The sequence below is a fragment of the Janthinobacterium violaceinigrum genome (assembly GCF_009208555.1).
GTDB classification, from domain to species: Bacteria; Pseudomonadota; Gammaproteobacteria; order Burkholderiales; family Burkholderiaceae_D; genus Janthinobacterium; species Janthinobacterium violaceinigrum.
Window position 1 is genome coordinate 1 of record NZ_WFLI01000007.1, and the last position, 56,291, is coordinate 56,291.

Annotated in this window: 52 protein-coding genes, 1 tRNA gene and 1 pseudogene (1 of these 54 running past the window's edge); 24 read left to right on the forward strand and 30 right to left on the reverse strand. The window is 60.1% G+C overall.

Features of this window, described 5'->3' with window-relative positions; translation table 11 throughout:
- The 5 genes and pseudogenes from GCN75_RS07860 to GCN75_RS07880 form a co-directional block, all read right to left on the reverse strand.
- Positions 1-493, reverse strand: a pseudogene (locus GCN75_RS07860) (hypothetical protein); the annotation flags it as partial.
- On the reverse strand, positions 490-1,056 hold the full coding sequence (locus GCN75_RS07865) for a sigma-70 family RNA polymerase sigma factor (protein ID WP_226938802.1): 567 nt from the start codon (positions 1,054-1,056) through the stop codon (positions 490-492). The gene GCN75_RS07865 and the pseudogene GCN75_RS07860, both read right to left, overlap by 4 nt.
- A gap of 61 nt (positions 1,057-1,117) precedes the next feature.
- The gene (locus GCN75_RS07870) at positions 1,118-3,001 is read right to left on the reverse strand and encodes a beta-propeller domain-containing protein (protein ID WP_152282072.1); all 1,884 of its coding nucleotides are present in this window, start codon (positions 2,999-3,001) and stop codon (positions 1,118-1,120) included.
- Between the two features lie 94 nt (positions 3,002-3,095).
- Positions 3,096-3,719, reverse strand: coding sequence for a trimeric intracellular cation channel family protein (locus tag GCN75_RS07875; protein WP_152254911.1), 624 nt, complete (start codon positions 3,717-3,719; stop codon positions 3,096-3,098).
- 4 nt (positions 3,720-3,723) lie between these two features.
- On the reverse strand, positions 3,724-6,210 hold the full coding sequence (locus GCN75_RS07880; RefSeq protein WP_193317414.1) for a penicillin-binding protein 1A: 2,487 nt from the start codon (positions 6,208-6,210) through the stop codon (positions 3,724-3,726).
- Between the two features lie 144 nt (positions 6,211-6,354).
- Between GCN75_RS07880 and GCN75_RS07885 the strand changes: the two genes are divergently transcribed.
- Positions 6,355-7,242: an HTH-type transcriptional regulator ArgP gene (locus GCN75_RS07885; RefSeq protein WP_152282073.1), complete on the forward strand. Its 888-nt coding sequence runs from the start codon at positions 6,355-6,357 to the stop codon at positions 7,240-7,242.
- Here the strand turns inward: GCN75_RS07885 and GCN75_RS07890 are convergent, their stop codons facing one another.
- The 4 genes from GCN75_RS07890 to GCN75_RS07905 are packed head-to-tail and all read right to left on the reverse strand — an operon-like array spanning position 7,243 to position 10,889.
- Positions 7,243-8,115 carry an ABC transporter permease gene (locus tag GCN75_RS07890; RefSeq protein ID WP_152282074.1) on the reverse strand — a complete coding sequence of 291 codons (873 nt, stop codon included), beginning with the start codon at positions 8,113-8,115 and terminating at the stop codon, positions 7,243-7,245. It lies immediately after the preceding gene.
- Positions 8,112-8,957 (reverse strand): ABC transporter ATP-binding protein, encoded by an 846-nt coding sequence (locus tag GCN75_RS07895; RefSeq protein WP_152282075.1) that lies wholly within the window; start codon positions 8,955-8,957, stop codon positions 8,112-8,114. Before GCN75_RS07895 ends, GCN75_RS07890 begins: the two co-directional genes overlap by 4 nt.
- A 1-nt stretch (position 8,958) precedes the next feature.
- On the reverse strand, positions 8,959-9,972 hold the full coding sequence (locus GCN75_RS07900; protein WP_152282076.1) for an ABC transporter substrate-binding protein: 1,014 nt from the start codon (positions 9,970-9,972) through the stop codon (positions 8,959-8,961).
- Between the two features lie 32 nt (positions 9,973-10,004).
- Positions 10,005-10,889 carry a TauD/TfdA dioxygenase family protein gene (locus tag GCN75_RS07905; RefSeq protein ID WP_152282077.1) on the reverse strand — a complete coding sequence of 295 codons (885 nt, stop codon included), beginning with the start codon at positions 10,887-10,889 and terminating at the stop codon, positions 10,005-10,007.
- A gap of 222 nt (positions 10,890-11,111) precedes the next feature.
- On the opposite strand from GCN75_RS07905, the gene GCN75_RS07910 reads away from it, so the two are divergent.
- Positions 11,112-11,597 (forward strand): tetratricopeptide repeat protein, encoded by a 486-nt coding sequence (locus GCN75_RS07910; protein WP_152282078.1) that lies wholly within the window; start codon positions 11,112-11,114, stop codon positions 11,595-11,597.
- A gap of 18 nt (positions 11,598-11,615) precedes the next feature.
- Here the strand turns inward: GCN75_RS07910 and can are convergent, their stop codons facing one another.
- From can to GCN75_RS07945, 7 genes are all read right to left on the reverse strand, one after another.
- On the reverse strand, positions 11,616-12,287 hold the full coding sequence (can, locus tag GCN75_RS07915; RefSeq protein WP_152254903.1) for a carbonate dehydratase: 672 nt from the start codon (positions 12,285-12,287) through the stop codon (positions 11,616-11,618).
- Between the two features lie 137 nt (positions 12,288-12,424).
- Complete coding sequence (dnaJ, locus tag GCN75_RS07920; protein WP_086147258.1) at positions 12,425-13,558, reverse strand: molecular chaperone DnaJ; 1,134 nt, start codon at positions 13,556-13,558, stop codon at positions 12,425-12,427.
- 163 nt (positions 13,559-13,721) lie between these two features.
- Positions 13,722-15,665: a molecular chaperone DnaK gene (gene dnaK, locus GCN75_RS07925; RefSeq protein WP_152282079.1), complete on the reverse strand. Its 1,944-nt coding sequence runs from the start codon at positions 15,663-15,665 to the stop codon at positions 13,722-13,724.
- 91 nt (positions 15,666-15,756) lie between these two features.
- Positions 15,757-16,293 (reverse strand): nucleotide exchange factor GrpE, encoded by a 537-nt coding sequence (gene grpE / locus GCN75_RS07930; protein ID WP_034745977.1) that lies wholly within the window; start codon positions 16,291-16,293, stop codon positions 15,757-15,759.
- A 343-nt stretch (positions 16,294-16,636) separates the two neighbouring features.
- A complete protein-coding gene (hemH, locus tag GCN75_RS07935) occupies positions 16,637-17,746 on the reverse strand; it encodes a ferrochelatase (protein ID WP_152282080.1) in 1,110 nt (369 codons plus the stop codon).
- Between the two features lie 149 nt (positions 17,747-17,895).
- On the reverse strand, positions 17,896-19,563 hold the full coding sequence (recN, locus tag GCN75_RS07940; RefSeq protein ID WP_152282081.1) for a DNA repair protein RecN: 1,668 nt from the start codon (positions 19,561-19,563) through the stop codon (positions 17,896-17,898).
- A 47-nt stretch (positions 19,564-19,610) separates the two neighbouring features.
- A complete protein-coding gene (locus GCN75_RS07945) occupies positions 19,611-20,582 on the reverse strand; it encodes an NAD kinase (protein WP_226941193.1) in 972 nt (323 codons plus the stop codon).
- Between the two features lie 262 nt (positions 20,583-20,844).
- Between GCN75_RS07945 and GCN75_RS07950 the strand changes: the two genes are divergently transcribed.
- The 4 genes from GCN75_RS07950 to gloA all read left to right on the forward strand — a co-directional run bounded on the left by GCN75_RS07950 (position 20,845) and on the right by gloA (position 23,529).
- Positions 20,845-21,111: a hypothetical protein gene (locus GCN75_RS07950; RefSeq protein ID WP_152282082.1), complete on the forward strand. Its 267-nt coding sequence runs from the start codon at positions 20,845-20,847 to the stop codon at positions 21,109-21,111.
- A 51-nt stretch (positions 21,112-21,162) separates the two neighbouring features.
- Complete coding sequence (locus tag GCN75_RS07955; protein ID WP_152282083.1) at positions 21,163-22,473, forward strand: PQQ-dependent sugar dehydrogenase; 1,311 nt, start codon at positions 21,163-21,165, stop codon at positions 22,471-22,473.
- A gap of 101 nt (positions 22,474-22,574) precedes the next feature.
- On the forward strand, positions 22,575-22,997 hold the full coding sequence (locus GCN75_RS07960) for an OsmC family protein (RefSeq protein WP_099666323.1): 423 nt from the start codon (positions 22,575-22,577) through the stop codon (positions 22,995-22,997).
- A 124-nt stretch (positions 22,998-23,121) separates the two neighbouring features.
- A complete protein-coding gene (gene gloA, locus GCN75_RS07965; RefSeq protein ID WP_152282084.1) occupies positions 23,122-23,529 on the forward strand; it encodes a lactoylglutathione lyase in 408 nt (135 codons plus the stop codon).
- A gap of 4 nt (positions 23,530-23,533) precedes the next feature.
- Here gloA and GCN75_RS07970 read toward each other — a convergent pair whose 3' ends face one another.
- The gene (locus tag GCN75_RS07970) at positions 23,534-24,439 is read right to left on the reverse strand and encodes a LysR substrate-binding domain-containing protein (protein ID WP_152282085.1); all 906 of its coding nucleotides are present in this window, start codon (positions 24,437-24,439) and stop codon (positions 23,534-23,536) included.
- A gap of 92 nt (positions 24,440-24,531) precedes the next feature.
- On the opposite strand from GCN75_RS07970, the gene GCN75_RS07975 reads away from it, so the two are divergent.
- Positions 24,532-24,999 (forward strand): DMT family transporter, encoded by a 468-nt coding sequence (locus tag GCN75_RS07975; RefSeq protein ID WP_193317415.1) that lies wholly within the window; start codon positions 24,532-24,534, stop codon positions 24,997-24,999.
- 66 nt (positions 25,000-25,065) lie between these two features.
- Here the strand turns inward: GCN75_RS07975 and GCN75_RS07980 are convergent, their stop codons facing one another.
- From GCN75_RS07980 to GCN75_RS07995, 4 genes are all read right to left on the reverse strand, one after another.
- Entirely contained in the window at positions 25,066-26,406 is a 1,341-nt protein-coding gene (locus GCN75_RS07980) for a TolC family outer membrane protein (RefSeq protein ID WP_152282086.1), read from the reverse strand.
- Positions 26,407-26,547: 141 nt separating this feature from the next.
- Positions 26,548-26,871: a rhodanese-like domain-containing protein gene (locus GCN75_RS07985; RefSeq protein ID WP_152254893.1), complete on the reverse strand. Its 324-nt coding sequence runs from the start codon at positions 26,869-26,871 to the stop codon at positions 26,548-26,550.
- 13 nt (positions 26,872-26,884) lie between these two features.
- Complete coding sequence (locus GCN75_RS07990; RefSeq protein WP_152282087.1) at positions 26,885-27,535, reverse strand: protein-L-isoaspartate O-methyltransferase family protein; 651 nt, start codon at positions 27,533-27,535, stop codon at positions 26,885-26,887.
- Between the two features lie 170 nt (positions 27,536-27,705).
- Positions 27,706-28,356 (reverse strand): TetR/AcrR family transcriptional regulator, encoded by a 651-nt coding sequence (locus GCN75_RS07995; protein ID WP_152282088.1) that lies wholly within the window; start codon positions 28,354-28,356, stop codon positions 27,706-27,708.
- A 553-nt stretch (positions 28,357-28,909) separates the two neighbouring features.
- Here GCN75_RS07995 and GCN75_RS08000 point away from each other — a divergent pair.
- Positions 28,910-29,779, forward strand: coding sequence for a head GIN domain-containing protein (locus tag GCN75_RS08000; protein ID WP_152282089.1), 870 nt, complete (start codon positions 28,910-28,912; stop codon positions 29,777-29,779).
- A gap of 72 nt (positions 29,780-29,851) precedes the next feature.
- The gene (locus GCN75_RS08005) at positions 29,852-30,127 is read left to right on the forward strand and encodes a YkgJ family cysteine cluster protein (protein WP_152282090.1); all 276 of its coding nucleotides are present in this window, start codon (positions 29,852-29,854) and stop codon (positions 30,125-30,127) included.
- Positions 30,128-30,150: 23 nt separating this feature from the next.
- Here GCN75_RS08005 and GCN75_RS08010 read toward each other — a convergent pair whose 3' ends face one another.
- Positions 30,151-30,399: a hypothetical protein gene (locus GCN75_RS08010; RefSeq protein ID WP_152282091.1), complete on the reverse strand. Its 249-nt coding sequence runs from the start codon at positions 30,397-30,399 to the stop codon at positions 30,151-30,153.
- A 147-nt stretch (positions 30,400-30,546) separates the two neighbouring features.
- On the opposite strand from GCN75_RS08010, the gene GCN75_RS08015 reads away from it, so the two are divergent.
- The 5 genes from GCN75_RS08015 (at position 30,547) to GCN75_RS08035 (ending at position 35,813) form a co-directional block, all read left to right on the forward strand.
- Positions 30,547-31,320: a DeoR/GlpR family DNA-binding transcription regulator gene (locus tag GCN75_RS08015; RefSeq protein ID WP_152254888.1), complete on the forward strand. Its 774-nt coding sequence runs from the start codon at positions 30,547-30,549 to the stop codon at positions 31,318-31,320.
- Positions 31,321-31,353: 33 nt separating this feature from the next.
- A complete protein-coding gene (locus GCN75_RS08020; RefSeq protein ID WP_152282092.1) occupies positions 31,354-32,502 on the forward strand; it encodes an MFS transporter in 1,149 nt (382 codons plus the stop codon).
- Positions 32,503-32,658: 156 nt separating this feature from the next.
- Positions 32,659-33,504 carry an undecaprenyl-diphosphate phosphatase gene (locus GCN75_RS08025; RefSeq protein ID WP_152282093.1) on the forward strand — a complete coding sequence of 282 codons (846 nt, stop codon included), beginning with the start codon at positions 32,659-32,661 and terminating at the stop codon, positions 33,502-33,504.
- Between the two features lie 6 nt (positions 33,505-33,510).
- The gene (gene recQ, locus GCN75_RS08030) at positions 33,511-35,334 is read left to right on the forward strand and encodes a DNA helicase RecQ (RefSeq protein WP_152282094.1); all 1,824 of its coding nucleotides are present in this window, start codon (positions 33,511-33,513) and stop codon (positions 35,332-35,334) included.
- The gene (locus tag GCN75_RS08035; protein ID WP_152282095.1) at positions 35,334-35,813 is read left to right on the forward strand and encodes a hypothetical protein; all 480 of its coding nucleotides are present in this window, start codon (positions 35,334-35,336) and stop codon (positions 35,811-35,813) included. The genes recQ and GCN75_RS08035 overlap by 1 nt, the downstream gene beginning before the upstream one ends.
- Positions 35,814-35,848: 35 nt before the next feature.
- Here GCN75_RS08035 and GCN75_RS08040 read toward each other — a convergent pair whose 3' ends face one another.
- Positions 35,849-38,626: a M16 family metallopeptidase gene (locus GCN75_RS08040; protein ID WP_152282096.1), complete on the reverse strand. Its 2,778-nt coding sequence runs from the start codon at positions 38,624-38,626 to the stop codon at positions 35,849-35,851.
- Positions 38,627-38,800: 174 nt separating this feature from the next.
- Between GCN75_RS08040 and GCN75_RS08045 the strand changes: the two genes are divergently transcribed.
- Both GCN75_RS08045 and GCN75_RS08050 read left to right on the forward strand, forming a co-directional pair.
- A complete protein-coding gene (locus GCN75_RS08045; RefSeq protein ID WP_152282097.1) occupies positions 38,801-39,778 on the forward strand; it encodes a LysR family transcriptional regulator in 978 nt (325 codons plus the stop codon).
- Between the two features lie 216 nt (positions 39,779-39,994).
- On the forward strand, positions 39,995-41,281 hold the full coding sequence (locus GCN75_RS08050; protein ID WP_131373381.1) for a Glu/Leu/Phe/Val family dehydrogenase: 1,287 nt from the start codon (positions 39,995-39,997) through the stop codon (positions 41,279-41,281).
- Between the two features lie 175 nt (positions 41,282-41,456).
- Here the strand turns inward: GCN75_RS08050 and galE are convergent, their stop codons facing one another.
- The 3 genes from galE to GCN75_RS08065 form a co-directional block, all read right to left on the reverse strand.
- Positions 41,457-42,476: a UDP-glucose 4-epimerase GalE gene (galE, locus tag GCN75_RS08055; RefSeq protein WP_152282098.1), complete on the reverse strand. Its 1,020-nt coding sequence runs from the start codon at positions 42,474-42,476 to the stop codon at positions 41,457-41,459.
- Between the two features lie 149 nt (positions 42,477-42,625).
- Positions 42,626-43,306 carry a tRNA (guanosine(46)-N7)-methyltransferase TrmB gene (gene trmB, locus GCN75_RS08060; protein ID WP_152254880.1) on the reverse strand — a complete coding sequence of 227 codons (681 nt, stop codon included), beginning with the start codon at positions 43,304-43,306 and terminating at the stop codon, positions 42,626-42,628.
- Between the two features lie 92 nt (positions 43,307-43,398).
- Positions 43,399-43,472, reverse strand: a tRNA-Gly gene (locus GCN75_RS08065).
- Positions 43,473-43,771: 299 nt separating this feature from the next.
- Here GCN75_RS08065 and GCN75_RS08070 point away from each other — a divergent pair.
- The 8 genes from GCN75_RS08070 (at position 43,772) to rfbD (ending at position 51,460) form a co-directional block, all read left to right on the forward strand.
- Positions 43,772-44,014, forward strand: coding sequence for a hypothetical protein (locus GCN75_RS08070; protein WP_152282099.1), 243 nt, complete (start codon positions 43,772-43,774; stop codon positions 44,012-44,014).
- Positions 44,015-44,321: 307 nt separating this feature from the next.
- Entirely contained in the window at positions 44,322-44,678 is a 357-nt protein-coding gene (locus GCN75_RS08075; protein WP_152282100.1) for a diacylglycerol kinase, read from the forward strand.
- A 264-nt stretch (positions 44,679-44,942) separates the two neighbouring features.
- A complete protein-coding gene (locus GCN75_RS08080; RefSeq protein ID WP_152282101.1) occupies positions 44,943-46,361 on the forward strand; it encodes a mannose-1-phosphate guanylyltransferase/mannose-6-phosphate isomerase in 1,419 nt (472 codons plus the stop codon).
- Positions 46,362-46,432: 71 nt separating this feature from the next.
- On the forward strand, positions 46,433-47,896 hold the full coding sequence (gene wbaP / locus GCN75_RS08085) for an undecaprenyl-phosphate galactose phosphotransferase WbaP (protein WP_152282102.1): 1,464 nt from the start codon (positions 46,433-46,435) through the stop codon (positions 47,894-47,896).
- Positions 47,897-48,006: 110 nt separating this feature from the next.
- Positions 48,007-49,086: a dTDP-glucose 4,6-dehydratase gene (rfbB, locus tag GCN75_RS08090; RefSeq protein ID WP_152282103.1), complete on the forward strand. Its 1,080-nt coding sequence runs from the start codon at positions 48,007-48,009 to the stop codon at positions 49,084-49,086.
- Positions 49,086-49,979, forward strand: coding sequence for a glucose-1-phosphate thymidylyltransferase RfbA (gene rfbA / locus GCN75_RS08095; RefSeq protein WP_152282104.1), 894 nt, complete (start codon positions 49,086-49,088; stop codon positions 49,977-49,979). The genes rfbB and rfbA overlap by 1 nt, the downstream gene beginning before the upstream one ends.
- A gap of 22 nt (positions 49,980-50,001) precedes the next feature.
- Positions 50,002-50,547: a dTDP-4-dehydrorhamnose 3,5-epimerase gene (rfbC, locus tag GCN75_RS08100; RefSeq protein ID WP_152282105.1), complete on the forward strand. Its 546-nt coding sequence runs from the start codon at positions 50,002-50,004 to the stop codon at positions 50,545-50,547.
- 40 nt (positions 50,548-50,587) lie between these two features.
- A complete protein-coding gene (gene rfbD / locus GCN75_RS08105; RefSeq protein WP_152282106.1) occupies positions 50,588-51,460 on the forward strand; it encodes a dTDP-4-dehydrorhamnose reductase in 873 nt (290 codons plus the stop codon).
- A gap of 137 nt (positions 51,461-51,597) precedes the next feature.
- Here the strand turns inward: rfbD and GCN75_RS08110 are convergent, their stop codons facing one another.
- The 4 genes from GCN75_RS08110 to GCN75_RS08125 form a co-directional block, all read right to left on the reverse strand.
- Positions 51,598-52,821: a glycosyltransferase gene (locus GCN75_RS08110; RefSeq protein WP_193317416.1), complete on the reverse strand. Its 1,224-nt coding sequence runs from the start codon at positions 52,819-52,821 to the stop codon at positions 51,598-51,600.
- Positions 52,822-53,007: 186 nt separating this feature from the next.
- Complete coding sequence (locus GCN75_RS08115; RefSeq protein WP_152282108.1) at positions 53,008-54,078, reverse strand: glycosyltransferase family 4 protein; 1,071 nt, start codon at positions 54,076-54,078, stop codon at positions 53,008-53,010.
- Positions 54,079-54,189: 111 nt separating this feature from the next.
- Positions 54,190-55,494 (reverse strand): hypothetical protein, encoded by a 1,305-nt coding sequence (locus GCN75_RS08120; RefSeq protein ID WP_152282109.1) that lies wholly within the window; start codon positions 55,492-55,494, stop codon positions 54,190-54,192.
- Between the two features lie 44 nt (positions 55,495-55,538).
- Positions 55,539-56,291: the 3' portion of a glycosyltransferase family 2 protein gene (locus tag GCN75_RS08125; protein ID WP_152282110.1), read on the reverse strand. Its footprint extends 303 nt past the window's final position; 753 of the gene's 1,056 nt are visible here — the last part of the coding sequence; its start codon lies beyond the right edge, outside the window; its stop codon occupies positions 55,539-55,541.

Below are 56,291 nucleotides of genomic sequence, written 5' to 3' on the forward strand. Positions count from 1 at the left end.
GCGCGCTTTGCTTGGCGGCCGGATCTTCGATGGCCATCTTGGCCAGCGCGCGCGGTGCCGGCGCTGCCGACAATGGTGCTGGCTGCGGTGCTGGCTGCGGCGCCGCGTCAGCAGCCAGCGGCGGAACAGACGCCGTGGCGGCGGGCGCGGGCATCGCATCCTGCGTGACCGGCTCGCCTACCACGGGGAATTGCGCCGGCTTCGAGCCGAACCAGTCCACGCCGATCATATTCACCGTCAGCAGCACGGCGGCGGCCAGGCCCAGCGGAACGCGCCAGCGCTGCAGGGAATCGGGCGCCTTTTTCGCCGGCAAGGTGCGCAGCACGCCATCGGCGCTGTCGTTGGCCGCTGCCGGCTGGTGCAAGGCCTTTTCCGCATCGGCCAGGATGGCCGCATCGAGCGCGCTGGAAGGCGCCGGCTGCGGCAAGCTGGCCAGCAGCGCGTTCAATTCCTCGTCGTGCCGTTCGTCGTTATCTTGATTGTGCGTATTCATGCCTGTCCTCCCGCGCCATTGGCACTGTCCAGTCCTGCCCGCAGCTTCTGCATGGCGTAGCGCAGCCGGCTCTTGACGGTTTCCGCTTCCGCCCCCGTCACCACGGCGATATCCTGGATGCTCATGCCGCTGAACTGCTGCAGCACCAGCGCTTCCTTTTGCTCGGCCGGCAGCGCCGCGATGGCCGCATGCAGCAGCGCGTGCTGCCGTTTCTGCTCCAGCGACTGCAGCGGCGATGCGCCCTCGTCCGCCAGTTCGCCCGTTTCCTCCTGTTCCTGCCCTTCCCGCTGGCGCAGCAGGTCGATCAGGCGGTTGCGCGCGATCTGGTACAGATAGGTGCGAAACGCGGCCTGCGGCTGGTAGCCCGTGCGCACCGCATGCAGGCTGGCCCAGGCATCCTGCACGATCTCGTCCACCCACGCGCGGCGCGGTGCGCGCCAGGCCACGAAGCGGTACAGGCCCTGGCTATGGCGCCGGTACAATTCGCGGAACGCCGGCAGGTCGCCGGCGCCGTAGCGCAGCATCAGGTCTTCATCCGTGGCAGTGAGTAGGGTGTCGGGCATGCGATCCAGTGTAGCCGAACTGCGCGGCAGCGACAAATGCCGCGCGTCGCTCACCATCGCGTCAGCGTGCAACTGGCGCATAGCTGATGCGGCGCACTTCGCGGACCTGCCCTTCCTTGAGCGCGCCTTCCACCAGTTCATAGCCGAGCAAGGCGAAGACCCGGCCCTGCAGGAACAGGGGACGCGCATTGCCATACCAGTCCACGCAGGACGCGCGGCAGCCATCGTCCGGGGGCTGACCGGGCCGCGCCGCCAGCGCGCCCAGTTCCATCAATTGCAAGCCGCTGTTACGCAGGTACAGCACGGACGCCGATGACTTGTTCAAGCCTGGCCGCTCGTCCGCGCCCAGGATGGGCAGGCCGATCACGCCCTCGTTTGCCGCTTGCGGCTTGTAGAAAAAGCCGTGGCTGCGCGATTCGCCCTGCACCGCATCGGCACGGATATAGCGCGTGGCAACCGCCGCCTGCGCCCCCAGGCGGATGCTGCTGAAATACAGATCCTTGCCCTGCGCGCCGATCACCACGGCGTCATCGCCCAGCGCTTCGATGCGTTCCACGCCGTGCGGCAGGGACAAGGCTTGCACGCTGCCCCCATCGGCCCAGCGCACGGCATACAAGGGCTGGCGCGGCCAGGCCTGGTCTGCCTTGCGGCGTCCGGGATTGCCCGGATTGCCGTACAACAGATACGCACCCACATAGCGGTTCTGCAGTCCATAGCCCCCACCGCCGGGTAGCGGCTGGTAGCTGCCGGCCGGCGCGCTGTCGCGGCCATCGGAAAACGAGGCCAGGGGCACGCGCAGCAAGGCCATGTCGCCCCGGCCCCGCGTGCCATCCCACATGGCGTCGCCCTGCCCTTCGGAGCGCAGCAGGACGTTCAGGTGGCCGTCAGCGCTTTCCAGGAACGAGAACTGGTCGACGGGTGCGCCGGCCACTTTGAGGGCGCTGGGCGCGCTGCCGTCGAGGGGGATGCGGAACAGGCCCGAATCGCTGCCCCGGCGCGTCGTCCACACGTACACGGATTCTCCCGAGACGTAGAACACGCGCCCTTGCGGCCCCATGACGGCGGTGGCTTCGCAGCGCATGTCGCGCTGCGCCAGGTCGCACACGGTGACCGTGTGCAGGGCCAGACTGGTACCCGGTTCCGGTTCGTCGTCGGTGCGGTAGATGCGCGTGGCCGGAGCGATGCGCTTGAAGTCCGATGGCACGGCGTCGGGACGCCAGCGGCGCAGCGCGGGAAAGCCGCCGAACGGGTCGCCACGGCGCAGGTTCAGCGACAAGGGCGAGTAAAACACCAGCTTGCTGCCGATCAAACGGCTCGCGTAATTGCGCGAGGAATAGTAATCGTTGGAGCGCAGGTGGTAGGTGGAACGGTAGGCCAGCTTGCCGTCTGCCGCGATGTCGAACAGGCCGATCTCCGTGCCGCCGCGGCTGTAGCTGTAGCCGATCACCACCACCGTGTCGCCATCGATCAGCATCTCGTCATACCAGTTGCCCGACGGATCGCTGCCAGGCGCGAACGCGTCGAGCGAGGCGACGGGCTGCAAGGCATTGCCGCCCACCTGCACGGTAAACAGCTTGCCGCGTCGGAGCATCACCAGGTGCTTGCCATGCAGCTTGACGATGCCGCCTTCGTCCACGCCCGCCGTCTGCACATTGGTGACCGATTCGGCCGCCTCCGCCGATGCCGCCGGTGCCGCTTTCGCCACCATGGGCGCGGCCGGGGGCGCCGGCGGGGGCGCGGCCATGTACTGCGCCGTGGCACGCTGCAGTTTCTGCTGCTTCAGCAGCAGCGCCTCCTGGCGCGCCTGCACTTGCTGCAGGTAGCTGCTCAACGCCTGCTCGCTGGCAAACGGCGCCAGGGTCTTGCGCGGCGCCGTGCCGGCGGCATGGCAGCCTGCCGACAGCAGCAGGGACAGTATCACGGTGATCTTGAGGGCGCTGGACATCGCTTCTTCTCCGGTTGGCTGGGGTGTCCAACATGAAACGCAGCGGCGGAGAAAAAGGGGTTAAAGGCGCGTAAAAATAGTCGCGCAGCTGCCGCTACTCGAAACCCCGGATGCGGTCGCCGTTAAAATTCGGCAAACGCCACTCGAAATGCAGGGCCAGGAAACGGAACAGGAAACCGGCGCCGATGGATGCCAGCTGGGCCACCGAGCTGTCGACCTGGAAGTACAGCAGGCCCACGTACAGGCTGCCCGTAAACAGGGCCACGGTGGCATACACTTCGCGCTGCAGCACGAGGGGAATCTGGTTGCACAGGATGTCGCGCAGCAGGCCGCCGAAGACGCCCGTGATCATCCCCGCCAGCACGACGATGGCCGGATGCATCTTGGCCGACATGGCGATGTCGCAGCCGATCACGCAGAACGCCACCAGGCCCAGGCCATCGACCAGCAGGAAGACGGCGCGCAAATGGTGCAGGTAGCGCGCGACAAAGGCCGTGACGATGGCCGCGCCGATGGTAAACAGCAGGTACTCGGGATGCGCGATCCAGCCCAGCGGATAGTGCCCCAGCAGCACGTCGCGCACGGTGCCGCCGCCCAGCGCCGTGACGGTGCCGATCATGCAGATGCCGAACAAGTCCATGCCGCGCCGCATGCCCATGATGGCGCCGGACATCGCTTCGGCGACAATCGCCACCAGGTAAATCGTATATAACAGCATGGTCTTACTCTTCCGAAAATGATTTGAGAATTTGTTCGCGTTCGCGCGCTTCGCTCAGGGCCCGCGCCTCGTGGCCGGCGCCGCTGGTGCCGCGCTGTTCGCCGTTGGCCAGGCGCGTGTCGGCGCCCAGGCTGCCGGGCGCGCCGCTGCCGCAGCTGACGCTGCTGTGGATGAAGGCATGGCTGTCCTGCAGGCAGTTGCCGGCCAGGTATTCGGCATACACGTAATCGCCATCGAGCAGGGCCAGGCCCTGCGGTTCGGCCAATACCTGTTCGCGGCGGCCTTGCACGGCCACCTGCATGTAGTCGCGCCAGACGGGCAGCGCCAGCGTCCCGCCCGTGGCGTTGCCCAGGCTCTTAGGCTGGTCGTAGCCGAGCCAGACGACGGAGACGAGGCCCGAGGAATAGCCGGCGAACCAGGCGTCGTACGCGTTATTCGATGTGCCCGTCTTGCCGGCCGCGTCGCCCCTGCCCAGCGCCAGCGCTCCGCGTCCCGTGCCGCTCTTGACGACGTCGCGCAGCATGCTGTCCATGACGTAGGCATTGCGCGTGGAGATCACTTGCGTGCCGGGTGCCGGCTCGCCCTTGGCACGGGGCGCCGCATCGCTGTACAGCACCGCGCCGCTGCGGCCGCGCACTTCCTTGATCAGTTTCGGCGGCATCTGCACGCCGCCGTTGGCAAACACGGCATACGATTGCGCCAGTTGCAGCGGGGTGACGGCGCCCGCGCCCAAGGCCAGCGGCAAGGAGACGGGATTGCGCGCGCTCTCGAAACCGAAGCGCGTGGCGTAGTACTGCACGTAGCCGGGACCGGCCGCCTGCATCAGGCTGACGGCCACCAGGTTTTTCGAGCGCACCAGGCCGCGCCGCACGCTGATGAAGCCTTCATAGTTGTTGCCGTAATTGCGCGGCCGCCACGGCTGCGCGCCCGTTTCCTGCGGCAGCAGCAGGCGCTGCGTATCGTCGACGGCCGTGCCGGGAAAATATCCCTTTTCCAGCGCCGCCGAATACACGAAGGGCTTGAAGCTGGAACCGGGCTGGCGGTAAGCCTGCGTGGCGTGGTTGTAGTGGTTGCGGTAGAAATCGAAGCCGCCCGCCATGGCGACGATCTCGCCGCTGTGCGCATCGACGGAAATGAGCGCGCCTTCCATCTCGGGCAGCTGGCTCACCAGCCAGCGGTTCTTGGCCCCGTCGTGCAGCACGCGGATCACGCTGCCTTCGACGATGGCGCGCTTGCCATCCCACTGCAGCTTGCCGCCCAGGCGCGCATCCGAGGCCGCGAGCACGATCTCGTCGCCATTGCGCAGCTGCGCCTTGATCTGGCGCGCGCCGGTGCTCTCCACCTTGCGCACCAGCGCGGCGCGCAGCTCGCCGCTGTCCGGATAGGCGGCCAGCTGGCGCGCCACGCTGTCTTGCGAAGCGGCCAGGCGCGCTTCCGGGCCGCGGTAGCCGCGCCGCGCCTGCGCGTTCAGCAAGCCGTCGCGCAGCGACTTGTCGGCTGCCCGCTGCGGCGCCATGCGGATGGTGGTCGTCACGTCCAGGCCCATGCTGTAGGCCCCTTCGGGATAGCTTTGCAGGATCAGCTGGCGCGCTTCCTCGACCGCATACGCGGCCGCGTGCACGGAGCTGTTGCGGTCCTTGTTCAGGGCCAGCTTTTCCGCCACGGCAGCCTCGTATTCGGCCGGCGTGATGTAGCCCAGTTCACGCATGCGCTGCAGGATGTAATGCTGGCGCACGGTGGCGCGCTGGGGATTCGCAACGGGATTGTAGGCCGATGGCGCCTTGGGCAAGCCGGCCAGCATGGCCGCTTCGGCGATGCTGACCTCGGCCAGGGGCTTGTCGAAATAGATGTTCGAGGCGGCGGAAAAGCCGTAGGAACGCTCGCCCAGGTAAATCTGGTTCATATACAGTTCCAGCAGCTTGTCCTTGCTGTAGTGCTGTTCCAGCTTGTAGGCGAGCAGCATCTCCGTCAGCTTACGCTGCACGGTCTTTTCGCGCGACAGGAAGAAGTCGCGCGCCACCTGCATGGTGATGGTGCTGGCGCCCTGCGCATGGTGGCCCGTGACGACGTTGGCCAGGGTCGCGCGCGTGAGGCCATAGAAGTCGACGGCGCCGTGTTCGTAGAAGCGCGCATCCTCGATGGCCAATAAAGCCTGGCGCATGCGCAGGGGGATATCCTTCAAGGGCAGGAATTCGCGGCGCTCTTCGCCGTATTCGGCCAGCAGCTCGCCTTCGCTGGAAAAAATCCGCAGCGGCAGCGCGGGCTTGTACTGGGCCAGATGCTCGACGGCCGGCAGGTCCTGCCATGCCTGGCGCAGCCAGTAACCGCCCGCCAGGGCTGCGGACAAGCCCAGGCCCAGGGTCAGTCCCAGGCCGAATTTCAGATTGCGCACCAGCTTCGATGGCGGCTTGCGGGCGGCGCCGCTGCCGTCTTTCGCGCTGTCTTTCGCGCCGCTTTTTTCACTGTCCTGTGCCGTATCTTGCGTGTCCATATGGTCATTCCCTTGCTGCCAGGAGGCCCCGCGCAGGCGCGCGGCACTCCATCAAAGAAGCATTGTGCACTGCAACACACCTATCCTTATAAAAAGTAAGTATTATTTAGTATTGATAAATTTTTCTTATGTTAGGCGCGCACCATGAACCTGAATCCCAAGCACACGGAAGCGTTCCGCGCCGTCGTCGAAACGGGCAGTTTCGAACAGGCGGCGCTGCAGCTGCACCTGACCTCGCCCGCCATTTCGCAGCGCGTGCGGGCGCTGGAAAGCCAGCTGGGCAACGCGCTGATCGTGCGCAGCCGTCCCGCGCGCGCCACGCGCATGGGCCAGCGCCTGATGCAGTACCTAAAGCGGGCCAAGCTGCTGGAAGCGGACCTGGAAGCGGAACTGGCGGTGCAACAGGATGCCCCGCTGACCCTGGTGCTGGCGCTGAACGCCGATTCGATGGGCACCTGGTTCTTCCCTGCCCTGTCCGAAGTGCTGATACGCGAGCGCGTGCTGCTGGACCTGACCGTGGAAGACCAGGACCACACCTATACCTTGCTGGAAACGGGCATGGCCATCGGCTGCATCAGCACGGAAGCAAAACCCATGCGCGGCTGCACGGCCGAGCCGCTGGGCGTGATGCGCTACTGGCTGGTGGCTACGCCCGCGTTCCGCCAGCAGTGGTTCGCGCATGGCCTGACGCGCAAGGCGGCGCGCACGGCGCCCGTCGTCGCCTACACGCGCAAGGACACCTTGCAGTCGTCGTACCTGCAGGAAGCGCTGGGCTTGCCCGAAGGCGCCTACCCCTGCCATTACGTGCCGGGCGCCACCTCGCACTTCAACGCCATCCGCTACGGCCTGGGCTACGGCATGGTGCCGGAATTGCTGCTCAAGGCGAATGCGGACGGCGAACTGGTGGAAATGCTCACGCCCAAGACCCCGGCCGACGTGGCCCTGTACTGGCACACGTGGAAGGTGCAGTCGCCGCGCCTGGAACAGCTGTCGCGGCAAATCGTCGTGGCGGCGCGCAGCATGCTGAAATAGCTACCGCTGCATGCCCCAGCGTTTCAGGGTGACGCGTTCCAGGCTGCGAAAGCCGATGTTTTCCACCAGCAGACCGATGACGATGACGGCTGCCAGGCCCGCAAACACCTTGTCCGTGTACAGCTCGTTGCGGTTCTGGAAGATGTACCAGCCCAGGCCGCCCTGGCCCGACGTGGTACCAAATACCAGTTCGGCCGCGATCAGGGTGCGCCAGGCAAACGCCCAGCCGATCTTCAAGCCCGAGACGATGGACGGCAAGGCGCCCGGCACGAGGATGTGCAGCACCAGGCGCAAGCCGCTCAGCCCGTAGTTGCGGCCCGCCATGCGCAGGGTCTCGGGCACGCCCTGGAAGCCCGCATACGTATTCAAGGCCAGCGGCCACATCACGGAATGGACGATGACGAAGATCAGGCTGGCGCGTCCCAGGCCGAACCACAGCAAGGCCAGCGGCAGCAGGGCGATGGCGGGCAAGGGATTGAGCATGGCCGTCAGGGTTTCCAGCACATCGCGTCCGATGCGGCTGGACACGGCTAGCAAGGTCAGCACGAAGGCAGCCAGCACGCCCACCGCATAGCCCTGCAGCAAGACGAAGAGGGAGGCGGCCGTACGCGTGAGCAATTCGCCGCTGGCGATACCGCCGATGAACGCCTGCGCCGTCTGCAGAAAACTGGGCAACAATAAATCGTTGTGCGTCCAGCGCGCCGCGCCCTCCCACAGCAAAGCGAGGCCAAGCAAAATGAAGGCCTTGCGCCACAGCGCATGCTGGCCCAGGCGCTGCCAGCGCGACAACGGCCGTTCGACAGCCACGCCGGCCGGCGGCGGCGCCGCGTACACGAACTCCTGACGGATCGGTGGTTCCAGCAGCGCGCTCATACGGCCTCCCGCTGCGGCTGGTCCTCGTGCTGGACGGGAACCACGTCCTCATCAAACAGCAGACCGTGGATGCGGCTGCTGGCGGCCTGGAATTCCGCGCTGCCCCCGCTGTACAAGCCGAACTGATGGCTGTTCAGCTCGGCGCGCACGCGGCCCGGATGGGGCGACAGCAGCAGGATGCGGTTACCCACGACCAAGGCTTCCTCGATCGAATGCGTGACGAACACGAGCGTAAAACGCAGCTCTTCCCACAGGCGGCTCAGCTCTTCCTGCATCTTGCGCCGCGTGAGGGCGTCGAGGGCGGCAAACGGTTCATCCATCAGCAGCACTTCCGGCTGCATGGCCAGCGCGCGCGCGATGGCCACCCGCTGCTTCATGCCGCCCGACAAAGTATGCGGATGGGCATATTCAAAACCGGCCAGGCCCACCTTGGCGATCCAGTGATGGGCGCGCTCGCGGGCCGCCACCTTGTCCAGCCGCTTGCTGGCAAGCAAGGGGAACATGACGTTTTCCAGCACGGTTTTCCAGGGCGGCAACTGGTCGAATTCCTGGAACACGACGACCCTGTCCGGCCCCGGCTTCGTGATGATTTTTTCCTGCATGGTGATGCTGCCCGCGCGCGGCGCAATGAAACCGGCCACGGCTTTCAGCAGGGACGACTTGCCGCAGCCGGACGGTCCCAGCAGCACAAAACGGTCGCCCCGGAACACGTCGAAACTGACGTCGTGCGTGGCGCGCACGGTGCGCTGTTCCGTCCGGTATTCCAGGCTGACATTCCTGACGCTGAGCAAGGGTGCCACCGCCACGGGCGGGCGCACCAAATGAAAGGCGGGTGCGTTCATGTCAGCCTCCTTGCGTGATGGCAGGGTCGTCAAAGAAATAATCGCGCCAGCTGTCGGGCAGGTTACGGATGGCGTTCACGCGATGCAGAAATTGCGCCAGGCCATAGGTATTTTGCGGAGCGATCTTGAATTGCACTTGCGGGTTGGCAAAAATTTTCAGCAGCAGATTGCGGTCCACCTTGCTCTTGTTTACCTTGATGTAGATGTCGGCCGCCCCCTGTGGATTGCTGCTCGCATACTGCGCCGCTTCCGCCAGCGCGGCGATGAAGGCGCGGTAAGTCTTGGGATTGTCCTTGCGGTATTTTTCCGTCGCATACAGCAGGGTCGACGAGCTGGGCCCGCCCTGCACGTCATACGAATTCAGGAGGATATGGGCGTTCGGGTTTTGCGCCAGCTCCTGTTCCTGGAACGGCGAATTGCCGAAGTGGCCCGTCAGCTCCGTGCCGCCGGCGATGATGGCAGCCGCCGCGTCCGGGTGCGGCAGGGTTTGCGTGATTTTATCGAGGCGGGCGAATTCCTTGTCGCCCCACTGTTTCGCCACCGCCATCTGCAATATCCTCGCCTGGACGGAGACGGACACGGCGGGCAAGGCGATGCGGTCCTTGTCCGTCAAGTCCGCCAGGGTTTTCACCTTGGGATTGTTGCTGATCAAATAGTAGGGAAAGTTGCCCAGCGAAGCCACGCCGCGCACGTTCTGCCGGCCTTTCGTGCGGTCCCAGATGGTCAGCAGCGGCCCCAGGCCCGCGCCCGCGATATCGATATTGCCGGACAACAAAGCGTCATTGATGGCCGGGCCGCCGGACAGGGTAATCCACTCGACTTTGACGTCCACGCCCTGCTGCTTGCCATGCTTTTCGATCAGTTTCTGTTCCTGCGCAATATTAAGCAGCAAGAAGGTGATGCCGTGCTGGCCCGCGATGCGGATCTGTCCTTCGGCCCGGGCCATGGGCATCGCCATGCACAGCAGGATGAAGGCGGCGAGCAGGCGACGGGGAAAGGTAAAGATCGGCAACATGGACACTCCTTGGGTCTGGCTACGGGAAAAAATCAGTACGGCGCATCGCCTTCGATGGTGGTGCGATACAGCTTGCGGCGCTGATCGGGAGGGCAACCCGTCGCCAGGTGCATCAGGGAACGGTTGTCCCAGAACACCAGGTCATGCGGCTGCCAGCGGTGCACATATAAATGCTCGGGGCGCACGCTGTGGGCGAACAGTTCGTCGAGCAGGGCACGGCTTTCATCGTCGGGCAGACCGACGATGCGCGTGGTGAAATGTTCGCTGACAAACAGGGCGCGCCTTCCCGTTTCCGGGTGCACGCGCACCACGGGGTGCGTCACGGGTTTGACTTCATCGATCTGCGCCTGCGTCAGCGCGGGCCGCCACGGGTTGCGGCGGCGCAATTCCTCATACTGGCTCAGGTAGCTGTGCTCGGCACGGGCACCGCGCACGGCATGGCGCAGCGCGGCCGGCAGGCTTTCCCACGCCAGGTGCATGTTGGCAAACACGGTATCGCCGCCCTCGTCCGGCAACTCTTGCGCGTGCAGCATGGAGCCGAGGCTGGGCACTTCCTTGTACGACAGGTCCGAATGCCAGAAATGGCCCGCATCGCCCAGGCCGATGGGCTGGCCATCCTCGACGATGTTCGAGATGATCAGCACTTCCGGTTGCGCGGGCAGCTGGAACTGGCGCAGCACGTGGATTTGCAGGGGACCGAAGCGGCGGCTGAAATCCACCTGCTGCTGCGGCGTGATGCGCTGGTCGCGGAACACCAGCACGTGATGGTCGAGGTGGGCATGGTGCAGGCGCTGGAAGTCGCCCAGCGACAGCGGCTGCGACAAGTCCAGTCCCAGCACTTGCGCGCCGAGCGGGGCATCGAAAGTTTCGATACGGAAATGGCTGCTGGAAAGCACGGGTTTCAGGACGGCCGACATAAGAATCCGCAAATAGTCAGGGGAAGTCCACTGTATGCCGGCCGGCCCTGCCTGCAAACGAAGCATTTACTATATGGATATGCGGGGCGCGTTGCGCCGCGCCGCAACAGCCGCTGTCCCGAATTGGCACAGCGGCGGCACGTTCCCGCCTCGATGGCTCCTGGACTGCGCTAGCACGCAACTTGCTTGTCTACCAAGCTTTAACCGATTCCCAGGAAAGCCATGTCCCCCTACGCCCTGCTGCTCGCCTTGCTGTTCGCCGTTCCCGTCCATGCCCAGGATAGCCAGGATGAAGGCGACCTCAGCTACAAAGCCTATGTGCGCAGCGACAAGCGCATCAAGTGCTTGTACGGCTATGCGGCCGACAAGACGGGCGACCATGCCGCTGCCGTCGCCATCTTTGAAGACTGCATCCGGCGCTGGAACGATGTGTATTCGATGATTTGGCTGGCCCAGCTGTATGAAACGGGCGTAGGCGTGCCCAAGGACCTGGTGCAGGCGACGGCGCTGATGCGGCGCGGCGCCCATACCAACGATGACGCCGCCTATGCGCGGCTGGCCCGCTACCACTATGGCGTGGCGCTGGCCGAAGGCCGGGGCACGCCCCAGGATCTTCCCCAGGCCAGAACCTGGCTGCGCCAGGCAGCGCAGGAGGGCGTACAGGAGGCGGCCGATTACCTGGCCCGCCTCGACGGCGCCGCGCCGTAAGCGCTGCGCCGGCGTTGCTTACGCCGTTGCTTCGTAGCGGGCCAGGCGGGCCGCCATGCGCGGCGCCAGCTCGTGGCCGGCCGTGACGGTCACTTCCAGGTCGTTCAGCAAGCCATCTTTCAAGCCATAGACCCAGCCATGGACGCTGAGTTCCTGACCGCGTTCCCACGCATCTTGCACGATGGTGGTCTGGCACACGTTCAAGACTTGTTCCACCACGTTCAGTTCGCACAGGCGGTCGCCGCGCTGGCGGCTGGTCAGCACGTCGCCCAGGTAGCGCTCGTGCTTCTGGCCCACGTCCTGCACGTGGCGCAGCCAGTTGTCGACCAGGCCGATGCGCGTGCCCGTCATGGCCGCGTGCACGCCCTTGCAGCCGTAATGGCCGACGATGATGATGTGTTTGACTTTCAGCACGTCCACGGCAAATTGCAGGACGGACAGGCAATTGAGGTCGGAATGCACGACCACATTGGCGATATTGCGGTGCACGAACACGTCGCCAGGCGCCATGCCCAGCAGTTCGTTGGCGGGAACGCGGCTGTCGGAACAGCCGATCCACAGGTATTCGGGCGAGGTCTGCGCTTCCAGGTTCTTGAAGAAGTTCGGGTCTTTCGCCACCATCGAGTCGGCCCAGCGGCGGTTACGCTGCAGCAGTTCCGCCAGGGCCAGGCCGCTTTTCTGTTCGGTCATATCGCTCCCATTCTGTGAGTTCGGTTGAGCAGCGCGCCGATCGCCCGCGTTAGCGGACGATACGCGCAGATGCCAGTCAACCTGGGTAAAAAAACGCCGGGATGTGTGAGCATCCCGGCGCATGGTCTTACGTGTGCTTACTCAAAAAAATCCTTGACCTTGTCTTTCCAGGTCTTGCTTTGCGGACTGTGCTTGGCACCGCCCTCGGTCGTCGACTTTTCAAAGTCGCGCAGCAGGTCTTTCTGTTTTTCCGTCAGTTTCACGGGTGTTTCGATGGCCACGTGGCAGAACAGGTCGCCCGCGTAACCGGAGCGCACGCCCTTGATGCCCTTGCCTTTCAGGCGGAAGGTCTTGCCCGACTGGGTGCCTTCAGGAATCGTGAACGACACTTTGCCGTTCAGGGTAGGCACTTCGATTTCGCCGCCCAAAGCCGCCTTGGCAAACGAGATCGGCATTTCGCAATGCAGGTCGTCGCCTTCGCGCTGGAACACGGCGTGCGGCTTGATGTGGATTTCCACATACAGGTCGCCCGACGGACCGCCATTCGTGCCCGGTTCGCCGTTGCCGGACGAACGGATACGCATGCCGTTGTCGATACCGACTGGAATTTTCACTTCCAGGGTCTTGTTGCGCTTGATGCGACCGGCGCCGCCGCATGGCGTGCACGGGTCGGTGATGACCTTGCCGCTGCCATGGCATTTCGGGCAGGTTTGCTGGATGCTGAAGAAACCTTGCTGCATGCGCACCTGGCCGTGGCCACCGCAAGTACCGCAAGTGGTGGGCGAGGTGCCCGGCTTGGCGCCGCTGCCGTGGCAAGTGTCGCACTTGTCCCAGCTCGGCACGCGGATGGTCGTGTCGAAGCCATGAGCAGCTTGCTCCAGTGTAATTTCTAGGTTGTAGCGCAAGTCGGCGCCACGGTACACCTGTGGACCCGCATTGCGGCTGCGTCCACCGCCGCCGCCAAAGATGTCGCCGAAGATATCGCCGAAGCTGTCGGCAAAGCCGCCAGCACCGCCGCCGAAGCCGCCTCCGCCGCCCATGTTCGGGTCCACGCCCGCGTGACCGTAGCGGTCATACGCGTCGCGCTTTTCCGGATTGGTCAGCATCTCGTAGGCTTCTTTGACTTCCTTAAACTTTTCTTCCGATTCCTTGCTATCCGGATTGCGGTCCGGATGGTATTTCATCGCCAGTTTACGGTAAGACTTTTTGATCTCTTCTTCCGAAGCATTTTTTGCGACACCGAGTGTCTCGTAAAAATCACGCTTTGCCATGTTGTCGGCACCTTGCAGTCTATCTACTGATGTAAAAATTACACGAAAAAGCCGAGTCGAGTGCTGCGCTAGGCGCAGCGACTCGGCTCGGCCGGTCTTCGCGGCTAATCCCGCGATGTAGCGTTCAGCCCGGCTGCCCCCAGTTCATGGGAGCGCAAGACAATTACTTGCTGTCTTTGACTTCTTTGAAGTCAGCGTCGACAACGTCGTCTTGCTTGGCGCCTGCATCGGATGCGCCAGCAGCTTGCTGTGCACCTTCCGCGCCGCCGGCAGCTTGCTGCGCTTGCATGTCGGCATACATTTTTTCGCCCAGTTTCTGCGATGCGCTCGACAGTGCTTCCACCTTGGCGTCGATCTCAGCCTTGTCGCCCGCCTTGATGCTTGCTTCCAGGTCGGTGATCGCCGCTTCGATCTTCTCTTTCTCGCCCGCGTCCAGCTTGTCGCCGTATTCGGTCAAGGATTTCCGGGTCGAGTGTACCAGAGCATCGGCCTGGTTGCGCGACTCGGCCAATTCTTTGACCTTCTTGTCTTCTTCCGCGTTCAACTCGGCGTCTTTCACCATCTTCTGGATTTCCGCCTCGGTCAAGCCGGAATTGGCCTTGATCGTGATCTTGTTTTCCTTGCCGGTGGCCTTGTCTTTCGCGCCGACATGCAAGATGCCGTTGGCGTCGATGTCGAAGGTCACTTCGATCTGTGGCGTACCGCGTGCTGCTGGCGGGATGCCTTCCAGATTGAATTCGCCCAGACCCTTGTTGCCGGCGGCGATTTCGCGCTCACCCTGGAAGACCTTGATGGTCACCGCAGGCTGGTTGTCGTCGGCCGTCGAGAAGACCTGGCTGAACTTGGTCGGAATCGTCGTGTTTTTGTGGATCATCTTGGTCATCACGCCGCCCAGGGTTTCGATACCCAGGGACAGGGGAGTAACGTCCAGCAACAGCAAGTCCTTGCGTTCGCCCGACAGGACCGAACCCTGGATCGCTGCGCCCACGGCGACGGCTTCGTCCGGGTTCACGTCCTTGCGTGGTTCCTTGCCGAAGAATTCCTTCACTTTTTCCTGCACCTTCGGCATACGGGTCATACCGCCGACCAGGATGATGTCATCGATGTCCGACACTTTGACGCCCGCATCCTTGATAGCGGTGCGGCAAGGTTCCATCGTTGCCGTGATCAGCTCTTCCACCAGCGACTCCAGCTTGGCGCGGGTCATCTTCAGGTTCAAGTGGACCGGGGCGCCGTTCGCCATGGCGATGTAGGGCTCGTTGATCTCGGTCTGTTGCGACGACGACAGCTCGATCTTCGCGCGCTCGGCCGAAGCCTTGATGCGCTGCAGAGCGATCGGATCTTTTTTCAGATCGATGCCGTTGATCTTCTTGAACTCGTCGATGATGTAATCGATGACGCGCTGGTCGAAGTCTTCGCCGCCCAGGAAGGTGTCGCCGTTGGTCGACAGCACTTCAAATTGTTTTTCGCCATCTACATCGGCGATTTCGATGATCGATACGTCGAACGTACCGCCACCCAAGTCGTACACGGCGATTTTACGGTCGCCTTTTTCAGCCTTGTCCAGGCCGAACGCCAGCGCTGCCGCGGTTGGCTCGTTGATGATGCGCTTGACGTCCAGGCCAGCGATACGGCCGGCATCCTTGGTAGCTTGACGCTGCGAATCGTTGAAGTACGCAGGCACGGTGATGACGGCTTCGGTGACTTCTTCACCGAGGTAGTCTTCTGCCGTTTTCTTCATCTTGCGCAGCACTTCAGCCGAAATTTGCGGCGGGGCCAGTTTTTTGTCGCGTACGCCGATCCATGCATCGCCGTTGTCGGCTTTCATGATTTGGTACGGCATCAGCGCGATGTCTTTTTGCACTTCTTTTTCGTCGAACTTGCGACCGATCAGACGCTTGACTGCGTACAGCGTGTTTTTCGGATTGGTCACGGCCTGGCGTTTCGCTGGCGCGCCGACGAGAATTTCGCCATCTTCTTGATAAGCAATAATCGACGGCGTCGTGCGTGCGCCTTCAGCGTTTTCGATTACCTTTGGTTGACCGTTTTCCATGATGGAAACGCAGGAATTCGTGGTTCCCAGATCGATACCGATAATTCTACCCATGATTTTTTTCCTTTTATTTGCTAGATTTCAGATGGTTCTTATATGTGGCAAAGCGGCATGGTTTCAAGGCTTGCTTGATGCCGCCCTCTGATTATTTTGCTTGCGCGGTCGTTACAATGGCTGGACGCAGCAGGCGGTCCGCAATCATATAGCCCTTTTGCAGGACTGACACGATGGTATTGGCTTCCTGGTCTGCTGGCACCACGGCAACGGCCTGGTGTTTCATCGGATCGAGCTTCTCGCCCTGCACTGGCAAGACTTCCACCAGGCGGTTGCGCTCGAACGCGGCGTTCAATTGCTTCAGGGTCATCTCGACGCCTTCTTTCAGCGACTCGATGGTCGGTGCTTCCACCGTCAGCGCCGTTTCCAGGCTGTCTTTCACCGGCACCATGGCTTCGGCAAAGCTTTCCACTGCGAATTTATGCGCTTTAGCAACATCTTCCTGCGCACGGCGGCGAATGTTTTCGCCATCGGCCTTGGCGCGCATGAAGGCATCGTGCATCTCTGCAAGACGCGCTTCGGTACTCGCCAGCTGCTCTTCCAAAGTAGGCTCTGCGGGAGTCGATGGGGCAGTCGCCGCGGCGTCCGCTTGCGGATTAGGTACAGCTTGGTTTTCCTGATCTTGCATCTAGAAAGCTCCTACAATCAATGACTTAAATGAGTTAGTCTAACTATCTTTACAACACTAACGGGCAGATGGGGCTATATCCTATTGTTTCAAGGGGTATTCATGGCAAAACCGGGGATTACCTCGTTCCATGTTACAGCTTATTACAAAGCGCTTCCCGTTTCGGGCAGCGATCCGTGCGCACCCCCTTGATTTTCCTGGCTTCCCACGGCAAAGCGGGCATTCTACCAGCCCCGCCGCCGCCATCGCCACTGGCAGCGTTGCTATCTGGATAGTTCCGTGGCCACGCCAGACATGACAAAGCCGCGCAAGCGCGGCTTTTTATTGCATAAAAATAATTATTTCAGTTCGCGGCGCCCAGCGCCAGTGCCGCCGCGCGCGCCTGCTCGCCCGCTTTCCTGTCGCCCTCGCGCTGCGCCGCCGTCTTCATCGTCGGCCAGCCGATCATGTGTTGTTCGGCAATTTCCGCCAGTCCCGCGATCCAGGCCGGCGTTTCATTCAAGCAAGCGATGTAATGAAACTGCTGGCCACCGGCCATTTCGAAATCATGCTTGGCTTCCATGGCGATCTCTTCCAGGGTTTCCAGGCAATCGCTGGTAAAGCCCGGGCACAGCAGGTCGACGCGCTTGATACCCTGTTGCGCCAGCGCCACCAGGGTGGGCGCCGTGTACGGCTGCAGCCATTCGGCCTTGCCAAAGCGCGACTGGAAAGTCACCACATATTGCTCTTTGGTTAATTTCAGCTTGTCCGCCAGCAGGCGCGCCGTTTTCAGGCATTGGCAGTGATACGGGTCACCCAGCAGCAAGGTGCGCTTGGGCACACCGTGAAAGCTCATCACCAGTTTTTCCGGACGGCCATGCGCTTCCCAGTGGTTCAACACGGAATCGCGCAAGGCGTCGATATACGTGTCGTGCTCGTGGTACTGCTTAATAAAACGCAATTCCGGCACATTGCGCACCGTGGCGTAATGGGCAAACACGGCGTCGTAGATGGAGCCTGTCGTCGTGCCCGAATATTGCGGATAAGCAGGCAAGATGGCGATGCGCTCGCAGCCTTCGCTTTTCAAGGTGGCCAGTACCTCGGGCAAGGAAGGCGAACCGTAGCGCATGGCCATGGCCACCGTGACGCCGTCATGGCCCCGTTCGGCCAGGGCGCCGGCCAGCAATTTCGCCTGCTTTTGCGTGTGCACTTTCAGGGGCGAGCCTTCGCGCGTCCAGATCGACGCATATTTCTTGGCCGACTGGCCCGAGCGGAATGGCAGGATGATCAGGTTCAAAATGAACCACCAGACGGCGCGGGGAATCTCCACCACGCGCGGATCCGACAGGAATTGCTTCAGGTAGCGCCGCACGGCCGACGACGTGGGCGCATCGGGCGTGCCCAGGTTGACCAGCACCACGGCGCTGCGGTCGATGCTGCCATGCGTGTACGGCGGTTCTGTTTGAAATGACATGAAGGCTCTTTGAAGGCGTTGGATGGATAGCCACTTATTATAGTTGCATTGAGTTAATAGCGAGGCACTGGGGTCAGACCCTCAATGCCGCTAACGCCAGGCTCAGCGCTAACGCATCCGGGGGTCTGCCCCCGGATTTAAGCCCGCGTTTAAATCGCCAGTAACTCGCGCGCATGCTTGCGCGTGGTGGCCGTGATTTCCAGGCCGCCCAGCATGCGCGCTACTTCTTCCACCCTGGCCTTGGCGTCGAGCATGTCGATGCGCGACGCCGTCTTGCCGTTGTCCAGGGTGCTTTTTGCCACTTGGAAATGCTGATTCGCCTGGCTGGCCACTTGCGGCAAATGGGTCACGCACAGCACTTGCCGTCCCTGTCCCAGGCGTTTCAGCAGGCGTCCCACCACTTCGGCGACGGCGCCGCCGATGCCGCTGTCGACCTCGTCGAAGATCAGGGTGGGCGTGGTGGTGGCGTGCGAGGTGATGACGGAAATGGCCAGCGCGATGCGCGCCAGTTCGCCGCCGGACGCCACTTTTGCCAGCGAGCGGGGCGCCGTGCCCGCATGGCCGGCGACGAGGAACTCGACCTGCTCGAGGCCATGGGCGGCCGGTTCGCAGGGATTGAGGGCAATCTCGAAGCTGCCGCCCGTCATGCTCAGTTCCTGCATGGCGCGCGTGACGGCTTGCCCCAGTTCCAGCGCGGCGGCGCGGCGCGTGGCGGACAGGCGCTCGGCCACGGCGCGATACTCGGCCTCGATCTTCGCTTCCTGGCGCAGCAAGCCTTCGATATCGGAAGCGTCGGCCAGATGCTGCAGCTTTTCCGACAGCTTGGCGTGCTCGTCGGGCAATTCCTCGGGCGTGACGCGGAATTTGCGAGCCGTGCTGTGCATGGCTTCCATGCGCGCGTCGAGCTGGTGCAGGCGCTCCGGGTCCAGCTCCACGCGGTCCAGGTAATTGTTGAGCGCATACACGGATTCCTGCAGCTGGATGCGCGACGATTCGATCAGGTCGACAATCGGCTGCAATTCCGCATCGACGGATACCAGCTTGCCCAGCTTCTGGTTCAGGGCCGACAGTTGCGACACGATGGGATGGTCTTCCGACTCGGAAATAATCGACAGGGCTTCCTGCGCCCCCTCCAGCAGGCTGGCCGCATGCGACAGCCGGCTGTGCTCGTTCGTGATGTCCGTCCACTCACCGGGCTTGGCGGCCAGTTTTTCCAGTTCGCCCACTTGCCATTCCAGGCGTTCGCGCTCGTACAGCACGTTGGCGGCATTCGTTTCGAATTCTTCGCGCTGGCGCACGAGGGCGCGCCAGCGCTTGTGCAGCGTCGCCACCTGCCGCGCATCCTGCTCCGCGCCCGCTTCGCGCGCCGTCGCCTGGCCGTCGAGCAGGGCGCGCTGCGCTTCGCTTTTCAGCAAGGACTGGTGCGCGTGCTGGCCGTGGATGTCGACCAGCATGTCGCCCAGTTCGCGCAACTGCGCGGCCGTGGCGGGGATGCCGTTGATGTACGCTTTCGAGCGGCCCGCATTGTCGATGACGCGGCGCAACAGGGCGCCGCCATCGTCGTTGGCGAATTCGTTGGCCGCCAGCCACGCCTGCGCCACCTCGCTGACGGAGAAATCGGCCGTGATGTCGGCCTTGGCCGCGCCTTCGCGCACCACGCTGGCATCGCCGCGCCCGCCCAGCGCCAGGGTGAGCGCATCGATGAGGATGGACTTGCCGGCGCCCGTCTCGCCCGTCAGCACGCTGAAGCCGGCGGAAAATTCCAGTTCAATGGTATCGACAATGACAAAATCGCGAATGGACAGTGTATGGAGCATGGCTTCTGTGGTTGGGCGGCGAACCGCGGGTTAGCGTGGAGAAAATGTTAGCTGAGCTTGCCCTCGCCCGACGGGTACTCATTCCAGTGCAATTTTTCACGCAGGGTGTTGTAGTAACTCCACCCTTCCGGATGCAGGAAGGTAATCGTGTGCGGCGAACGGCGGATGAGGATGCGGTCTTGCTGCACCAGGCTGGCAAAAGTCTGCATGTCGAAATTGACGCTGATATCGCGCCCGCGCACGATTTCCACGACGATCTGGCTGGAATCGGGCAGGACGATGGGGCGGTTCGACAACGCATGCGGGGCGATCGGCACGAGCACGATGCCGCCCAGGGTCGGGTGCAGCAGGGGGCCCCCGGCCGACAGCGCATACGCGGTCGAGCCCGTGGGCGTGGCGATGATCAGTCCGTCAGAGCGCTGGTTGTACATGAAGTGCCCGTCCACCTCGACGCGCAATTCCGCCATGCCGGCGCCGCCGCCGCGCGAGACGACGACATCGTTGACGGCCATGCCCACGTGAATCGACTCACCGTCGCGCAGCACGCTGCCTTCAAGCAAGGTGCGGCGTTCGGCCTTGAAACGGCCGCCGAGAATTTGCGCCAGCACGGGCAGCATGCGCTCAAGCGGGATATCCGTCATGAAGCCCAAGCGCCCTTGATTGATACCGATCAAGGGCACGTCGAATGGCGCCAGCTGACGCGCAATGCCCAGCATGGTGCCGTCGCCGCCCATGACGATGGCGCAATCGGCAGCGGCGCCGATCTCGGCCGGCGACATGGCGCGCACGCCGGGAAACGCCAGGTTCAGGTGCGCGGCCGTCTCCGCTTCAAAGACGACCGTGTGGCCCAGCACCTGCAGGAAATCCACGATGCTTTTAACGGGCTCGGCAATGCCATCCGTATTCTGGCGCACGACCAGGGCGATGGTCTTGGCGCCCAGGTTGAAGCGCTCGCCCGGGGCTGGCAAGGTCGCGGCTGGCTGTTCGGCGCGCTGTTCGGCGTGTTTATCGACGGGCATAAGAGTCTCGGAAAATAAATTCAGTGGCAAGCCGCCCCAGGCTGTCGCGTCGCACGCCGCCATCGCATGATACTGTATATATGCACAGTATAGTGCGGCTATCGTGTGCCTGCAAGGGGCGTTCTTGGTGTTGCACGCAGTGTAGCGCAGAAAAAGAATCGTCCATGCGTGCGCCAGCGCTCCCAGCGCGGACAAATCCGCTTGCGGACGGCCCGGTGCGGCAGGACACTGATTGCACGTATTCTTACTGTCAGGAGGCCATATGGCTACCCAGCCAAGCGAGCGCAAGATCAACACCGATGAAAAGGTCCGCAATGACGGCGTCGACCGCCTGCCGCACGAGCGCGATGAATCGCCCGATGCGCAAAACGTGCGCCCGCGCAAAATCATGCAACAGGCGGCCAGCGACCTGGAACGGGGGCTGGTCGATACGGACCGGCGCGCCCAGCCAGGCGCGGAAAAGGTCAAGCCTGCCGCGCCGCAGCAGGCCCGCCCCGACGCAGAACTGGAACCAAAGAAGGCGCGCTGACTCCAACTGTCACGCGCTGCTGCTCGCATTGCTAGTGTTATGGAGTACGCCATGCATCTCTACGCCTGTTCCTTCCTGCTGGCCGCTGCCTGCGGCGCACACGCCGTCCACGCCCAGGCGCCTGCCATGCCCGTGGGCTATGGCCCGCACCCCGTCCTGCCCGCGCCGGACAAGCAATTCATCCCCACCGTCAACGTGGCGCCCGTGCAGCGCTGGACGGCCACCCAGCGCCCCACGGTCGCGGCCGGTCTGGCCATCCATGCATATGCGCGCGGCCTCGACCATCCGCGCTGGCTGTATGTCTTGCCGAATGGCGACGTGCTCGTGGCAGAAACGAATGCGCCGCCCAAGCCCGACGACAGCAAGGGCATCAAGGGCGCCATCATGCAGATGCAAATGAAAAAAGCGGGCGCCGCCACGCCCAGCGCCAACCGCATCACCTTGCTGCGCGGCGTCGATGCGAACGGCATGGCGCAAACGCGCAGCGTGTTCCTGCAAGGCTTACACTCGCCATTCGGCATGGCCCTGGTGGGCAACGAGCTGTACATCGCCAATGCCGATGCCTTGATGCGCTTTCCTTACGTCACGGGACAAACGGCCATCACGGCGCCGGGCGTCAAGGTCATGGATTTGCCCGGTGGCCCCATCAATCACCACTGGACCAAGAACGTCGTCGCCAGCGCCGATGGCAAATTTCTGTACGTGTCCGTCGGCTCGAACAGCAATGTGGGCGAAAACGGCATGGGGGCCGAAGACGGCCGCGCCGCCATCTGGCAATACACGCGGGCCACGGGCAAGGCAAAAGTCTACGCCACGGGCTTGCGCAACCCCGTGGGCCTGGCCTGGCAACCCGCAACGGGCGCCTTGTGGACGGCCGTCAACGAGCGCGACGAGCTGGGCAACGATCTGGTGCCGGACTACATGACCTCGGTCAAGGAAGGCGCATTCTATGGCTGGCCTTACAGTTATTTCGGCCAGCACGCCGATGCGCGCGTCACGCCGCCGCGCCCCGAACTGGTGGCCAGGGCCATCGCGCCCGACTATGCGCTGGGCGCGCATACGGCCTCGCTGGGTCTGTCATTCTATGACGGCGCCTTGCTGCCAGCGCGCTACCGGGGCGGCGCCTTCATCGGCCAGCACGGTTCGTGGAACCGCAAGCCCTTCAGCGGCTATAAAGTCATTTATGTGCCCTTCGCCAACGGCGTGCCCAGCGGCCCGCCACAGGATGTCGTCAGCGGCTTCCTGGACGGAAACGGCAAGGCGCAGGGGCGTCCCGTCGGCGTGGCCGTCGACAAGCCGGGCGCGCTGCTGGTGGCGGACGACGTGGGCAATGTCATCTGGCGCGTGACGCCGGCGCCGTGAGCGTATTGACGCCGCGCATGCTGCTTCTGTGTGACGCAACGAACGGAAGCGCAAAGGGGGGACGCGCATGATGGACGCTCGAACCACGCAAGGAGTACATCATGAAAAAAACAGGATCGGCCGTCTGGAGTGGCGGCCTTAAAGATGGTAAAGGTTTCATTTCGACCCAAAGCGGCGCGCTCGACAATGTGGCCTACGGCTTCAACACGCGCTTCGAAGACGGCCCCGGTAGCAATCCCGAAGAACTGATCGGCGCGGCCCATGCCGCCTGCTTCACGATGGCCCTGTCCGGCCAACTGGGCGAGGCGGGCCTGCGCGCCACGGCCTTGAAAACCACGGCCGATGTCAGCCTGGAAAAAATCGATGGCAGCTATGCCATCACGGCCGTGCACCTGACCCTGGTGGCCAGCATTCCCGGCGCCACCGACGAAGCATTCCAGGATGCGGCCCTGCGCGCCAAGCTCGGCTGCCCCGTGTCCAAGCTGCTGGCCACGGAAATCACCCTGGACGCCCATCTGGAGTAAATCCGGGCGCATCGACGCCGCCGTCCGCCGCCCCTGCGCCCGCGGGCGGCTGGGACGGTCTCGGCACGAAAGCCGTAAAACGCATAAAATCCTGCCATTCCCCTATCATCATCAAGGATTTACGATGCGTATTTTGCACACCATGTTACGGGTCGGCGACCTGCAGCGCTCCATCGATTTTTACACCAAGGTCCTGGGCATGAAGCTGCTGCGCACCAGCGACAATCCCGAATACCAGTACACCCTGGCCTTCGTCGGCTACGGCGCCAACCCCGACCATGCGGAACTGGAACTGACGTACAACTATGGCACCACCAGCTACGAGCTGGGCACGGCCTACGGCCACATCGCCATCTCGGCCGACGATATCGTCGCCGCGTGCGATGCGGCGCGCGCAAATGGCGGCAACGTCACGCGCGAACCGGGCCCTGTCAAAGGCGGCAACACGGTCATCGCTTTCATCACCGATCCGGACGGCTACAAGATCGAATTGATCGAGCGCAAGTTCGACGGCCAGGGCGGCGGGCTGTAAGACGTCAGCCTGGCTCCGCGGCCGTGGCGATGGCCGCGCGCAGCCAGGCAATCCCCGCATCGCCGTCCGTGCGGCGGTGCCGTATCGCTTCAAACGCAAACGGTGCGATGGCAAATGGCGCGGCATGCCGTGCCAGCCCCTGCGCCGCGCTGCCGCGCAAGGCGCGCCGGGCCACCGTCAAAATCAAATCCGTTCCCATCAGCACGTCCGGTGCGACCGTCCAGTACGGCACGCGCATGGCGATGCGGCGCGCCAGCCCCAGCTGGGCCAGCGCCGCGTCGACTTCAGCGGCCATGCCCCCTTCGCTGGACGCCACCAGCACATGGGGGCGCGCCAGGTACGTGTCCAGGCTCAATGTTTCGCCGGCGGCCAGGCTGGCCGGGTCCAGCGCGCACACGAACGTTTCCTCAAACAAGGTTTCCCTGTGCAACTGTTCGGGCAGTTGCGGGAACACGCCCAGCGCCACGTCGATGTCGCCATCCTGCACGCCAGCCACCACGGCAGGACGGCTGGCGTAACTGACGGCCACGTCGATGCCGGGCGCCTCCCTGCGCAAGCGGCGCAGCAAGGCGGGCAGGATCAATGCCGCGCCATAATCGGACATGGCCAGGCGAAACACGCGCTGCGCCGTGGCCGCTTCGAAGACGGCGCCACCGAGCACGGAACGCACGCTTTGCAGGGCTTCGGCCAGGGGCCGCGCCAATTCCAGCGCGCGCGCCGTGGGCTGGAAGCCACCCTTGCCGCGCAGCAGCAGTGGATCGCCGAGCAAGTGGCGCAAGCGTGCCAGTGCGTGGCTGACGGCAGGCTGGCTCATGTGCAAGCGTTCCGCCGCGCGCGACAGATGGCGTTCGCTGAGCAGCGCTTCCAGGATCACCAGCAGGTTCAAATCGACGGCGCGCAGATTATTCATTTGCTGCATAGTTGAATGACAAACTACGAATTGGATTTAATCATGACAGCATAATACGATGACCCCATCAATTCAAAGTGATGGAGTCAAACATGCATGGATGGATTACCCTGTTTGCCCCGCTGGCCATGCTGGCGGGTGCCGTCGTCCCGTTCCAGGCGGGCGCGAATGCCGCGCTGGGCCGCAACCTGGGCCACCCGCTGTGGGCTACGCTCGCTTCGCTGGCTGTCAGCGCCGTGCTCGCGTCGCTGCTGATGCTGGTCTGGCGCGTGCCGGCGCCCGATGTCCACCTCGCCGTGCGCGGACCGGGCTGGTCCTGGCTGGGCGGCGCTGCCGGCGTGTTTTATATTACGGCCGCACTGATGCTGGCGCCGCGCATGGGTTCCGGCCCCTTCATGGCGGCCGTCATCGGCGGCCAAATGCTGGCAGCGCTGGCCATCGACCGCTACGGCTTGCTGGGCTTTGCCGTCAAGCATATTTCTCCGCTGCACTGGGCGGGCGCGGGCCTGGTGGTTGCCGGCGTCGTACTCACGCAAATTGCCAACAGCCGCACAGCGTGATGCTGCGCAAGACGAAAAAAAACCAGCGCCGTTGCCGGTGCTGGTTGTGGTCTGGCGCAGACCGGATTATTTTTCCAGCAAGGCGTTGACAGGCATCAAGTCCGTTTCCTTCAAGGTTCCGGCCGCCGACTTCAGGCGCAAGCCGTTCATGATGGTGTCATAGCGCGCTTTCGACAGGTCTTTTTGCGTCGAGAACAATTGTTTCTGCGCATTCAAGACGTCGATATTGATGCGCACGCCCACTTGATAGCCGAGCTGGTTCGATTCCAGCGCCGACTTGCTCGACACTTCCGCCGCTTCCAGCGCCTTGACTTGCGCCAGGCCGCTGTTGACGCCCAGGAAAGCCTGGCGCGCGCCCTGCGCTGCCGTGCGGCGCGCCGTTTCCAGGTCGTTGCGGGCCTTGTTTTCCAGCGCGATCGATTCGCGCACCTTGCTGGTGACGGCAAAGCCGCTGAAAATCGGGATGCTCCACTGCACGCCGATGGCATTGTTGTTGGTGCCGTTGCCATTGCCGCCGCCGGAAGAGTAGGTATGGCCCGCGTTGGCGATCAGGTCCAAGGTCGGATAGTGGCCGGCGCGGTTGCGGCCGATGTCGCGCTTGGCCGATTCCACATTGAACTGCGACGTGACGACGCCATAGTTCTGCTCTTCGGCCGATGCCACCCACGGCTCGACGGCAGCCGGTTCCGGCGCGCTGAGGACCACGCCCGTGCGCATGGGCGCCAGCGAGGTCGGCGCTTCGCCGATGATGGTTTGCAGCGCGCTGCGTTTGTTGGCCAGGTCGTTGATGGCGGCAAATTCCTGCGCCACCACCAGGTCGTACGCCGCTTGCGCTTCATGCGTGTCGGTAATCGTTTGCGTGCCGACTTCGAAGTTGCGCTTGGCCGATGCCAGCTGCTCCGTCGTGGCGACTTTTTGCGCTTGCGTGGCGCCCAGGTTGTCCTGCGCGCTCAGCACGTCGAAATACGCCTGCGCCACGCGCGTGATCAGGTCTTGCTGCACCTGTGCAAATTGCGCTTCGGCAATCGCCTGCGCCAGCTTGCTTTGCTGATAGGTTTCCCAGCGATCCCAGCGGAACAGCGGTTGCGCCAGGGTCAGATTGTAGGCATTCGTGCGCACATTCACGGACGGCGAGGTGATCTTGTTGCCGCCATTATTCTGGACGATCTGTTCCTGATTGCCACGCGTATTGCTGCCCGAAGCGGACACTTGCGGCAGCAAGCCGGCCAATCCCTGCGGAACCCGCTCCATCCCGGCCGACAGGGCCGCGCGCGCGCTGGCATACTGCGCGTCATTGGCCAGCGCCTGCTGGTACACCTGGATGAGATCGGCCGCCTGCGCTTGCAGCGAGCATGTCATCGAGACAAAGGCGCTGGTCATCAGCACGGCGATAAGGGGTTTCCGCATTGCATTTCTCCGTTGGAGTCGTCAAAAGTTGATGGAATCAAAAATCTGCTACCGCTTGCCTTGCGCCCGCCGGATGAGCGGGGTACAGGCCTCCGCAGGCATGCAGGAAAACATGCCTGGGTGCATCTACTGCAAAATAACTTAGTATTTAGGCATGGCGCTGTCGACTTGCAGCGCCCAGGCATGCACGCCGCCCGTCAAATTACTGATCTTGCCAAAGCCATTGCGCTCCAGGAAGGCCGCCACTTGCATGCTGCGCGCGCCGTGATGGCAGATGCAGACGATCTCGGCATCTTCATCGAGATCATCGATGCGCGCAGGAATCGAGTTCATCTGCATCAAGGTGGCACCCTCGAGGTGGCACAGGTCGAACTCCCATTGTTCCCGCACGTCCAGCAGGAACGGACGGGGGCGGGAAGGGTCAGCCAGCCAGGCGGCCAGCTGCGGTGCACTCAAATGCTCCATCGAATCGGTCGCCTCAGAACTGGAAATGCGACGGTGCCACGGCTTGCAGTGGCGTGACATTGGTTTCAAACAGCTTGCGCGTGTCGTAAGCCTTGTCCGAGCTGCGCGTGATCAGATGCGCCGACATGATCGGCGCTTCGCCGATGATGGCCAGGATGCGGCCGCCGACTTTCACTTGCTGCAACAGCGCTTCAGGCAACACGGCCAGGGCGCCGGAAACGACGATCACGTCGTACGGCGCGCCCTTGCTCCAGCCCTGGGAGCCGTCGCCCAGTTCCACGGTCACGTTCGTCACGCCGTTGGCGGCCAGGTTCTGCTCGGCCAGGGTTTTCAATTGGGGAACGATTTCCACGCTCGTCACATGACGCGCCTTGTGCGCCAGCAAAGCAGCCATGTAGCCGCTGCCGGTGCCGATTTCCAGCACATTTTCATGCTTCTTGACGGCTACGTCTTGCAAGATGCGCGCTTCCAGCTTCGGCGTCAGCATGCATTCGCCGCCGCCCAGTGGAATTTCGGTATCGACGAAGGCCAGGTTTTTATAGGCGGCCGGCACGAAATCTTCACGTTTGACCACGTTCAACAGCTCCAGCACGTCGATATCCAGTACGTCCCATGGACGGATCTGCTGTTCGATCATATTGAAGCGGGCTTGTTCGATATTCATCTTTGGACTCGGTAAGTGAAGTAATAATCCGCCATTTTATCGTTGAACTGGCTGAAAGCACATGTTAACCATAAAGGCGGGGAATGGAGGAAATTTGCGACGATCTGCAGATTTGGGGGGGCGAACCTTGGAAAAGGGGCAACTGAACGGTATTGGCCGGACCCGGCGCATCAGCTTTTCCCGGGCGCCTCCACCTGCAGGCTGCGCAAGCTCATGTCGATAAAGGCATCCATGTAGGCCAGCGGATCGATGTTCTTGACCTCGCACGGCAGGAAGGAGTGCGTCCACATCATGAGCATGGTGACGGGCGCGCTGAGGATGGTGCTGATCAGCACGGGATCGACCTGGCGGAATTCGCCCCGCTGCATGCCCCGTTCCAGCAGGCTGACAATCAGCGCATTGCCGCGCGTGACCACCTCTTCGTTGTAAAACTGCGCCAGTTCGGGGAAATTGTTCGCTTCGGCCAGCATCAGCTTGGTCAAGCCGGCCAGCTTGGTGGCACCGAACTCTTCCCACCATTGCATCATCACCTTGCGCAACAACTCGGCGCTGCTGCTGTCCGAGGCGGCCATGCTGTCTTCCGCCTCGCCGATCGATTGCACGATATTGTCGCGCACCACGGCCTTGAACAGCTCTTGTTTATTCTCAAAGTACAGGTACAGGGTGCCTTTCGACACGCCGGCCCGCTTGGCCACATCCTCCAGGCGCGTCGACGCGAAACCCCGTTCGACAAACAGGTCGAGGGCGGCGGCGAGCAATTCCTGCGGGCGGGCATCCTTGCGCCGCTCCCAGCGGGGCTTGGTATCAATCGGGGCTTGCATGTATCATTCCAAGTAACTTACTTTTGAGTCATTAATAGTAGACCTGTCTACAGGTCAGGTCAAGCGCTGGCCGCCGGCGCAATGCTGGACATGTTGCCGTACAACACAAGCATTGTACCCTCAGCACCGGGGCCATCCGCGTGGCGGCCCCCTGCCTGCTCCCGGCGCGGCAATCTGCATGAGGGCATGCCGGATTTCAAACGCCTAATGCATGCAATCTTGCACCGGCACCCATACGGCTCATAGTATACCAACGCGTCAGCCTGCCCGACGATGGTGCGCTACGCCGGCATGCAGCATCGCGCCAGGGATTGTCCACCAATGTGCTGCACACGGACGACGATCTTAGCCGGGCCCCGACGCGCCAGCGCCCATTCCCGGCGCGGCCCAGGGCGGGGCAAAATGCAGTTCATTCCGTGTTTTACGCAGTTCGTCGCATTTCCATTCAGGCCACTTCGCCGCTTTGCTATCTTGTCATCGACAGCACGGCAGCCGCGGCGCGGCAGCCGGCTTTTTTCTTGTCCCGAACTAAAACAATCATAAAGGAAACACCATGCGTACCTTGCTGGCCCTGTGCTGTGCCGTTGCCCTTGGCGGTTGCGCCATCGTCATCAACCCCAACGATGGCGAAGTACGCCATGCCGACTCGGGCGGCAATGCCATCCAGGGCAACGAGCAAGTGAGCCGCGACGTACGCCAGGTCAGCACCATCACCGCGCTCGACATCGACAGCATGAAGCGCATCGATATGAAGATCGACGTGCGCGTGGGCCCGGCAACATCGCTGGTGATCGAAGCGGACAGCAATCTGCAGCCGCGCATCCACAGCGAAGTGAGCGGCAACACCCTGCGCATCTGGAGCGATGCGAACATTCGCAGCAGCAATGGCATCCACGTCATCTACACGACGCCGCAATTGAGGAAGATCAATATCTCCGGCTCCGGCCGCCTGGTGGCCAGCGGTTTCAATGGCGAGGATTTCAGCCTGGAACAGCGCGGTTCGATGAAGAGCGAACTGTCGGGGACTGTCGGACGCTTCGACGTGGCCAACAACGGCTCGGGCAGCATCAACGCGGCAGCCCTCGTCAGCGGCAACACGGACGCGGTGCAGAACGGCTCGGGCAGCATCCAGGTGGGCAGCGTGCGCGGCGAACGCATCAACGTGGCGGTCAACGGCTCGGGCAACATCAGCGCCAGCGGCACCGTGCAGCGCCTCGACGCCAACGTGAATGGCTCCGGTGACATCAACCTGGCCGCCCTGCGCAGCGACGTTGCCTATCTGGCAAGCAACGGTTCCGGCGACATCGATGTCACCGTGCAAAATGAAGTCAATGCCCGCGCCAGCGGTTCCGGCCGCATCACCGTGCATGGCGATCCTGCCCGCCGCACCCTGTCGGGCAAGCGCGTCAGCATCGTGCGCTAGGCGCGCTGCCCGCAACGCGCGGGGGCCGGCTTGCTATACTGTCGGCCCCTGATCCTTTTCCAGCCCACCGCCATGCCATCCCCCGCCGCTACCCTGGCATGCCGCCCATCCTGCGGCGCCTGCTGCACCGCACCGTCCATCACCAGCCCGATTCCCGGCATGCCGGATGGAAAACCGGCAGGCGTGCGCTGCGTGCAGCTGGCCGACGACAACCGCTGCCGGATCTTTGGCAAGCCGGAACGGCCCGCGTTTTGCGGCGGCTTGCAGCCGTCCGAGGACATGTGCGGCAGCAGCCGCGAACATGCCATCGGCTGGCTGGCGGAGCTGGAACGGCTGACGGCGCCCTGAACGCCGGCGCCAGCCTTCCCCCTCTAGCGGCCATCCTCGGCGGCGGCCGATGCGTCCTCCGCATCGCGCAGGCGCTTGTATTCCAGCAGCATGGCCAGGCCCAGATAGATCAGCAGCAGGGACAGGGAGTCGCGCGCGTCGCCCCAGTCCAGCGCGCTGTGGCGCATCCAGTGCATGACATTTAAAAACGATACGGCAGCCAGCATTCCCCATGCATGGCGGCGCAGGGCACGGCCCAGCACGGTGGTCAGCAACGATGTATGTAACAGCACGGTGTTCCTTTACCCAGTCTATTTTTTACAACACTAACAGAAATTATGTCTTTCTGGCAATTATCGACCAGCGACGACATCCGGCTTGACTCTGATTGCACGTTTGCGTATATTCATGCACATTCCTGCACGTTTCAAGATGACTCCATGTCCGCCACCCTGCTTCTCAAACAACGCCATGCGCTGATCCAGCAACAATTACAGGCCGACGGCCGCGTGCTGGCGCTGGATCTGGCGCGCCAGCTCGACGTGTCGGAAGACACGATACGGCGCGACCTGCGCGAGATGGCGGCAGCCGGCCTGTGCCAGCGCGTGTATGGCGGCGCCCTGCCGCTGGCGCCCGATGCCGGCTCCACCTTGAGCCAGCGCAAGCAGGAAGCGCCGGAACGCAAGGCGCGCCTGGCGCAAGCTGCCGTGTCGCTCGTGCGCGCAGGGCAAGTGCTGTTTCTCGATGCAGGCTCAACCAACCTGGCCATCGCCAGCGCCTTGCCCGAGTTAGCGCTCACTGTCATCACCAATGCCCCATCCATTGCCATGCTGCTGATGGAACGCCCGGAAATCGAGCTGATCATGGCTGGCGGCAGGGTCGACCGCCGTGCCGGCGCCAGCCTGGGCCCGCAGGCCTTGCGCACGGTCGAGCGCATGCATCCCGACCTGTGTTTCCTCGGTGCCTGCGGCGCCGATGCGGAGGCGGGCGTGACGGCGTTCAACTACGACGAGGCCGAATTCAAGCGCAGCATCGCCGGCGCCAGCAAGGCGGTGGTCGTGGCCGTCACCAGCGACAAGCTGGGCACGGCCGCGCCCTTCGGCGTGCTGGCCACGGGCTTGCTGCAGCACCTGGTGCTGGAAGCCGATGCCGATGCCGCCCATGCGGCCGCCTTTGAACGGCAGGGCGTACAGGTTTTGCGCGCCCGCGCCTGACTTTATCCATCCCGACTCTTGAAAAGCTCCCCCATGCAACTCACCGGTACCCTGCAACAACGCGCCACGCGCCTGGTCTTTTTCGCTGCCGGCCTCGGCATGGCCGCCTGGGCCCCGCTGGTTCCCTACGCCAAGTCGCGCCTGGGCCTGGACGAGGCGACCCTCGGCATTTTGCTGCTGTGCCTGGGCGCCGGCTCGCTGTGCGCCATGCCGTTTACGGGCATGCTGGCGGCCCGCTTCGGCTGCCGCAAGGTCATCGTCTGCGCCGGCCTGCTGCTGACCGCCATCCTGCCCGGCCTGGCGCTGGCGGCCACGCCGCTGCAGCTGGGCCTGGTGCTGCTGGTGTTCGGCGCGGCCATGGGCACATTTGACGTCGCCATCAACATCCAGGCCGTGATCATTGAAAAAGCCAATGGCGGCGCCATGATGTCGGGCTTTCATGCGCTGTTCAGCGTGGGCGGCTTTGCCGGCGCCGCCTGCATGGCCCTGCTGCTGTGGCTGGGCCTGACGCCGGCCTGGTCCTGCGTGGTCGTGATGCTGCTGCTGTGCGGCGTACTGGGCGCGGCGCAAGGCCATCTGCTGCCGACGGCGTCCAGTTCGGGCGAAAAGACGCCGCTGTTCGTCATGCCGCACGGCGCCGTCATCTTCATCGGCCTGCTGTGCTTTATCGTCTTCCTGGCCGAAGGCGCCATCCTCGACTGGAGCGCCCTCTTCCTCACCACCACGCGCGGCGTGGAGGAAACCAAGGGCGGCCTCGGCTACGCCGCCTTTGCCATCGCCATGACGGTGGGCCGTTTCACGGGCGACAAGGTGGTCAGCCGCTTTGGCGGCAAGCGTGTGCTTACTTTTGGCGGCCTGTGCGCAGCAGCAGGCTTCTTCCTGGCCGTGCTGGCGCCGCACGCCAGCCTGGCCATGCTTGGCTTCGTGCTGATTGGCCTGGGCGCGGCCAATATCGTGCCCATCCTGTTCACGGCGGCAGGCAGCCAGCATGCCATGCCGGCCAGCCTGGCGGTAGCGGCCATCACCACCATCGGCTACGCGGGCATCCTGGCTGGCCCGGCCGTGATCGGCTTTGTCGCCCACGCCACCAGCCTGAACATCGCCTTTGCCATGCTGGGCGCCGCCCTGCTGCTGGTAGCGGCCAGCGCGCGCCTGGTGGCGCCGGCAAAACAAGTATCCTGATCCCTTCTCCTGCCTGTCGGACGGCGCTAAAAAAGCGCCGCCCGACTGCGCCCAAATAAGGTCCGCGGGCCTGCGGCATGGTAAGCTTCGACCCCGCGCACATTGCTGGCGCCACGCGGTCATCCCATCCTGTCACTTATACCCGTTTATACATCTATGGATCTCATTCTTGCGTTAAAAGCCATCATCATGGGGCTGGTCGAAGGTTTTACCGAATTCTTGCCGATTTCGTCCACGGGACACCTGATCCTGGCCGGCAGCCTGCTCGACTTTACCAAGGATGTCTCGAAAGAGGTCATGGATGTCTTCGAGATCGCCATCCAGGCCGGTGCCATCCTGGCCGTCTGCTGGGAATACCGCCAGCGCATCGGCAGCGTGCTGTCCACCTTCAGCACCGAAGTCAAGTCGCGCAAGTTCGTGCTGAACGTGGCCATCGCCTTCATTCCGCTGGCCGTCATCGGCCTGGCTATCGGCAAGATGATCAAGCATGCGCTGTTCAAGCCCGTGCCCGTGGCCATGGCCTTCATCATCGGGGGCATCATCATCTTGCTGGTGGAGCGCCGCGCGCGCACCAATCCCGTCACCGTACGCGTCAACTCGGTCGACGAGATGACGCCGTTCGACGCCTTGAAAGTGGGCTGCGCGCAGGCATTCGCGCTGATCCCCGGCACCAGCCGTTCCGGTTCGACCATCATCGGCGGCATGCTGCTGGGCCTGTCGCGCAAGACGGCCACCGAATTCTCGTTCTTCCTGGCCATCCCGACCCTGCTGGCGGCTACCTTCTATTCGCTGTACAAAGCGCGCGACATCCTGTCGGCCACCGACGTGCCCCTGTTTGGCGTGGGCACCGTGGCCGCCTTCATCTCCGCCTTCCTGTGCGTGCGCTGGCTGCTGCGCTACATCAGCTCGCACGACTTCACGTTTTTTGCCTGGTACCGCATCGTGTTTGGCTTGCTGGTCCTGGCCAGCGCCCACTACGGCTGGGTTGTTTGGGCAGAATAAGGCACTATGAATCAAGATCTTAACCAGCGCGCGCTGCACCTGCTGCAAACCGTTTTCGGCTATCCGGCCTTCCGTGGCCAGCAAGCCGATATCGTCGACCACGTCAGCCATGGCGGCGACGCGCTGGTGCTGATGCCTACGGGCGGCGGCAAATCGCTGTGCTACCAGATTCCCGCCCTGCTGCGCGATGGCGTGGGCGTCGTCGTCTCGCCGCTGATCGCACTGATGCAGGACCAGGTGGATGCGCTGGAGGAAGTCGGCGTGCGCGCCGCCTTCCTCAATTCCACGCAGACCTACGAAGAAGCGAGCCGCATCGAGCGCCTGGTGCGCACGGGCGGCATCGACGTCGTCTACGTGGCGCCCGAGCGCCTGATGACGCAGCGCTGCCTGGACCTTTTCCAGGCCTCGAAGATCTCGCTGTTCGCCATCGACGAGGCGCATTGCGTGGCCCAGTGGGGCCACGACTTCCGCCCCGAATACATCAAGCTGTCGGTGCTGCACGAGCAGTTCCCGGACGTGCCGCGCATCGCGCTCACCGCCACCGCCGATCCGCAGACGCGCGCCGAAATCGCCCTGCGCCTGCAGCTGGAAGACGCGCGCCAGTTCGTCTCGTCCTTCGACCGCCCGAACATCCGCTACCAGATCGTGGAAAAGGCGAATGGCCGCAAGCAGCTGCTCGACTTCATCAACACGGAACACGCGGGCGACTGCGGCATCGTGTACTGCCTGTCGCGCAAAAAAGTCGAAGAGACGGCGGAATTCCTGAACCAGAGCGGCATCCGCGCCCTGCCCTACCACGCGGGCATGGAGTACGCGAAACGCAGCGCCAACCAGGCGCGCTTCCTGCGCGAAGAAAATATCGTCATGGTCGCCACCATCGCCTTCGGCATGGGCATCGACAAGCCCGACGTGCGCTTCGTCGCGCATCTGGATCTGCCGAAAAGCATCGAGGGCTATTACCAGGAAACGGGGCGCGCGGGCCGCGACGGCATGGCCGCCAACGCGTGGATGGCGTACGGCTTGCAGGACGTGGTGCTGCAGCGGCGCATGATCGACGAATCGGAAGCGGACGACACTTTCAAGCGCGTGCTTGGCGTGAAACTCGACGCCATGCTGGGCCTGTGCGAAACGCTCAGCTGCCGCCGCATGCGATTGCTCGAATACTTCGGCGAACCGGCTTCGCCGTGCGGCAATTGCGACACCTGCCTGGTGCCACCAATCTCGTTCGACGGCACCGTGCCCGTGCAAAAACTGCTGTCGGCCATCTACCGCGTCGACCAGCGCTTCGCCGGCGGCCACGTGATCGACGTGCTGCGCGGCGTGGAGTCCGAACGCATCAAGACCTGGCACCACGACTCGCTGTCCGTGTTCGGCATCGGCTCGGACCTGGGCGAAGCGGAATGGAAGTCGATTTTACGCCAGGCCATCGCGCTAGGTCTCGTCTCGGTCGACCATGAACAATACAGCTCGCTGAAATTGACGGACGCCTCGCGCCCCGTGCTCAAGGGCGGCCAGAAGGTGCAGCTGCGCCAGTACCAGAAACCGGTGAAAACCACCAAGCGCAGCACCAGCGTGGCGAAGGGTTATGTCGAGACGGACCTGTCGACCAGCGAACAGGCCATCTTCGACAAGCTGCGCTGGTGGCGCGTGGAGACGGCGCGCACGCACAACGTGCCGGCCTACGTGATTTTTGTCGACGCCACCCTGCGCGAAATCGCCAAGGCCAAGCCCACCTCGCTCGAGCAGATGCGCGGCGTGAGCGGCGTGGGCGAGAAAAAACTGGCCTCGTACGGCGACGAAATCGTCGCCATGATTCTGGAGATGATTTGATGGAAGATTTGATGGAAGCACTCTCGTCCGACCTGATCTATCAGGCCGTGAAAATTCTCGGCGCCCAGCCCGACGCCGAAGACGCGGTGGAAGCGCAAGTACGGTTACTGGTGCAGGACGATCTCACCGTGCGCCGCCTGGCCGACGTGGTGCCGGAAGCCTTCGGCCTGGTGCTGGCGTCGCACCTTCCCGGCGCCGAAAACATGACCCTGCCCCATACCTTCTGCGCCCAGGACGAGGACGGCGAGTGGGTGGAATTCCCCATGCGCCGCGAGCCGATCTTTGTCGTCGCCGCGGATATCGCCCAGCATACCTTCCACAACGGCCCGCGCGCGCTGATACAAAACCTGGCCAGCCGCAGCTCCTTGCTGTCGGCCATCAACAAAGCCTTGAACGCGGGCGGCTCGCTCGAAGGCACGACCCTGGGCCCACCGTCCTTCTTCGGCCTGCCGGCAGCGCTGTACCAGCCGGCACAATGAAAAACGGCGCCTGCGGGCGCCGTTTTCACACTTATTTATTTTGCCCCCGGCATGCCGTCGGCATCGAGCACCATCACCTCGCCCCAACCCAGTTCCCGCACGCCTGCTTCGATCTTGCGCAGGTCGCCGACCACCACCCACACCAGTTCATCGGGCTGCACGAACTTGCCCCCCGCCCGGGCCAGCTGCGCCGCATCGAGCTGGCGCATCCTGGTCGAATAATTGGACCAGTAGGCATCGGGCAAGCCCAGGTTCAAGCTGGTCAAGGCGGCTGAATCAAGCGCCGCCAGGGTTTCGAAGCGGCCCGCCAGGCGCGAATGCATATTGCGCATGATGCTGTCGAACTCCTCGCCCTGCACCGGGCGTTCGCCGGCCACGCCGCGGATCTCCTTCGCCACCTCCTGCATCGCTTCGCGGGTTTTATCCGTCTGCACGGGCGCCAGCACCAGGAAGGCGCGCTGGCCGCGCGGGTTCGTCAGCTGTCCGCTGGTGCCGTAGCTCCAGTGCTTGTCCAGGCGCAGGTTGCGGTTCAGGCGCGACGTCGCCATGCCGCCGAAGTTCTGCATCAACGGCTCCGCCGCCAGGTCTTCCGGCTGTCCCTGCACTTGCGACAGGTGCGCGGCGACGATGGTCGATTGCGGCGCATCGGGTTTGTCGATCAGGAAGACGCGCTTGCCCGCCGTGCGGCCAGGTGCAGCCACCGCCTTGGCCGGCGCACTGCCCCCCTGCCAGCTGCCGAACGATGCTTCCAGCGCCGGCATCAGCTGCGCCAGGGTGGTATCTCCGCTGACGACAATGGTGGCGCTGCCCGGCTTGAACCAGGTGGCGTGCCATTGCGCCATGTCGGTGCGCGTCAGGCCTTGCACGCTGTCGGCATAGCCCGAAACAGGCCGCCCGTACGCATGCTCCTTGCCATACAGGATGGCGGGCACGATGCGCATGGCCAGGCTGCTCGGCTGGGCTTTTTCCTGGCCGATCTGCGCCAGGCGGCGCTGCTTCTGCTGCGCAAACGAAGACTCGTCAAACGCCGGGCGCAGGGCTGCATCGGCCATCAGCGCCAGCGATGGCGCCAGGTTGCCCGCCGTCGATTGCAGGCGCAGCAGGGACAGGTCGGCCAGCGAACTGCTGGACAGGTTGGCGCCCAGCGACTCGAGCGCGTCGGATAACTGGAAGGCATTGCGCGTGCGCGTGCCCTTGTCGAGCAAATCCATGGCCAGCGACGCGGCGCCCGCCTTGGCGGCGCTATCCGAGGCGCTGCCCGCGTCGAGCGCCAGCGTCACGTTGACGATGGGCGCCGTGTGCCGCTGCAGCAGCACGACCTTCACGCCATTTTTCAGCTGCGCGCGCTCGATGGCGGGAAAGGCCACGTCGGGCGGCGTGCCGAGGGCCGGCAGCAGCTTGCGGTCCAGCGTCGATTTTTCCGCGCTCAGCTGCGCGAAGGGTTTCACCGTCATGGTATGGCTATTGGCATTGAGCCAGGCCGCACCGCTGCGCCGCACCTGTTCCGGCGTGACCCTGGCCGCCGCTTCCAGCTGGTCCAGATAGGCTTCCGGCGTAGCGCCAAAGGTGGCGTTTTCGGCCAGCAAATTGGCACGGCGCCCAAGGCGTTCATTGGCCCGCGCGACCGCCGCGAAGCCGCGCGTCTTGGCGCGCGACAGCTCGTCCATCGTCGGTCCGTCCTTGAGCAACTGCTGCAATACCTGGTCCATTTCGCGCTCGGCATCGGCCGGTGCCACACCCGGCTTGACGGTGACGACGATCTGGAACGCACCGGCCAGCTCATTGTCAGCCACGCCTGCGCTGACCGACGTGGCCAGGCCCTTTTCATACACCAGGCGGCGGTCCAGGCGCGCGCTTTTCGAACCGGCCAGCACATCGGCGAACAGCGACAAGGCAGGGATCGACGGATCGCCAAAGGCTGGCGCATGGTAGCTGCGGTAGATACGCGCCTGCGGCACGCGGTCTTCCATCTCGCTGCGGATATTGCTGTCCAGGCGCGGGATCCAGCTCTGCGTGCGCGGCAGCGGCGGACCGGGCGGAATCGCGCCGAAATACTGCGTCACCAGCGCCAGCGCGCGTTCCGGCGTGATGTCGCCAGCCAGCGCGATGACGGCGTTATTCGGGCCATAGTAGGTGCGGTACCACTGCTTGATGTCGTCCAGCGATGCGGCGTTCAAATCGTCCATGCTGCCGATCGTCGACCACGAATACGGATGCGAGTACGGATACATCTGCGCGCTGATTTCATCCCAGACGCGGCCATACGGCTGGTTCTCGCCCTGGCGTTTTTCATTCTGCACCACGCCCCGCTCGCGTTCGAGCATCTCTTTCGAGATGTAGTTGCCCAGGTAGCCCATGCGGTCGGACTCCAGATACAGGGTGCGTTCCAGCGCCGACACAGGCACGTCTTCATAGAAGTTGGTGCGGTCGCCGTTCGTCGTACCGTTGCGGTTATTCGCGCCCAGGTCGTCCATCGCTTCGCGGAAGCCGTGCGGATAATTTTCCGAGCCGTTGAAGAAGAAGTGTTCGAACAGGTGCGCAAAGCCCGTCTTGCCGCGCTGCTCGTTGCGCGAACCCACGTGGTACCACAGGTTCACGGCGACCACGGGCACGCTGTGATCCTCGTGCACGATCAGGGTCAGGCCATTTTTGAGCACGAATTTCTGCTGCTTGAGCGCGAAGGCACTGCGCTGGAACGGCGCCTGGGCGGCCGGCGCCGTTGTGGCGGATGCGGCCGGCGTGGCGGCATGCAGGGGGACGGCCATTTGCGCGACGGCGGAAAGGACCAGGGATATCAACAATTTCTGTTTCATTGAATACCTTGAAAAAGGGACTTCGCATGGAAACGCGCAGCACGCAATGGCCGCAGGCGTCAGGTATTCTGCCAGAGATTGCGATGGCAAATGACTATTTATTGCAATTTAGAAATCTCCTCCGGGCTTGCCGCCGCCCTTTGCATTTGGCGTTAAAAACGGTACGATCCTGCGATGGAAACCAAATGGCTGGAAGACTTCATTTCGCTCGCTGAAACGCATAATTTCAGCCGTTCCGCGGCCCTGCGCCACGTCACCCAGCCGGCATTCTCGCGGCGCATCCAGTCGCTGGAAAACTGGCTCGGCATCGATCTGGTCGACCGCACCTCGTACCCCACGCGCCTGACGCCGGCCGGCGCCGTGTTTTACGAGCAGGCGCTGGAAATGCTGGGACAGATCAATGGCGTGCGCGCGCTGTTGCGCGGCAAGCGCGCGGCCACGCAGACGAGCGTCGATTTCGCCGTGCCCCACACCCTGTCGCTGACCTTCATGCCGAAGTGGCTGACGGCCCTGGAAGAAGGTTTTGCGCCGATCAACAGCCGCTTGATGGCCCTGAACGTGCACGACGCCGTGCTGCAGCTGGTCGACGGCGGCTGCGACCTGCTGCTGTGCTATCACCATCCGCGCCAGCCGGTGCAGCTGGACCCGGGCCGCTACGACATGCTGGTGATGGGCCGCGAAACCCTGCGCGCGTATGCGCGCTGCGGCCAGGACAAGGTGCCGGACTTCGTCCTGCCGGGCAGCGCCAAGGAGCCGCTGCCCTTCCTCTCCTACACCAGCAACGCCTACCTGGGACGCATGGTGGAACTGCTGGTGGCCGACGCCAAGGTGCCCCTGTTCCTCGATACCTGCTACGAGACGGACATGGCCGAGGGCTTGAAAATGATGGCGCTGGAAGGACGCGGCATCGCCTTCCTGCCCGAATCGGCCGTCATGCGCGACGTCAAATACAAGCACCTGGCGCGCGCCGACGGCGGCGCGCCAGGCTGGGAAATCGAGCTGGAGATCCGCCTGTACCGCGAACGCCCATCGAGCCTGCGTCCCGGCAAGCAGATCGTCGAAAGCCTGTGGCAATACCTGGTGCAGTCGCAGGACGGCAAGACCCGCATGGGCAAGCGCCGCAAACGCGCCTCCGGAACCGCGCCATCCTGACTGGCAATCCTGGCAACACAACTATGCATTAAATGCATAACCGGATGCGCACAAAGCATTGGCCGGGGCATGAGGCTATCGCCTACGATGCGGTTCCGCTGCGCGCAGCCTTCAGGTGCGCCTACCACAGCATTTTTGAACGCCAGAAAAATTCATCGCGATGCTCTGCGGATTTTTCGGCGTTACACCACCGTTTTGTCCAGGAGCTTATCAAGCATGACCAGCAAGCACGCACTTCCTTCCTACCTCAATTCCGAAGATCTGGGCCCATGGGGCGTCTACCTCGAGCAGATCGACCGCGTTACGCCGTACCTGGGCAACCTGTCGCGCTGGGTGGAAACGCTGAAGCGTCCAAAGCGCATCCTGACGGTCGACGTGCCTATCGAGCGCGATGACGGCACCATTGCCCACTACGAAGGCTACCGCGTGCAGCACAACCTGTCGCGCGGCCCGGGCAAGGGCGGCGTGCGCTTCCACCAGGACGTGACCCTGTCGGAAGTGATGGCCCTGTCGGCCTGGATGACGGTCAAGAATGCAGCCGTCAACGTGCCATACGGCGGCGCCAAGGGCGGTATCCGTGTCGATCCGAAGACCCTGTCGCGCAACGAACTGCAACGCCTGACCCGCCGCTACACGAGCGAGATCAGCATGATCATCGGACCGAACAAGGATATCCCGGCGCCGGACGTCAACACGAATGAACAAGTCATGGCGTGGATGATGGACAGCTACGCCATGATCGGCGGCAATATGTCGACCGGCGTGGTGACGGGTAAGCCAATTTCGCTGGGCGGCAGCCTGGGTCGCCGCGATGCGACGGGCCGCGGCGTGTTCGTCGTCGGTTGCGATGCGGCCGCCAAGGTCGGCATGTCGCTCGAAGGCGCGAAAGTCATCGTGCAAGGTTTCGGCAATGTGGGCGGCGTCGCTGCCCGCATGTTCGCTGAAGCCGGCTCGAAAGTGGTGGCGGTACAGGACCACAAGACCACCGTCGTGCATTCCGGCGGCTTGAACATCCCGCAACTGCTGGCACACGTGGCCGAAGTGGGCAGCGTCGAAGGCTTCCCGGGCGCCGAGGCATTCGTGCCACGCGAAGATTTCTGGGGCATCGATTGCGACATCCTGATCCCGGCCGCACTGGAACAGCAGATCACCGCAGAACGCGCACAAGTCATCCGCGCCAAGATCATCCTGGAAGGCGCCAATGGCCCGACCCTGCCGGCAGCGGACGACATCCTGACCGACCGCGGCGTGCTGATCGTGCCGGACGTGCTGGCCAACGCCGGCGGCGTGACCGTCAGCTACTTCGAGTGGGCGCAGAACTTCTCGAGCTTCTTCTGGACGGAAGAAGAGATCAACAGCCGCCTGACCCGCATCATGCGCGAAGCGTTCGACGCCGTATGGCAAGTGTCGCAAGAGAAGAAAGTGTCGATGCGTACCGCCACCTTCATCCTGGCATGCACGCGCGTGCTGCAAGCCCGCGAAGTGCGCGGCCTGTACCCTTAATGGCTGCCTGAGAAAATGCCTGGGGCGTTGTTGCTTCGCCTCGCCGTACTCGCGTACTGTCTTCGGCTTTGCGCCTAGCCCCAGACATTTTTCAGGCGCCATTGGTTTGCTAGCGCTCTAAAAAAATCCCGCCACACTGATGTGTGAGCGGGATTTTTTGTATCCGAGGACTTTTTTACGCCGCGTAACCTTGCGGGTTCTGGTGCTGCCAGCGCCAGTGGTCGCGGCACATGTCCTCGATGTTTTTCTGCGCTTGCCAGCCCAGCAGTTCCTTCGCCTTGTCGGCCGAGGCGTAGCAGCTGGCGATGTCGCCGGGGCGGCGCGGCACGACGTCATACGGCACGGCGCGGCCGCTGGCGGCTTCGAAGGCGCGCACGGTATCGAGCACACTGTAGCCGTGGCCCGTGCCCAGGTTGACGGTAAAACCGCCCTCGGTGGAAAACAGGCGGTTCAACGCCGCCACATGGCCCAGCGCCAGGTCGACCACGTGGATATAGTCACGCACGCCCGTGCCGTCCGGCGTAGCGTAGTCGTTGCCGAAGACGGCCAGGCGCTCGCGGCGGCCCACTGCCACCTGGGCGATGAACGGCATCAAATTGTTCGGAATACCGGCAGGATCTTCACCGATCAGGCCGCTGACATGTGCACCGACCGGATTGAAGTAGCGCAACACACCTACTTGCCATTGCGCATCAGCATGCACGAGATCGGCCAGGATCTGTTCGACCATCAGCTTGCTGCGGCCGTATGGGTTGGTCACGGACAGGCGCGACGTTTCCAGGATGGGCAAGGCTTCCGGGTCGCCATACACGGTGGCCGACGAGCTGAACACAAAACGCTTCACGTTCGCCGCCGCCAGCACTTCCAGCAGCGCCACGGTACCCGTCACATTATTGTCCATGTACATCAACGGCTGGGCCACGGATTCGCCCACCGCCTTCAGACCTGCGAAATGGATCACCGCGTCGATGGCGTGCTCGCGCAGGACGGCGGCCATGGCCGCGCGGTCGCGCACGTCCGCCTCGTAGAAGGGCACACTTTTGCCCGAGATGCGCTCCACGCGCGCCATCGCTTCGCGCGCGCTATTGCACAGATTATCCACCGCCACCACATCAAAGCCGGCAGCCAGCAATTCGACGCACGTATGCGAACCGATGAAACCGGATGCGCCGGTCACGAGTATTTTCTTGGACATAATATTGCTCAATGCAAAAAAGATAAGACTACCGTAATTCCCCCGCCTTGCCTAGCTGGCGCACGCTAGCGCGCGCGTTAAAAAAGCCTGCGGCGTCGCCGCGGCAGGCTTGTTCTCGAGCAAACGGCACGGTGGGAAAACCGCCCAATTTACTTCTTGATGAATACCAGATCCCACACGCCATGGCCCAGCTTCAAGCCACGGTTTTCAAACTTGGTCAGCGGACGGTACGCCGGCTGCGGCGCATACCCCTCGGCGCTATTGCGCAACTGCGGCTCGGCGCCCAGCACTTCCAGCATTTGCACTGCGTAATCTTCCCAGTCGGTGGCGCAATGCAGATAGCCACCCGGCGCCAGGCGATCGGTCAATTGCTTGACGAATGGCGACTGGATCAGACGGCGTTTGTTGTGGCGCGCCTTGTGCCACGGATCGGGGAAGAACACGTGGATGCCGGCCAGCGAATTGGCAGGAATCATGTGCGTCAGCACTTCCACGGCATCGTGCTGCAGCAGGCGCAGATTCGTCAGCGACTCTTCGCCGATCAGCTTCAACAGGCTGCCAACGCCCGGCGTATGCACTTCGACGCCGATGAAATCCTTCTCCGGCATGGCTTTGGCGATATGCGCCGTCGTCGCCCCCATGCCGAAACCGATTTCCAGGATGACCGGCGCCTTGCGGCCGAACACCTGCTCGAAGTCCATCGGCTCCTTAGCGAAAGGCAACAGGAACTGCGGTCCCAGGGTCTCGAGCGCGCGCGCCTGCGCGACAGACAGGCGTCCCGCGCGGGTCACGAAGCTGCGGATGCGGTGTTCGGTCGGATCGTACATCATCGGCCGCGCCGGGCCGTTTGCTGGGGTATCAGAAGACATGGGAATGGAGAAATAAGTGGCCGCGCCGCATAAAGTCAGGCGTCAGCGAAAAATGGAGCGGGTGAAGGGAATCGAACCCTCGTCGTAAGCTTGGGAAGCTTCTGCTCTACCATTGAGCTACACCCGCGAAGCCTGCATTTTACGCGGGATGGCAAGCACTTGGCAAACTTGTGGATCGCTTTCGCATGCATCAGCAATTCCCGCGATATGTAACAAAAAACATGGGCTGCCACTCTGGCAAGGTATCTTTTTTGTTGATAGAGAACAACATCTCAGACTGCCAGACGCGCTGAATGACCGGGTATGTAGCAAAATTAGATTAAATTATTGTCGCCACGCACTGTGTGGCGCAGACTAGCAAGAGAAATGTTGCTACAATCGTGTGACAGTTTAGCATTCCCACTGTTCAACCTAAAAGGATATCCCATGAAGAAAATTCTGATCGCTTCGGCAATCCTGTGCTTCGCTTCCGCACAAGCCATGGCTCAATCGACGCCAGCCCCTGCACCAGCTGCAGCCGCACCAGCTGCTGGCGCCGCTGCCGGTACCACTGTTGCCGGCCTGAGCGTCAGCACCATGATCGCAATCGGTGCAGCAGTTGCCGTTGTGGCCGGTGCAGCAAGCTCGGATTCGACCACCGCGCACACGACCCCAAGCCACGCCAAGTAAACTGTCGATGCCTTTGGCACCGACAGACAGGGCCACACCTGCGAGCGACATCAAGTGCAACGCTGGCTTGGCCCCATGAGAAGTGGCCTTGGCAAACGCCATGCCATTTCTCAATAAAAGCCCATTTTCATTTTCTTGAAAACGGGCTTTTTACTTTTTTCTTCAGTGATACGCACGCTCTTTTACTCCAGTCTCTCAAACGCCTGGCACCAGGCCATCACCACGCGCGCGGGCAATACTCAGCTGTTTTGAGGAAAAATGCCTTCCATCATGTGCGTGAGATGCCCGGCTTAATCATGTAAAGTTGATGAAAAACCAGCCTTTCTACAAGCGTATGGGATTTGCCCTGCAAGGCCTGGACGCCGCCTTCCGCATGGAATCGAGCTTTCGCCTGCAATGCCTCGCCGCCTGCGCGGTTCTTCTCGTGCTTGCCTGGAGCCGGCCAGCCATGCTCTGGTGGGCTTTGCTATTGCTCAATTGTGGAATGGTCCTCGCTGCAGAATTATTCAACACCGCCCTTGAACACTTGATCGACCACGTCCATCCATCCCTTCATCCCAGCATCAAGATCGCCAAGGATTGCGCCGCAGGAGCCGTGTTCATTCTTAGTATCAGTGCCCTATGCACATTTGTTGCTTTTTTGGTGGAAATGGTTTCTAACTAGGCGGAATTCCTGCTTGGCAAATTACAATAGGTCCAGGCCTTAACCAGCTCCCACTCCCCAAACCGGGATGCCAGCAAAAGAAAAACAAGGATTGCTATAAATCATTAGAATATTGTCCTTTCGAAATATTTACTAGCTGGCAAAAAAGCTGCATTCCGCCTTGCGGTCCAGGACTGGCACATAAGACATCTAAACACTTTGTGGACGACAGGAGCCAGAATGCTCATCCATTAAGGCTGTTTTAAATTTTAAATTGATGCATACATGAATACACCCATCGTACCCGTGATTCTTTGCGGCGGTTCCGGCACACGCCTGTGGCCACTGTCGCGTGAAGCATTTCCCAAGCAATTCCTGCGCCTGTCCGGCAAGGAAAGCATGTTGCAGCAAACACTGCAGCGACTGGATGGACTACCGGGTCTGGTCACGCCACTTCTGGTCTGCAATGAGTCGGCGCGCTTCATCGTTGCCGAGCAACTCCATGAAATTGGCATGGAACATGCTCGCTTGCTGCTCGAGCCGATACGCCGCAATACGGCGCCAGCCATCGCCAGCGCCGCTTTGCAGGCGATGGAAAATGGCGATGATCCTGTCCTGCTGGTACTGCCTTCCGACCATGTCATTCTCGACACACACGCGTTCCACCATGCCATAGCACTGGCGCGTCATGCCGCGGAGGAAGGAGGCCTGCTCACCTTCGGCATCACGCCGACAGGAGCCGATACGGGATATGGCTATATCCGCGCAGAAGCCGCTGCCAGCGGCCAGGTCCAGCGCATTCTTGAATTCGTCGAAAAGCCAGCATTGGCGCAAGCCGAGGAATATATCGCCAGCGGCGACTACTTCTGGAACAGTGGCATGTTCCTGTTCCGTGCCAGCCGCTACCTGGAAGAGCTCAAACGTTTCCAGCCAGCCGTCGTGACCGCTTGCCGCGCTGCCATCGCTGGCGCAAAAAGCGACCTCGACTTCATTCGCCTGGACAAGGATGCCTACGCGGCCAGCCCCGATATCGCCGTCGACTACGCCGTCATGGAACGCACCAGCCATGCTGCGACAGTCACCCTCGATGCGGGGTGGAATGATATCGGTTCCTGGAAAGCCGTACTCGACGTAGCGCAAAAGGATGCCGATAACAATCGCGCCAATGGCGATGTGCTGATCCAGGATTGTAACGATTGCCTGGTGCATGGCACCAGCCGCCTGGTCACTGCCATCGGCATGCGCAATACCATTATCGTGGAAACCCCCGATGCCGTACTGGTCATGGATGCGGCGCAGGCACAGCAAACGAAAGCCATGGTCGCACAGTTGATCGCCAGGGAGCGTCCCGAGGCCGCCATGCACCGTGAAGTCTTCCGTCCGTGGGGTTCATATGATTCTATCGGCAATGGCGACCGCTTCCAGGTCAAGCGGATTACCGTCAAGCCTGGCGCCAAGCTGTCATTGCAAATGCATCACCACCGCGCCGAGCACTGGATCGTGGTATCCGGTACGGCCCAGATCACGAATGGCGACAAGGAATATTTGCTGACCGAAAACCAGTCCACCTATATCCCCCTCGGCGTCGTCCATTCCTTGGCCAACCCAGGCAAGCTACCGTTGGAATTGATTGAAATTCAATCGGGTAGTTATCTTGGAGAAGACGATATTGTCCGCTTTGAAGACCGTTACGGCCGCGTATGACCTTTCAGTCATGCCCCCCAAGCGCATCACCAGCAATTCACACAGAAGTTTATAAGGTTTAGCAAGTCACCATGAAACCAATCGAAGGCATCTTTGTACAAGAAGTGAAATGGTATTGCAGCAGTAGGGCAGAAAAATATTTTCTTACCTTTGCCGATGCACTTGCCATGCTCATGGCATTCTGGCTCGCGGGCCAATGGACCCAGGATACCAGCGACTTGAACAGCTTGGGGCTGGATAGCTCACGCATGCTCAGCTACGGCCTGCTCTCGTTCGTCACCCTGGCTCTTTTCAAATTGAAGGGCCATCATGCCAAGCGCCGTCCCTACTCCAATGAAATCAAGGAGATCCTGAAAATCACCATGGTCATGGGCTTGATCGACGCGGCGCTGGTATTCCTCGACAGGCGTGACTCCTCGCGCGAGGCACTACTGGCCACCTGGCTGCTGCTCCCATGCTGTGTCTTGCTGCTGCGCGGCCTCGTCAAATACCTGCTGATGAAAGCTGGCGGTTGGATACGCCCGATGGTCATCATCGGTTGGGGTGACAATGCCTTGCAAACTGCGCGCGCCTTCGATGAAGAAGCCTTGATGGGTTATCGCCTGATGGCCTTCCTGATTCCTGAAGGCCAGGAGCGCTTCGACCATCACTATATCAACCGCAATAAACAGAGCGTGCCGTGTATCCCGCTTGGCAACAGTCCAGAACAGACACTCAAGCTGCTTGGAGACCCCCACGCTGTGGTGGCTCTGGAGCAAGGTGGCATCGACGCTTATCAGGGCATGATCCAACAGATCAGCCGTTGCGTTGCCAATATGCAAGTAGTACCGGCCGTACGCGGCTTGCCCCTGTACGGCATGGAGGTCAACCATTTCTTTACGCATGAAGTGCTGCTGCTGACCATGCGCAACAACCTGGCGCGGCCAGGCCTGCAACTGATCAAGCGCTGCTTTGACCTGACCGCTTCGATCGGCGTGCTGATCGTCGGCGCTCCCATTCTGCTGTGGATCGCCGCCAAGGTCATGGCATCGGGCCGTCCCGTCTTCTATGGCCACAAACGCGTAGGACAGAATGGCAAACATTTCCTGTGCTACAAATTCCGCACCATGGCCGTGAACGCCGACGTCTTGCTCAAGGAGTTACTGGAGCGCGATCCTGAAGCCCGTGCCGAATGGGAGCGCGATTTCAAACTGAAAAACGACCCGCGCATCACCTCGATCGGCCACTTCCTGCGCCGTACCAGTCTCGATGAATTGCCGCAGCTATGGAATGTATTAAAGGGCGAAATGAGCCTGGTGGGCCCTCGCCCCGTTGTCGATGCCGAACTGGAACGCTATGGCAACCAGATCGACTATTATCTTGAGGCAAAACCGGGGGTCACTGGCCTATGGCAAGTGAGCGGCAGGAATGACGTCAGTTATGACACCCGCGTCTATCTCGACGCCTGGTATGTCAAGAACTGGTCTTTATTCAATGACATTGTCATCCTGCTGAAAACGGTTAAAGTCATTTTCAAGAAAGATGGCGCGTATTAACGAGCAAATGATATTTTAACAATTGCTCTCTCAGAATATTTCTCACGTCGCTTTAAAACAAGTAGAAAAGTGGAGCGTTGTGACGATATTCAAGTAAAAAGGATAACAGCATGATTTTAGTAACTGGCGGTGCCGGCTTCATCGGCTCCAACTTTGTAAGAGACTGGCTGGCGCTCAACGATGAGCCCGTGATCAATTTTGACAAGCTGACCTATGCTGGCAATCTCAGCAATCTGGCCAGCCTGGAGGAAGACCCGCGGCATATCTTTGTGCGTGGCGATATTTGCGATACCGCGCATATCTCGCGCCTGCTGGCAGAACACCGGCCACGCGCCATCGTGCATTTTGCCGCGGAAAGCCATGTCGACCGCTCGATCCATAGCCCCGGCGAATTCATTTCGACCAACGTCAACGGCACCTTCAGCCTGCTGGAAGCGGCACGCGCCTATTGGAGCGGCTTGACGGGCGAGGCCAAGGACAGCTTCCGCTTCCTGCACGTCTCGACCGACGAAGTCTATGGCACCCTGGGGCCGAATGATCCGCCGTTCACGGAAACGACGCCATATGCGCCAAACAGCCCCTACTCGGCATCGAAAGCGGCGTCCGATCATCTGGTGCGCGCGTATTTCCATACGTACGGCATGCCCGTGCTGACCACCAACTGCTCGAACAACTATGGCTCCTTCCATTTCCCGGAAAAACTGATTCCACTCATCATCAGCAATGCCCGCGCCGGCAAGGCCTTGCCTATCTATGGCGATGGCATGCAGGTGCGCGACTGGCTGTACGTGGGCGACCATTGCTCGGCGATTCGCCGCGTCCTGGAAGCGGGACGTCTGGGCGAGGTCTACAACGTGGGCGGCTGGAATGAAATGGCCAACCTGGAAGTCGTGCATACCCTGTGCGACATCCTCGATATGCTGGACCCGAAGGCATCGGGCAGCTATCGCGAGCAAATCACTTATGTGCAGGATCGCCCTGGCCATGACCGCCGCTATGCCATCGACGCGCGCAAGATCGAGCGCGAACTGGGCTGGAAACCGGCCGAAACCTTCGCCAGCGGCATCCGCAAGACGGTCCAGTGGTATCTGGATAACCAGGCCTGGGTACACGATGTCCAGTCGGGCGACTACCTGAAGTGGGTAGAGAAGAACTACGCGACGCGCGACACGGCCCAGGAGCAGCAATAATGGGAACCGGCATCGAACGCAAGGGCATCATCCTGGCCGGCGGCTCCGGCACGCGCCTGTATCCCGTCACCATGGCCGTATCGAAGCAGCTGTTGCCCGTGTATGACAAGCCGATGATCTACTATCCGCTGACCACCCTGATGCTGGCCGGCATACGCGACATCCTGATCATTTCCACGCCACAAGATACGCCGCGCTTCCAGGAATTGCTGGGCGACGGCAGCCAGTGGGGCATCAAGCTCAGCTACGCCGTGCAACCAACCCCGGACGGTCTGGCACAAGCGTTCATCATTGGCAAAGAGTTTGTCGGCGATGCGCCATCAGCACTGATCTTGGGCGACAACATCTATTACGGTCACGACTTTGAAACGCAACTGCGCGCGGCCTCCGCACGCACCAGCGGCTCGACCGTATTCGCCTATCACGTGCACGATCCGGAACGCTATGGCGTGGTCGATTTCGATGAACAGCGGCGCGCCATCAGCATCGAGGAAAAACCGCTCAAGCCTAAATCGAACTATGCCGTCACGGGCCTGTATTTCTACGATAACCAGGTATGCGATATCGCTGCCGGCATCGCCCCGTCCCCGCGCGGCGAACTGGAAATCACCGACGTGAATCGCACCTATCTGGAGCGGGGACAGCTGAACGTCGAACTGATGGGCCGCGGCATGGCCTGGCTCGATACGGGCACGCATGAATCCTTGCTCGAAGCGGGCCAATTCATCGCCACCATCGAAAATCGCCAGGGCTTAAAAGTTGCCTGCCCAGAAGAAATCGCCTATCGCCGCGGCTACATCGACGCAGCCAAGCTTGATGCATTGGCGCAACCCTTGAAAAAGAATGCCTACGGCCAATACCTGCTGCGTCTGCTCGAAGAAAAAATATACTAAAGCCTGAATGGCTCATCACACCATGCAAATTCAAACCACCGCCATACCTGATGTCCTGATTCTCGAGCCCACTGTATTCGGTGATGATCGTGGCTTTTTTTATGAAAGCTTTAACCAGAAACGTTTCGCCGAGCTGACCGGCCTCACACGCGACTTCGTGCAAGACAATCATTCCAAGTCGGCCAAAGGCGTGTTGCGCGGCTTGCACTATCAAATCCAGCAGCCGCAAGGCAAGCTGGTGCGTGTGACTGCGGGCGAAGTCTTCGACGTTGCCGTCGACCTACGCAAAAGCTCGCCTACGTTCGGCCACTGGGTAGGCGTGACCTTATCAGCGGCCAACAAACGCCAGTTGTGGATACCGGAAGGCTTTGCGCACGGCTTCGTGGTCACCAGCGACTGCGCCGAGTTCCTGTACAAGACGACTGACTATTGGGCACCGGAGTTCGAACGCAGCATTCTGTGGAGTGATCCGGCGATCGGCATCGATTGGCCTTTGGATGGCGAACCGCTGCTGTCCGGCAAAGACAAAGTGGGCACCTTGCTGGCCAACGCCGACGTTTTCGCCTGACCGTTACCAACCAATCTGCTAAACCGGAAAAAACTATTTCATGAGCCGTATTTTAATCACAGGAAAAACCGGCCAGGTCGGTTACGAACTCGAACGCAGCCTGCAGGGCCTGGGCGAGATCATTGCCGTAGACCGCAGCCAGATGGACCTGGCCGACCTGGACCAGGTGCGCGACGTCATCCGTCGCGTGAAACCGACGCTGATCGTCAACCCTGCGGCCTACACAGCAGTGGACAAGGCAGAGAGCGAACCGGACTTGGCACTGCGCATTAATGGCGAGGCGCCCGCTGTCATGGCGGAAGAGGCAAAGAAACTGGGCGCTGCAATGATTCATTACAGCACTGATTATGTCTTTGACGGAACGAAAGAGGGCCCCTACTTCGAAACCGATCCGACCTGCCCTGTGAATATGTATGGCAGCAGCAAGCTGGCCGGCGAACAGGCCATCCAGGCGGCAGGCATCCCGCACCTGATCCTGCGTACCAGCTGGGTTTACAGCACCCATGGCAAGAACTTTCTGCTGACCATGCTTCGTCTGGCACAGGAGCGTGAAGAACTGAGCATCGTTTCCGACCAGTTCGGCGCACCAACGTGGAGCCGTACCATTGCTGATACCACGGCGCATATCGTGGCGCAAAGCCTGGCGACAACTGACAGGGCGGCGTGGTGGAACGAGCGTTCCGGTCTATATCATTTGACGGCACAAGGCCGTACCAGCTGGTTTGGCTTTACCGAGGCGATCATGGACCATGCCTCCGTACACAAAAAACCTAAACTGAAAGCGATTTTGGCAAAAGATTATCCGGTGCCCGCCCGGCGTCCCAACAATTCAGTATTGTCTTCACAACGCCTGCAGCAGACCTTTTGTGGCTTGCCACAGTGGCAAGCAGCCTTGAAACTATGCCAGGAGTGACCGGTGCATATTCGGGAGTATTGCGGATAACAATAACCGACTTTCTATATTGTTAATCCTTGAAATTTCAACAGTTAAAAAAATCCACATTGAAGAATATAAATATCATTCAATGTGGTTTTAAACAGGTGCGACAATCAGTCTTGGAGTAGATATTTTTTGAACATTTGATCATATTCCGAAAAAATAACTTCCTTTGAATAATTTTCCTCAAAAAACTTCTTCGCATTTTCAGACATCATTTCATTATTTTTTCGATCTTTTAAAAAAACCATCAAGCCCAAAAAATCGTCAAAATTGTCATTGATGAAACAATCTTTACCGCTCTGCAGCGGAATTCCTTCCGTCCCTACCGATGTAGAAATCACTGGAACACCATAGGACAATGCTTCCAATGTCTTCAACTTGATACCTGTTCCGAACGTTAATGGTATCAACATGCCACAGCAGGTGGCCAGAGCATCACTTAGATCAGGTACAAATCCTTCCAATACTACATTCTCGGAAAAACAACTTACAACATCCTTCAGTTCGTCACTGGCATGCTTTCCTATGATTCTCAAACGGAACTCAGGACATTTTTCAATTACATTGGGAACAACTTCCTTAAGGAACTTTAAAATAGCCAGTTCGTTCGGAGCATAATTAAGAACACCGATGAAGATAAACGTGAATGCACCGTCATATTTTCTCAAAAATGAGTTGGATGCAGGCTTCGGCAGTATAGGCTTCGCCCTCACAACATGCGTTCCCGGAGAACGAGCTTTCATTAATGCAACTTCTTCTGCATTTAACAATATATTAAGCGGGAAATTTTCAGATGTTTGAATCTCACTTTTCTCTGTCAGTTTTTTTTCAAGACCAAGAAGATATTTTTGAAAGAATTTTAATTTTTGAACTGCCGGCCGGATGATTCTTGGTATGAAATTCGAAAAATTCCCGAGTACATTCATATTCTCGGCATCGCCATTTCTCAAAACATTCAACATTTTCTCATAGCGGACAGAAAAAAGGTCGTCCATATATAAAAAGGCATCGCCTTTATAGCCAACGGGAAGACCGTATTGTGCGGCCCGTATGGTATCAAACATGATCAAATCCGGCTTGGATTTTTTTATTTCATTACATACCATTTCACCAAGCGCCGGAGTATACAATATCGACTCCTGAATACTTTTCCTTCTCAATATAAACGAATAAAAAAATACACTTAGCAATCTCCGCATAGAAGACGGCACATCCACGTTATGGAAGCCGACACTTGAAATATTTTTCTCCTCGATATTCTTATTGCTTATAATGATCCATTCCACGCTATTTTCTCCGAAACGGGAATGAAAATAATCGAGAAAACCATTCATGACTATTTTTTTCCCCGTATCAGCTGGGAATGGATAAATATTACTAACGACAAGAATTTTAAACATTATTCAAACCTTACAACTGATATTTTTTCTACTTTATCGAAAAAAACGATACGAAAATTCTGCTCGGGCAGAAAAAACCATTTTATCAAAAATAGAGATAGCTTCCATCTTTCAGAAGGATTAAGCGCTCATCATGTTTCGATAAACTCGGCTCAAATCATGGCAAATTGCCCGGCTATTAATTATCGATAGCCGTTCTGTTCCTTTGCTAACCATATCAAACGCCAATTGCTTGTCACTCAGCAGGAGTCGCATTCCGGCCGCCATCTCCTCTACCGACTCGGGATTAATTAAATATGCAGCGTCACCAGCGATTTCACTCATCGGTGGCCGATCTGAAGTCAAAACAGGCACGCCAGCGGTAAATCCTTCAATAATGGGCAGCCCATATCCCTCCACGAGACTAGGAAATATCAAAATATCTGCTTCGGAGAACAGATCGACAATTTGCTCATCCTCTACCCAACCGGGAAAAATCGTATCGGAGGCCACATATTGCTGAGCAATTTCACTTGAGACATCCATTCCCAGTACCACCAATTTAGAACCGGTAATATTAGCCAATTTAAAAGCCTGGATCACTCTCACGGTATTCTTATGCGCAGCTGTGCCACCTATATGCAAAAGAAGCTTTTCCGCTTTGTTTATTTTTTCCGAGGACTGGCAATGATCCAGGCCAACCGTCTCAGTTGGTGTGTACATGACATGAGAGTTCAATCCTATTGAACGCTGAATCACCGAGGCAGACTCATTACTCACCGTGACAACTACAGGTGGCCGGTGCTCGATACTTTTCAGCATAAGCCGCCGATATAAATTTCCGAAATTTTGATACCAGCCCTGCCCTAATGAATCTTGGAATATGAGGTCATGAATGGTAACAACATACTTTGCGGACATCCGGAAAAATGGAATGGTGTTATATGGGCAATGACAAATATCAGCTTTTAAATTAAAAACCAAATATGGTATAACAAACTGCTCCCATATTGGATAGGGAAACCTCGTAAATTCTCGATAAATTATCTTTTCAGATTTCAAAAAATCAGGAAGTTCAGTTCCACGAGGGATCGCAACAATAATTTCAAAATCATCCGGAGCATGTAATTTTAATGCATTAATAAGCTCACGCACGTACCGTCCCAAGCCACGCGGCTTTCCGATCAAAAATCCATCAATCAAAATACGCATTAATATAAATCCCTCAACATCAATCCATCAAATTGCAAAGTCATAGCACATTATAAAATATAGTAACGAGCTTTTAAATAACTGAAAGAATTATTTTCTAAACGCGGCAATCTACATAGCAAGATTATTTTTTCTACGCCGTCCCAATAAAAAAACACATATTGCAAACCAGCAAATATCGGCAAAAAACCATGTAAACCCTGCAGCAGAACCAGTGCGTATCGCAATGGCAAAATTAGAAAGAACGATCACATACAACAAGGACCAGAAACGGCTACCATTTAATTCCTTCGTATACTCTTTTTCAATTCTTTCTCGTTGATAAAGAATTGCAACGAAAATTCCTAAGAAAAAAAACAATACTGCGCCAAAGAAATTAAAATCCAAAAATATTTCACCCATTAAATTTGATGCCCGCATTCCGATATCATAAGTATCGCGCAAAACCTTATCCGTATTGTTCAAAAAAGCGTCGCGAAAACTACTATACATACCGGGGATAACTTTAAAAGCCGATCCAATAGTAATCGCTCCCCAGGACGACCATTCATGACGTACGGCCGTTGCGATATAGCCGAGATAGACATACCAACCATCAAAGAAATTATGCAGCAGCAAATACTTATAATCGATATTATTAAGCGCGAAATTTACGGTGTCTGAGATCGTGGCGATATTTTTAGCTTCAGTGGCACCTTGCATCCAGCGCTGTATCCCGGCAACAAAAACGACCATAAAAATCGAGCCCGCCCCCATAAAAAACTTACCAATTGACAGTTTTCTTGACGCTACGTAAAAGATAATAAGCTGAACGAGAAAAACTATAACAAAAAGTCGTCCCCAAATGAGCAATAGAAGAAATACTCCTGCCCCAATAATGGCTTTCGAGAACTTACTATTAAAAAAGGAATATTTAACTTGCTTAGAAATTAAAACGAAAAATCCCCATTTTACGGCCATCAAGAAAAATAGTATCCAAGTTTTTCCAACCGAATTAATCTGTCGTTCATCCGTATGTGCCAAAAACAAAGAAATACTTCCTGAGAAATATATCATTGCGCATACCCCAGAGACAAAACCGATCGCCAACAATGTATAGGCAACGGGAGTTGTCCCTTCACATAAAAATATACTTTTCTCTACATCAATGATACGTTGCGGTATTTTTTTTGAAAAAGCAAACCCTAACCAATAGAGAACCATGCATAAAAAACCATAAATAGAAGCCGTCAGTATTTCATTATCAGCATAACCATTTAGATAGTCTTGGGCAACAAAATAGGTTATCCCGACGCCACCAATTCCATATAGATACAAAAGAAACAACCCTCCAAATAGAGGGTCAAGATAGTCGTTCTTAATTTTTCCAAAATTATATAACAATAAAATCGAGGAAAAAATAAACAAAATAATCATGGAATTAACTCATATTCATATGATTCTGCACTTATGAAATATTACTAGCGATTAACTCTGGATTTTCTTAATCCAATCTGGAGACTTGTGCCTAGTTTTTTTCGAATTATGCCTGTTACTTTATCAAATCCATTTTGTCCCAATAAATAACAGACGATAAAATAAAGATGAAACATAGGGTAGCGGGAAAAACCCATTTTCCCGAAATTTCTATATAAATTATAGAATTTTTTAATAGGAAGATTCAGCTGGTCCCTGATATATGGATAGAAATAATTGGCATAATCACGCATGACTTCATCTTTCATATCCAAATTTCGGCGATGGTCCAGCGCAGTGACAATTCGGATGATTCCTGAAATCATGTTCAAGCGAGCCTCTGGAGTATATACACCAGGAGTATATTTTCCTTTTTCACGGCTACTATTACCGAATTCCGGAGCTTCGCTGTTGCGGCTCAAAACCAAGACATCAGGCAAACATACGGCATTCATCTCCGCGAGCACCTCTGAGGTAATGTGCATCTGATAGTAAAGAGTTCCATCAAATTCACTTGTCGCCGCCTTCTCTGCCGCATCCCTGTGCAGTATCAGGCCCGATAGCACACCAACCCTGCGGAAACAAATGCTAATGGCCTCTTTACCAGCTTGAAGAACTCGTTCTTCATTAAAGTACCGTACTACCTGATTAATTTTGTCCGGTGTATTATCAAACCATGCATAACTTTTGAGTACCAATCCTACATTTTTATGTCGAGAAATTCCGGCCGCGACTGTAGCCAGCGCCCCGGAACACAT

What these genes read in the sequence shown, in the direction of transcription:
- GCN75_RS07865 (WP_226938802.1), bottom strand. Translation starts at nt 1,056, where the DNA reads ATGCCCGACACCCTACTCACTGCCACGGATGAAGACCTGATGCTGCGC.
- GCN75_RS07870 (WP_152282072.1), bottom strand. Translation starts at nt 3,001, where the DNA reads ATGTCCAGCGCCCTCAAGATCACCGTGATACTGTCCCTGCTGCTGTCG.
- GCN75_RS07875 (WP_152254911.1), bottom strand. Translation starts at nt 3,719, where the DNA reads ATGCTGTTATATACGATTTACCTGGTGGCGATTGTCGCCGAAGCGATG.
- GCN75_RS07880 (WP_193317414.1), bottom strand. Translation starts at nt 6,210, where the DNA reads ATGGACACGCAAGATACGGCACAGGACAGTGAAAAAAGCGGCGCGAAA.
- GCN75_RS07885 (WP_152282073.1), top strand. Translation starts at nt 6,355, where the DNA reads ATGAACCTGAATCCCAAGCACACGGAAGCGTTCCGCGCCGTCGTCGAA.
- GCN75_RS07890 (WP_152282074.1), bottom strand. Translation starts at nt 8,115, where the DNA reads ATGAGCGCGCTGCTGGAACCACCGATCCGTCAGGAGTTCGTGTACGCG.
- GCN75_RS07895 (WP_152282075.1), bottom strand. Translation starts at nt 8,957, where the DNA reads ATGAACGCACCCGCCTTTCATTTGGTGCGCCCGCCCGTGGCGGTGGCA.
- GCN75_RS07900 (WP_152282076.1), bottom strand. Translation starts at nt 9,972, where the DNA reads ATGTTGCCGATCTTTACCTTTCCCCGTCGCCTGCTCGCCGCCTTCATC.
- GCN75_RS07905 (WP_152282077.1), bottom strand. Translation starts at nt 10,889, where the DNA reads ATGTCGGCCGTCCTGAAACCCGTGCTTTCCAGCAGCCATTTCCGTATC.
- GCN75_RS07910 (WP_152282078.1), top strand. Translation starts at nt 11,112, where the DNA reads ATGTCCCCCTACGCCCTGCTGCTCGCCTTGCTGTTCGCCGTTCCCGTC.
- can (WP_152254903.1), bottom strand. Translation starts at nt 12,287, where the DNA reads ATGACCGAACAGAAAAGCGGCCTGGCCCTGGCGGAACTGCTGCAGCGT.
- dnaJ (WP_086147258.1), bottom strand. Translation starts at nt 13,558, where the DNA reads ATGGCAAAGCGTGATTTTTACGAGACACTCGGTGTCGCAAAAAATGCT.
- dnaK (WP_152282079.1), bottom strand. Translation starts at nt 15,665, where the DNA reads ATGGGTAGAATTATCGGTATCGATCTGGGAACCACGAATTCCTGCGTT.
- grpE (WP_034745977.1), bottom strand. Translation starts at nt 16,293, where the DNA reads ATGCAAGATCAGGAAAACCAAGCTGTACCTAATCCGCAAGCGGACGCC.
- hemH (WP_152282080.1), bottom strand. Translation starts at nt 17,746, where the DNA reads ATGTCATTTCAAACAGAACCGCCGTACACGCATGGCAGCATCGACCGC.
- recN (WP_152282081.1), bottom strand. Translation starts at nt 19,563, where the DNA reads ATGCTCCATACACTGTCCATTCGCGATTTTGTCATTGTCGATACCATT.
- GCN75_RS07945 (WP_226941193.1), bottom strand. Translation starts at nt 20,582, where the DNA reads ATGCCCGTCGATAAACACGCCGAACAGCGCGCCGAACAGCCAGCCGCG.
- GCN75_RS07950 (WP_152282082.1), top strand. Translation starts at nt 20,845, where the DNA reads ATGGCTACCCAGCCAAGCGAGCGCAAGATCAACACCGATGAAAAGGTC.
- GCN75_RS07955 (WP_152282083.1), top strand. Translation starts at nt 21,163, where the DNA reads ATGCATCTCTACGCCTGTTCCTTCCTGCTGGCCGCTGCCTGCGGCGCA.
- GCN75_RS07960 (WP_099666323.1), top strand. Translation starts at nt 22,575, where the DNA reads ATGAAAAAAACAGGATCGGCCGTCTGGAGTGGCGGCCTTAAAGATGGT.
- gloA (WP_152282084.1), top strand. Translation starts at nt 23,122, where the DNA reads ATGCGTATTTTGCACACCATGTTACGGGTCGGCGACCTGCAGCGCTCC.
- GCN75_RS07970 (WP_152282085.1), bottom strand. Translation starts at nt 24,439, where the DNA reads ATGAATAATCTGCGCGCCGTCGATTTGAACCTGCTGGTGATCCTGGAA.
- GCN75_RS07975 (WP_193317415.1), top strand. Translation starts at nt 24,532, where the DNA reads ATGCATGGATGGATTACCCTGTTTGCCCCGCTGGCCATGCTGGCGGGT.
- GCN75_RS07980 (WP_152282086.1), bottom strand. Translation starts at nt 26,406, where the DNA reads ATGCGGAAACCCCTTATCGCCGTGCTGATGACCAGCGCCTTTGTCTCG.
- GCN75_RS07985 (WP_152254893.1), bottom strand. Translation starts at nt 26,871, where the DNA reads ATGGAGCATTTGAGTGCACCGCAGCTGGCCGCCTGGCTGGCTGACCCT.
- GCN75_RS07990 (WP_152282087.1), bottom strand. Translation starts at nt 27,535, where the DNA reads ATGAATATCGAACAAGCCCGCTTCAATATGATCGAACAGCAGATCCGT.
- GCN75_RS07995 (WP_152282088.1), bottom strand. Translation starts at nt 28,356, where the DNA reads ATGCAAGCCCCGATTGATACCAAGCCCCGCTGGGAGCGGCGCAAGGAT.
- GCN75_RS08000 (WP_152282089.1), top strand. Translation starts at nt 28,910, where the DNA reads ATGCGTACCTTGCTGGCCCTGTGCTGTGCCGTTGCCCTTGGCGGTTGC.
- GCN75_RS08005 (WP_152282090.1), top strand. Translation starts at nt 29,852, where the DNA reads ATGCCATCCCCCGCCGCTACCCTGGCATGCCGCCCATCCTGCGGCGCC.
- GCN75_RS08015 (WP_152254888.1), top strand. Translation starts at nt 30,547, where the DNA reads ATGTCCGCCACCCTGCTTCTCAAACAACGCCATGCGCTGATCCAGCAA.
- GCN75_RS08020 (WP_152282092.1), top strand. Translation starts at nt 31,354, where the DNA reads ATGCAACTCACCGGTACCCTGCAACAACGCGCCACGCGCCTGGTCTTT.
- GCN75_RS08025 (WP_152282093.1), top strand. Translation starts at nt 32,659, where the DNA reads ATGGATCTCATTCTTGCGTTAAAAGCCATCATCATGGGGCTGGTCGAA.
- recQ (WP_152282094.1), top strand. Translation starts at nt 33,511, where the DNA reads ATGAATCAAGATCTTAACCAGCGCGCGCTGCACCTGCTGCAAACCGTT.
- GCN75_RS08035 (WP_152282095.1), top strand. Translation starts at nt 35,334, where the DNA reads ATGGAAGATTTGATGGAAGCACTCTCGTCCGACCTGATCTATCAGGCC.
- GCN75_RS08040 (WP_152282096.1), bottom strand. Translation starts at nt 38,626, where the DNA reads ATGAAACAGAAATTGTTGATATCCCTGGTCCTTTCCGCCGTCGCGCAA.
- GCN75_RS08045 (WP_152282097.1), top strand. Translation starts at nt 38,801, where the DNA reads ATGGAAACCAAATGGCTGGAAGACTTCATTTCGCTCGCTGAAACGCAT.
- GCN75_RS08050 (WP_131373381.1), top strand. Translation starts at nt 39,995, where the DNA reads ATGACCAGCAAGCACGCACTTCCTTCCTACCTCAATTCCGAAGATCTG.
- galE (WP_152282098.1), bottom strand. Translation starts at nt 42,476, where the DNA reads ATGTCCAAGAAAATACTCGTGACCGGCGCATCCGGTTTCATCGGTTCG.
- trmB (WP_152254880.1), bottom strand. Translation starts at nt 43,306, where the DNA reads ATGATGTACGATCCGACCGAACACCGCATCCGCAGCTTCGTGACCCGC.
- GCN75_RS08070 (WP_152282099.1), top strand. Translation starts at nt 43,772, where the DNA reads ATGAAGAAAATTCTGATCGCTTCGGCAATCCTGTGCTTCGCTTCCGCA.
- GCN75_RS08075 (WP_152282100.1), top strand. Translation starts at nt 44,322, where the DNA reads ATGAAAAACCAGCCTTTCTACAAGCGTATGGGATTTGCCCTGCAAGGC.
- GCN75_RS08080 (WP_152282101.1), top strand. Translation starts at nt 44,943, where the DNA reads ATGAATACACCCATCGTACCCGTGATTCTTTGCGGCGGTTCCGGCACA.
- wbaP (WP_152282102.1), top strand. Translation starts at nt 46,433, where the DNA reads ATGAAACCAATCGAAGGCATCTTTGTACAAGAAGTGAAATGGTATTGC.
- rfbB (WP_152282103.1), top strand. Translation starts at nt 48,007, where the DNA reads ATGATTTTAGTAACTGGCGGTGCCGGCTTCATCGGCTCCAACTTTGTA.
- rfbA (WP_152282104.1), top strand. Translation starts at nt 49,086, where the DNA reads ATGGGAACCGGCATCGAACGCAAGGGCATCATCCTGGCCGGCGGCTCC.
- rfbC (WP_152282105.1), top strand. Translation starts at nt 50,002, where the DNA reads ATGCAAATTCAAACCACCGCCATACCTGATGTCCTGATTCTCGAGCCC.
- rfbD (WP_152282106.1), top strand. Translation starts at nt 50,588, where the DNA reads ATGAGCCGTATTTTAATCACAGGAAAAACCGGCCAGGTCGGTTACGAA.
- GCN75_RS08110 (WP_193317416.1), bottom strand. Translation starts at nt 52,821, where the DNA reads ATGAATGGTTTTCTCGATTATTTTCATTCCCGTTTCGGAGAAAATAGC.
- GCN75_RS08115 (WP_152282108.1), bottom strand. Translation starts at nt 54,078, where the DNA reads ATGCGTATTTTGATTGATGGATTTTTGATCGGAAAGCCGCGTGGCTTG.
- GCN75_RS08120 (WP_152282109.1), bottom strand. Translation starts at nt 55,494, where the DNA reads ATGATTATTTTGTTTATTTTTTCCTCGATTTTATTGTTATATAATTTT.